The following is a 57671-nucleotide window of genomic DNA, read 5'->3' on the forward strand; positions in this document are numbered from 1 at the left end:
GCCGGATCCTCCGGCGTGGCTCCGACATTCTCCTCGTCACCGGTGGTCGCTCCCGAATTTCCGTCGAACACCTGGTCGAGGGCCTCGGCGAGTGTCGGTGCGAATCCGACGTCGTCGCCGAAGCTCACGAGGACGCGACGCAGGACCGGGAAGGAGGAACTGCCGGAGGACTGCACGTACACGGGCTGCACGTAGGCGATGCCGCCGCCGATCGGCAGCGTCAGCAGGTTCCCATTGATGACCTCGGAGGCGCCCTGCCGCAGCAGGTTCAGCTCCTGGGACACCGTGGTGTCCGAGTTGAACAGGTTCTGCGCCTGGCCCGGGCCCACCACGGAATCCTGGCCGGAGCTGTCGAGGAGCGTCAGGCGTCCGTAGTCCTCGCTCTTGACGCCGTCCTCGCCGGTTCCCGCATCACCGTTCGCGGCCAGGAACCCGTAGAGCACGTTCCTCGGGGTCTGCCCCGCCGGTACGAAGGGGATGAACGGCGTGGTGAGGGAGAACGCGGCCTGATCCTGGTTCGGCATCTGCAGCGTCAGGTAGAACGGCGGCTGGCGGTCGGTGAGCGCCGTCGATGTCTGACCGTCGGAGGTCTGGCCCGGATCACCCGGGACGTTCCACGCCTCGCTGTTGTTGTAGAAGGCGTCCGTGTCGGTCACGTGGTACCGGGCGAGCAGCTCGCGCTGCACCTTGAAGAGATCCTCCGGGTAGCGGACATGGGCCATCAGATCGGCCGACATCTCGCTGTACGGCTTCAACGACGAGGGGTACACGTTCTGCCACGACTTCAGCACGGGATCCTGGTCGTCCCAGGCGTACAGGTTGACGGAGCCGTCGTAGGCATCCACCGTCGCCTTGACGGCATTGCGGATGTAGTTGACGCGCTCGGCGGGCAGCGCGGTGGCGAGCCCTTCCGCGGTCTGCGAGTCCTGTGTCGCCGACTCCAGCTCCTGCTCGGTCGAGTAGGGGAAGCTCGCGCTCGTCGTGTAGCCGTCGATGATCCACTTCACGCGGCCGTCGACGATCGCCGGGTAGCTGTTGCCGTCCAGCGTCAGATACGGAGCCACCTTGCGCACGCGGTCCACGGGATCACGGTCGTAGAGGATCTGCGACGAGCCGTTGACCTGGTCCGAGAGCAGCAGGTCCGTGGACTGGAACTTCAGGGCGTAGACGAGACGGTTGAAGGCATTGCCCACATCGGGTCCACCCTCGCCGCTGAACGTCGTCCGGGACTCGTTGTCGGAGTTCTCGTTCTGGGGGCGGTCGATCTCCGCCGGTGCCTGGCCCTCCGGAGCGCCGACGACCGAGTACAGGGGCGAGTCCTCACCGAAGTAGATGCGGGGCTCGTACGTCGACTCGTCGCCGAGCACTCCCGTACTGGGGATACCCGACTGCAGGAAGGACGGACGGCCGTCGGGCTGGACGGTCGAACCGGCTGCCGCCACGACGCCGTAGCCGTGGGTGTAGAAGACGTGCTCGTTGACCCAGCCGTCAGGGACGCCGTTGGTGTCCAGTTCACGGACGGCGATGACGGTGTCCTGCACCTCGCCGTCGATCTCGTACCGGTCCACATTGAGGGTCTCGGGGAACTGGTAGTACTGGCGGAACTGCTGCAGCTGGCTGAAGGCGTCCGAGACGAGGTTCGGATCCAGGAGGCGGATGTTCGCCGTGGTCTCCCCGTCGTCGCCGAGCGCGCCGGCCTGCGGGACCGCCTCCGGCGTGTAGGGCTCCACCTCCACCTGGTCCAGCCCGTAGGCCTCCCGGGTGAGGTCGATGTTGCGGTCGATGAACTGGCTCTCGAGGCTGAGTTCGGACGGGCGCACCTGGAAGCGCTGCACGACTGCCGGGTAGACGCCGCCGGCGAGCAGCGCCGTGATGATCAGCATCGCCGTGCCGATGAGCGGGAGGCGCCAGCGGCCGACGAAGGCCGATGCCACGAAGAGGACCGCGACGATGATCGCGGCGACCGCGAGGATCGCCTTGGTCGGGATGACCGCATTGACGTCGGTGTAGAGCGCGCCGGCCCAGGTGCCCTGGTTCAGCAGGGTGTCGTAGCGGTCGAGCCAGTAGTTGACGCCCTGCAGGACGAGGAAGAGTGCAGCGACGACGGCGATCTGGACGCGGGCGGCCTTCGTGGTGAAGAGCCCCTTCTCCTCCAGGCGGATGCCGCCGTAGAGGTAGTGCGTGAGGATCGTCGCGATGGCACTGATGATGACCACACTGATCAGAAACCCGAGGACGAAGCTCAGGAACGGCAGGGTGAACATGTAGAAGGCGTAGTCCATGCCGAACTCGGGGTCCTGCTTGCCGAACGGCTCCTGGTTCACGAACAGCAGCACCTCCTGCCACTGCGAGGAGGCGGCCGTTCCGGCGAACGCTCCGAGGACCACAGGTATCCCGAGCATCAGCAGCCGGCGAATGGGCTCCAGCTGCGCCTGGTACCGGTTGAGATTGTCCTGGATGGCGCTGTCCGGAGCGTAGATCGGGCGGCTCCGGAACGCGATGCGGAGGCTGAAGAACACGGCTCCGGCCATGACGAGGAACGCGATGACGAAGAGGACGATCCTCGACAAGTTCTCCGTCACGAACACTTCGAGGAACCCGAGTTGCTGGTACCAGAGCACGTCGGCGTAGACCTGGGACAGGTAGACGAACGCGATCACGATCACCGCCACGACGATGATGGTCGGTATCAGCGGGCTGCGGCGCCGGCTCGTTGCTGCACTTGCTGGGCTCGGCCTACTGCCGAACGGACGGTCTGGTCCGGATGTCACATCTACCTCATCGTTAGCTGCTGCGGGTCACGACGACCGGTGTTCCACAACGCTCCCCCAGCCCGCGCACGGACAGAAGACAGCGCGCAGTCACGCCCTTCGTGTTTTCATTCTGCCCTGTCCACGATCAGGCGGACCAATTAGGTTCCCGCTGATCGCCCGAGGCGGAGGATCGTCATCGAACCGTGTCGTCGGAGGGCTTGAACCTGCAGCACCTGCCGTGGTGGCGACGGTCGCGACCTCAGCAGGATGGCAATCCGGACGCGTCGCCGCCGGAGCCCAACGTCTCGACGGCCCGCACGGCGTCGTCGAGTGTCTCCACCCTGACGACGGTGAGCCCGTCGGGGATGTGGCCGACCACGTCCCCGCAGTTGTCCGCCGGAGCGAGGAAGAACTCCGCGCCGCTGGACCGAGCTCCGACCAGCTTCTGCGCGATCCCCCCGATCGGGCCGACCGCTCCCGCGGAGTCGATGGTGCCGGTCCCCGCGAAGTGCCTGCCGCCGGTCAGGTCCCCTTCGGTGAGCGTGTCGATGATGCCGAGGGCGAACATCGTGCCGGCCGAGGGCCCACCCACGTTGTCGAGCTGGATCGTCACCTGGAACGGGAAGTCGAACGTCGACGACAGGACGATCCCGAGCTGGTAGCCGCCCGCCTCCGACTCCTTCGGCGTGACGGTGACCGTCCGTTCGGCTCCGTCCCGCACGATCGCCAGCTCGGCCGGAGCACCCCCTGCGTCGGCGAGGGTGGACCGCAGGACGTCGATGTCCTCGATCCGGCGACCGTCGACGCTGCGGAGGACGTCACCCGCCTGCAGGATCCCCCCGGATGCGGAGTCCTCGGCGAAGCCGGCGACGGACAGCTCCTCGGTGAAGTCGATGTCCTCGTGCGACAGCGCGGCGGCGATCGCGGACTCCTGCGACGACGTCATGGCCACCGCGTTCTGCTCCTGCACGTCCGAGGACGTGGTGCCCTCCGGATACACGAGCTGCTCGGGGACGACGTTCTCAGCCGGGTCGGCCCACGCACGGAGGGTGTCGAGCACGTTGACCTGCCCGTTGGGACCCCCGCTGACGAAGACGGTCGTGAGGTCGAGTTCACCCTCCGGCGGGAACGTCTCCCTGCCCTCCACCGTGATGAGCGGCTGGCCGTCGACCTCGCCGATGGTGTTGAACGTCGGGCCCGGCGCCTCGATGACGTAGGGCGCGGGGAGAAGGACGGCCGCCGCCGACAGGACCACGGCGAGCCCACCGGAAATGGCCATGGCGCGGAAGCGCGGATCCCTCGGGCGGGTCGGTTCCTCGGGGCTGTAGGACTCGAAGTGGACAGGCTGCGTCACTGCGCTTCTCTCTGTTGGCGTGCCGTGCTGCGGCGCTGCGCGCGCCCTTCCGGATTCCTCAGAATAGACGCTTGGACCGATACGGCTCGCGATCCGTGCGCCGACATCACCCGGCCACCACGACGCCGGGCCGGGTGCGGGGGCGTCTTTGCCCTCAGCGAACGACACACGGGGTGCGGGACACCGGCTGCCCGTGGCCGGTAGCGTGATCCTCACAGCCGGCGCGGATGGCACAGCCGTCCACGCCCGGACCCGCCAAGCTACTCCCAGGACCGGTGGTATCAGTGACCAACCCATCCAACCCCTCGAACGGCGACGACGACACGCCCCAGGACCCGTTGTCCGAGATGCTGTCGAAGATGTTCGGCGGTGGCGCCGGTGGGTTCGACCCGCAGGAGATCGCGAAGGCAGCCGGTCTGCCCTCCGACCCGGCGGCCATGGCGATGATGATGCAGCAGGTCCAGGCGATGTTCTCGACGCCCAGCGAAGGGCCCGTCAACTGGACCATGGCCCACGACCAGGCGCGACGGGTTGCCGCCTCCGACAACGATCCATCGGTCACGGCACTCCAGCGGCGCAGCGTCGACGAATCCCTGAAGCTGGCCGAGATGTGGCTCGATCCGGTCACCGACTTCCCGAGCACGGGTCAGCTCGGCCGCGCGTGGTCGCGCGCCGAATGGGTCGAGGCGACGATGACGACCTGGCGGCGGCTCACGGAGCCGGTCGCCACGAGCATTGCCAAGGCCCTGTCCGATGTGATCTCCGAGCAGCTGCCCGAGGAGATGAAGTCCATGATGGGGATGATGGGCGGGCCGGCGTCCATGCTGCAGAACGTCGGAGGTGCGATGTTCGGCATGCAACTGGGTCAGGCCGTCGGCGCACTGTCCAAGGACGTGGTCGGCTCCACCGACATCGGGGTCCCGCTGGCCGACGGCCGGATGGCGCTCCTCCCCGTGAACGTCGCGGCCTTCGGCGAGGGGCTCGACATCCCCGAACAGGAGGTGCAGCTCTTCCTGGCCGTGCGCGAGGCCGCACACGTCCGGCTGTTCACCCACATCCCCTGGCTGACCGGGCACCTGCTCGGCAGTATCGAGCGCTATGCCCGCGGCATCCATATCGACATGAACAAGATCGAGGAAGCCGCGCGGGACATCGACCCGACCAACCCGGAAAGTCTTCAGGGCGCTCTCTCGCAGGGAGTCTTCATGCCCGAGCGCACGCCGGAGCAGGACGCGGCGCTGGTGCGCCTCGAGACAACGCTCGCCCTGGTGGAGGGCTGGGTGGACGAGACGACGGCCGCCGCAGCGGCCAACCTGCCCTCGGCCGGGGCCCTGCGCGAGATGGTGCGCCGCCGCCGGGCGACAGGCGGACCAGCCGAGCACGCGTTCGCCTCCCTCGTCGGACTGGAACTGCGACCGCGGCGCCTGCGCGATGCGGCCGCCCTGTGGTCACTCCTCACGACCGAGCGCGGCATCGAGGGCCGTGACGCCCTGTGGCAGCACCCGGACCTCCTGCCCACTGCGGAGGACCTCGACGATCCCGCCGGTTTCTCCGAGCGCCGGAGACTGCTGGAGTCCTCCGATGCGGACGTCGACGCGGCCCTCGAGCGACTTCTCTCGGGTGGCTTCGAGCCCGCGGCGGAACCGTCCGACGACGGCGCCGCTGACCCGAGGGACGGCAGCGCCGATGCCCCCGCCAACGATCCCGGGAAGGCCGACGAGACGGGTGGGGGAACGGCCTCCGATGTCGTGCAGGAGCAGGACGAGACCCCCGGGGCCGGGAAGGAACCGGACGGCAGCCAGGACCCCGACTCCCACGGCGGCGGGACGAACCGCTGATCCGGACGCCGATCACGGCGTGGCGGGTCGGCCGCGTTCCTCACTCCTGACAGTCACTGCTCAGGAGTCGGCCATCGGTCCGGTCCCGCCGCCCGCATCCATCAGGTTGCGGTGCGCGGCGAAGGCTGCTCCGTCGAGGAAGGCCTTGGCCGTCTCCGTCCGGGGATAGGACGTCAGCAGGCGCCAGAAGGCCGGGCTGTGCGACGGCTCGATGAGGTGGGCCATCTCGTGCAGGATCACGTAGTCCACCACCCAGTCGGGCATCCCGTGCAGGCGATGCGAGAGGCGGATGGTTCGGTGCGCGGGAGTCGCCGAGGCCCACCGGGAGTTCTGGTTGGTGACCCAGCTGATCCGCGCCGGGACACCCCGTCCGTCGAGGAACCTGCGCGCCAGGTCCTCGGCACGCAGGAGGAGGTCGGGCACGGGGGCGTCGCTCTCGATCTGCGGCGCCGTCGGATACTTCTGCGCCATTCGCTCGACCATCCGCTTCACCCAGTGCTTCTCCTGGGAGGCGGAGAAATGGCCCGGGATCGAGACCCGGAGAACCCCGTCCCTGATGTCCGCGCTGACGGTCCGTCGTCTTCGGGCCGAGCGCACGACGACGACCGGCAGCGGCGCTGCGAGGTCCGGCCCGGCAGGGTCAGGACGCGTCACTGATGATCTCGAGGACGGCCTCGCCGTAGCGTTCCAGCTTCGACGATCCGATCCCCGCCAGCTCGCCCAGCTCGTCGAGTGTCTGTGGGCGCGCCTCGGCGATCGCGATGAGGGTCGCGTCGGTGAAGACGACGAAGGCCGGCACCTCCTTCTCCCGTGCCTCCTCCCGCCGCCAGGCCCTGAGCGCCTCGAACGTCTCCTCCTCGTAGCTCGCCGGGCACTCTGTACACCGCCCGATCTTCCGCTCGGCACCGGTGAGCAGCGGTCGCTTGCAGACCCTGCACACCGCTGGTGCGGAGGACTTGCGCGTCGACTTCGCTCGGGGCTGGCGAAAACTCGCCTGCCCGGCTGTCGCAGGGCGGAGCGCGTCGAGGAAGCGCGACGGCTTCCGGCTCGCCCGACCGCCCGGCGAACGGGAGGTGGACCAGGACAGCGCGACGTGGACCCGGGCGCGCGTGATGCCGACGTAGAGGAGGCGGCGTTCCTCGTCGACGGCTTCCTGCGTGTCCGCGAAGGAGATCGGCATGAGCCCTTCGCTCAGCCCGACGAGGAAGACGGCGTCCCACTCGAGCCCCTTGGCGGAGTGCAGCGAGGCGAGCGTCACACCCTGCACCGTCGGGGCGTGCTGGGCTGCGGCTCGCTCCTCGAGTTCGGCGACGAACGTCTGCAGGGTGAAGGACTCGGGCCCGCGCACCCGGTTGAGTTCGTCAGCCAGTCCGACCAGCGCGGCCAGCGACTCCCACTTCTCCCGGACGGCTCCGGAGTTCTGCGGCGCGACCGAGGTGTAGCCCAGAGACGCGAGCACGTCACGGACCTGCTGCGGGACGTCGTCGTCACCCTGGGTGCGGGCCGCCGCCCGCAGCTGCAGGAGGGCGTCACGGACCTCACGGCGCTGGAAGAACCGTTCTCCGCCGCGCAGCTGATAGCCGATGCCGGCACTCGCCAGGGCCTGCTCGTACGCCTCCGACTGGCCGTTGGTGCGGTAGAGGATCGCGATCTCGCTGGCCTTGACGCCCTGGTCGAGGAGGACGCCGATCCGCCTCGCGCACTCCGCGGCCTCCGCCTCGTCGTCACTGCACTCCGTGAACACCGGCTCGGGACCGGCAGGCCGTTGGGCGACGAGTTCGAGCGGAGCCGACCACGTGGTGTTGACGGCCCGGCGATCGGCCTCGCTGCTCCGTGCCGCCAGCAGCGTATTGGCGGCCCTGACCACCTGGGGGGTCGAGCGGTAGTCCCGGACGAGCCGGACCACCTGCGCACCCTCGTACCGCTTGGTGAAATCGAGCAGGTGCCGGGAGGTGGCGCCGGTGAAGGAGTAGATCGTCTGGCTCGCGTCACCCACGACGCACAGTTCGCGACGCTCGCCGAGCCACAGGTCGAGTAGTCGCTGCTGGAGCGGGGAGACGTCCTGGTACTCGTCCACCACGAAGTGCCGGTACTGGGCCCGTACCGTGGCGGCGACTTTCTCGTCCTCCTCCAGGATGGCGACGGTGGTGAGCAGGACGTCCTCGAAGTCGATGAGATTGCGGTCGATCTTCAGGTCCTCGTACGCAGAGAAGATGCGGGACACCGTGATCAGGTCCATCCCCGCGGGTTCCGCCCGGCCCGCCGCCGCGGCCGTGTAGGCGTCAGGCGTGAGCATGGACACCTTTGCCCACTCGATTTCCGCGGCGACGTCGCGGATCGCCGCGCGGTCCGTCGACAGGCGCAATCGCCGGGCCGATTCGGCGATGAGCTGTGCCTTATGGTCGACGAGGGCCGGCAGTGGCCCACCGACAGCCTGCGGCCAGAAGTACTGCAGCTGCCGGAGCGCCGCGGCGTGGAAGGTCCGTGCCTGGACTCCCCCGGCGCCGAGATCCCTCAGCCTGGTCCGCATCTCCGCCGCGGCCCGCGCGGTGAAGGTGACCGCGAGGACCTGCTGCGGCTTGTAGACCCCGGTGTGCACGCCGTAGGCGATGCGGTGGGTGATGGCCCGGGTCTTTCCCGTCCCCGCGCCGGCGAGGACGCACAGCGGACCGTTCAGCGTGCTGGCCACGGTCCGCTGTTCGTCGTCCAGTCCTTGGAGGATGCTGTCCTCGAGCAGCAGCTCGGACACTAGGGACGCGCCTCCGACGGCTCCTCGTCCAGCGGTCCGCCGTACCAGCGTTCGATCAGGGCACGCGCGATCGAGACACCACCCGCGACGGCGATGGTGCCGTCACGCACCTCCCTGAACAGCTGCTCCCTCGTGAACCAGCGGAGCGACCGCATCTCGTCACGGTCCGGTACGGCGTCGGTCGTGACCGCGCGCGCCGTGAAGCCGAGCATGAGCGACGCGGGGAAGGGCCAGGGCTGGGAGCCCAGGTACTCCGGCGACTGGATCTCGATACCGGACTCCTCCCCCACCTCCCGGATCACCGCGGCCTCGAGCGACTCCCCGGGCTCGACGAACCCGGCCAGTGTCGAGTACCGGTCCTCGGGCCAGGCGACAGCGGAGCCGAGGAGGAGGCGGTCGTCGTCGTCCACGACCGAGACGATGATCGCGGCATCGGTGCGCGGGTAGTGCTGGGATGAATCCTTCGGACACTGGCGCACCCATCCGCCGTCGCGGACGTCCGTGGGTTCGCCGCAGCGCGGGCAGTGGCTGTGCGTGGCATGCCAGTTGGCGATCGCCGCCGCCTCGACGAAGAGCCCCGCGTCACGGGCGTCCAGCGACGCGGCGATCTCCCGCAGCCCCAGCCACCCCTGCGTGGGGGAGATCACGGGGTCCTCCTCGGGCAGGACCGCGAGCACCACAGGCGCTCCGGCGTCCACCGCACCCTCGTTGATCCGGCCCAGATACACGACCAGCTCGGGCCGCTGCACGTCGGAGGGCGACAACAGCAGCAACGCGTCGGCGGTCACGGGGGCCTTGCCCCGGACGAGGGTCAGGACCCTGGTCTCCGGTGTCTCCCAGAGGCGATCCAGGAGGCCGTCGGCGACCCTCGCGACTCCGTCGCGATCGGAATCGGCGCGGGAGAGCGGGAGCGATCCGAGGGGAGGCAACACCAGGGTCCGGAGGGGTTCGGTCATGGTTCTACGGTACGTTCTCGCTCTCCCAAAACACATTCCGCGGGGGCCGGGTGGAGGAGTGGTCCGAACGGGAAGACGAGTAGTCCATCTGGCGACTCGCCGCGCCGGAACGGAGCGGGCGGAGGACGGACGACCTACGGTGGAACTTGTGAAACGGACACCCATGGAACTTGCTGCCATCGCCAGTGCCGCAGTGCCCGGCCTGGCCCCGACCGGCGTCGCAGGCGCACCGGATGATGCTGCGGACTTCGATTCCGCCCTCCTGGTCGACGATGCGGGCAAGCAGTGGCGGGTGAGGTCACCGAAACATGCCGAGGCAAGCATGCGCCTCGAGACGGAGTTGCAGGCTCTGCGGGCCTTCACCCCGGCCGTCAAGGCTGAACTTCCCTTCCTCATCCCGCACATGGCCGGGAGTGTCCGGCAGGGCGATCTCAGCACGTTCGTCTACTCGCACCTGGCCGGCAGCACACGCACGCTGGAAGCCCTGGCCGCCGGTGGCCGCCCGATGGCCGCGGAGCTCGGGCGGGTGATCGCCGCGATCCACGAACTGCCCAAGGACATGGTGCAGCGCGCCGACCTGCCGGGCTACGAGGCCGACGAGTACCGCCAGCGCAAGCTGAACGAACTGGATCAGGCCGCGACCACGGGCAAGATCCCTCCCGTCCTGCTGCGCCGCTGGGAACACGCGCTGGAGGACGTGGCGCTCTGGCGCTTCAGCCCGACCGTGATGCACGGCGATCTCCACGAGGACCACCTGCTCGTCTCGGCGGGCCGGGTGTCCGCCGTGACGGGATGGACCGACCTCTGCATCGGCGACCCGGCCGAGGACTTCGCCTGGCTGGCGGCGGCCGAGGACAGTACCTTCGTCGATGCCGTGCATGCCGCATACGGCGCGGCCCGCACCTCCGCCGTCGACCCCCACCTCTCCCGCAGGGCCGCGCTCGCGGCGGAGTTCGCGCTGGCACAGTGGCTGGTCCGCGGAGTCGCCCTTGACGATGGCGCGATGATCCACGAAGCCGAAGGCATGCTCGCCACGCTCGCAGCCGATGTGGAGTCGATCGAGCGCGAGCAGCACGAAGCTGCGGAGAGGGCACAGCGCGCCGAGGAGGAACGGCGCGAGTGGGGCGACGAACACGGCGACGACGCCGAGGACGAGCCCGCCGGGGACGATACTCCGGGTTCGACGGGCGGATCGTGGTCCTCCACCCCGCAGTCCGACCACCGGCCGGCTGCCGGCTCCACCGTGCGTCGGAACGTCGCTGACGGTTCGGACACAGCTGCAGAGGAGAGTTCGGGCACCGGTCCGACCGCTCCTCGGCCCGACCACGCGACAGAGGACCGTGACGACGCACCGTCCGGGCGTCGCGGCGGCGATGACTCGGAGCGCACCGGCAGTCACGCCTACGATCCCAGCGCGGCGTCCCGGCCCGCCAACCCGTCGACGGAGGGCGGCTCCCGCCCCGTGGACCATGGGTCGGATCACGGACGCGGGCACCGCGAGGCCGACACTCCGTCCGGGTCGTCGCTGGCGCACGCCCGTCTGGTCGCCGCCCGGCAACGCCCGGCAACCGGCGGTTCGTCCAAGGTGACCCTGCTCCGCGGCGGCGACACCTCTGCGGGCTCCCCCGACGACGTCGCCACGTCGACGCTGCCGATCGTCTCCTACGGACGCTGAGTCCGGGTCCGCTGGCCGTGGTGCGTGGCGCGCCCGGTAGTCGTCGTCCTCCCGGCTCGGGGGCCTATATTCCGTGCCGCCTCTCCGACCCGACGCGGAGGGCGACGCCGCCCCCGCACGTCACCCTCCGCCGAACCGGCGCTCATCCCGCTGCATCGGCGGCGAGCGTCGCCGTCGTGATGATGCGCTCGAGGTCGGCGGCGTCGGCCAGGTCATGGGGCCGCACCACCAGGTTGTCCGCCACATAGAAGAAGGCGGCGCGTACCGTGTCGAGGGGCACGTCCTTCAGCCGTGACCACGCGAGACGATAGACGGCCAGCTGGACGGCCTTGGCCGCGCGCCGGTCCGGAGCGGGCGGACGGCCGGTCTTCCAGTCGATCAGGTCCCAGCCGCCGTCGGCATCCCGGAACACGGCATCGATGCGTCCGCGCACCACGATGCCGCCGATCTTCGTCTCGATCGGAGCCTCGATGGCGGCAGGTTCACGCAACGCCCACTCCGACCGTTCGAACACCGCCGCCATGTCCTGGAGCCCGAGCGTCTCGTCCACGTGGGCATCGGCGCCGCCAGGATACTCTCCGAGGTCGAGCATGCCGCCGGACCCGTAGAACTCCTCGATCCACGCGTGGAACGCGGTACCCTTCCGGGCCGCCGATCCGGGCCGTCGCGGGAGCGGCCGTCGAAGATGCTGCAGGACGGCTTCCGGATCCTCCCGGAGTTCGACGAGCGTGGACGCCGAGATGTGCGAAGGAAGTCCGAGGGGCGTCCGCTCCCGTTCACGGGCCTGCCGAGCGAGCGCGAGCCTCACTTCCCGCCCCCACCGCCCGCCGTCGACATCGACGTCGAGGGTCGGCAGTGCCGTCTGCTCGAGGACGGCCCGTGCAGCTCCTTCCAGGTCCCGGCGCCTGGGTCCGAGCGGATCGACGGGCCAGGCCGCGCGTTCCGGACGAGCGTTGGCAGGGTTGGCGTCACCTTCCTCGCCCTCTGCGAGCCAGGACGGCGTCGAGAATCCGGGTGCATCGGAATCAGCCAGGGCGACAAGATCGGTCAGGTAGGGCGATGGACCGGAAGGCTTGGACCGCCCCCCGCCCCAGGCGGACGACGTGCAGACGAGAGCGTGCTTCGCGCGTGTGAAGGCCACGTAGGCGAGGCGCCGCTCTTCCCGCTCCGCGTGGGCCCGGGCCTCGTCGGTGAACTGCTGCTCGCTGACCAGCCACTCCTTCTGGTCCGGCTGCTCCCAGTCCCACTGCGGCAACTCGGGAGCGTCTCCGCGCAGGGTCCAGGGAATGGCGGAGTCACCGCTGCTCCATCGGGAGTCCTTGCCGCTTGGGAAAGACTTCCCGTTCAGTCCGGGCACGAAGACGACGTCCCACTCGAGGCCCTTCGAGGCGTGGACGGTCAGCAGCTGCACGGCGTCCCGGCTGGCTTCGAGCTGCGTGACGGGCAGCCCGTCCTCCTCCTGGTCGGCGGCCTCGAGCCAGGCGAGGAAGGCCGGAAGATCGACCCGCTCGGCGCTGGACACGAAACCGGCGACGGCCTCCGTGAAGGCGTCGAGGTTGCGGCGGGCTTCGTGGATGCTGACGCCCGGCTTCGCGGCGACCTCGATGTCGAGCAGGATGGTGCGTTCCACCTCCCCGATCAGGCTGCCCAGATCATCGCCGACGAAGCCACGGAGGGTCCGCAGTTCCTTCCTCAGCACATCGAGCCGACGACGAGCGGTGTCGCTGAGGGAGCGTCCCGACGAAGACACCCAGTCCGACGGCGGAAGGTAGTCGACCGCTTCGACGAGGCTCCCCGCCTCGGCGAGATCGGGAGCCACGACGGCGTCCCGGCTCTGGTCCTCGTCCAGCTCCGCCGCCGAGATGCCTCCCCGACGAAACATCGCCTCCCGCGTCCGCGCGAGTTGCCGTGACCAGTCGCCCAGCGCCATCAGGTCCGCCGGACCGAGCCGCCACCGGGCTCCGGCGAGGAGCCGGAGCATCGAATCCGAGCGGTCGGGATCGCCGAGCACCCGCAGGGTGGCCAGCAGATCCACGATCTCCGGTGTGCGCAGCAGCCCGCCGAGACCCACGACCTGCACCGGGATGCCTTCCCGCTCCAGTTCCCGCCGGATCGGATCGAACTGCTTGCGGCCCCTGCAGAGCACCGCCATCGTGGGTCGGAGTGCCGTACCGTCGTCGCCCGTCTCGAAGGACCGTCGACGCTGCCGCAGCACTTCGCGGGCGATCGCTTCGGCCTCGCTGAGCGGCTGTCCGGCGGAACCGGACAGGGCCCCGGTGCCGGTGCCCGGCCCGGGAACCGCCTCGGGTGCGGAGTCCGCAGGGATCGGCGCGTCGGTGCGGAACCGCCCGAGGGTGACCTCGCCGAGGGGGGCGTCCGGCCTGGCGACCAGGCCCGGCACCTGCTGGACCGAGGAGCTGCGCAGCCACGGAGCAGGGACGTTGAGGGGTGCGGACACCGTGTTGGCGGCCTCGAGGATCGACGTCGAATTGCGCCAGGCCACCGACAGGTGGGCCACCGGTGACGGCGCCCGGCCCTCCGGTGCGACCACGGGGAAGGCCGTTCGGAACGTTGCGAGCTGGCCCGCCGACGCGCCCCTGAAGCCGTAGATCGACTGGTGCGGATCACCGACGGCGGTGACCGAACGGCCATCGGCGAACAACCGGGAGAACAGCACCATCTGGGCGTGCGAGGTGTCCTGGAACTCGTCGAGCAGGACGACCCGATACTTCTCACGCTCCATCCGTCCAGCCTCCGGGATGTCCTGCGCGATCCGCGCGGCGAGGGAGACGAGGTCGCCGAAGTCGAGCTGGCGGCGTGCGAGCTTCGCGGCAGCGTAGCGCTCCACCAGCTCGGTGACGGTGATCCGGGTACGCAGCTTGTTCAGGAGGTCGTGCACCTTCTGGGTCGCGGGCCGGGCCGCCCCCGCGACGTAGGACTGGGCGGCCACAAGGTCGATGTGCCGACGCAGCTCGGCACGGACGGTCGCGGGGCTGACCAGGTGTTCCGCGCACTCACCCGCCATGTCGAGGACCGCCTTCACGAGGGTGCTCTTCGCGGCGGTGAAATGCTCCCACTCGCCGTCGAAGGCCTCGACCACGGAGGAGGCCAGCTGCCAGGACTGCGCAGTCCCCAGCATCACGGAGTCCCGCTCGATGCCGATCCGCAGACCGTAGTCCTGCACGATGCCGTTCGCGAAGGAGTGGTAGGTCGAGATGGTGGGGTCGAGCCGGTCGAGGAGGTCGCTGCCGACGGAGGTGCCGTCGTCCGGGCGCGAGGCGTAGAGCTGCGCCAGGCGCTGTCGGACACGGGAGGCGAGTTCGCCGGCGGCTTTGCGCGTGAAGGTCACCCCGAGGATCTGCTCGGGGCGCACCAGGTCGTTGGCGACGAGCCAGACCACCCTGTCCGCCATGGTCTTGGTCTTCCCCGACCCGGCGCCGGCGATGACCAGCAGGGGTTCCAGTGGCGCTTCGATGACGCGTGCCTGGTCTTCCGTGGGGTACTGCACGGGAGCATCGGGATCGGAGTGGAGCAGTTCCGCGAGGCGGCGGGCCGAATAGCGCCGACGGGCCGGGCCCGGCTCGGCCGGACGGGACGAGCCGTCACCGGCGATGCCCGTCACTGCGTCACCTGCTTGCCCTCTTCGCACAGCGGACACACCTCGGGGAGCCGGCAACCGCTGCCGCCGAACCCCGACCGCCGCGGGTCGTGGACCGCCTCGAAGGAGGCGGCAGCCATCAGGGCCGCTGCATCCCCGATCATGGTCCGCGCCCAGGCGTCGTCCGGCCCGACCGCGGGCTGGTCCTGCACCGACACGTTCTTCGCGGTGGTTCCCAGCTGCACCAGCGACGCCCCTCCGGGAAGGCTCGCCATCGGATCGGCGCGCCCCGCTCCGTCCTCGGCCGCTCCCGCGACCGCACCCTGTCCTTCGAGCCCGGCGTCGGATCCTGCCGACTCCCCACCCGACAGATCATCCGACGGATCACCCGACAGTGCGCCGGAAGCGACAGCCGTCTGGTAAGCCGCGAGCTGCGGATGGCGGGCGATGTCCCCTCCTGCGGGCGCGCTCTTGCCCGTCTTCAGGTCCACGACGACGAAACGCCCTTCCGCATCGAGCTCCAGCCGGTCGATCTGCCCACGGAGCCGTGCGACCCGCGCCGCGCCCGCGACCTCGACCTCCAGGTCCACCGAGAAGTCCACCTCGGTGGCGCGCAAGGACCTGCCGTCCTTCCGCATCGCCAGCACATAGGCGGCGAGCTTCCGCACCATGCCCTCGGCGCGGCGGAAATCCGCCTGTCCCTCCCACGTGTCCTTGATGCCGAGCTGGGGCCAGCGACGTTCGAGCTCCCGGACGTATTCGCTGCCGGTGGCGTCCGGCAGGTCCTGCGCGATCTGGTGCACGAGCGTTCCGAGCGAACGGGCGAAGTCGGTGGTGCGTTCGCCGCCGGCCGCCGAGACGAACCAGCTCAGCGGAGAGGCCAGCACGGACTCGACCTTCGACGGCGAGACGGGGATGGGCTGTTCCGGCGGAACCACGGGTTCGCTCGTGCTCAGGCCCAGCACCCCCCACCACTGGTCCGGATGCGCGCCGGGAACGGGCGGCTCGAGGGTCGCCATGCGTCCGAGGTGCCGGACCGCTTCCCGCGTGAGCACGCCGGCCACCTGCGGATCCTGCGCGAAGGTGCGCAGCTCCGCGACGAGGGCCCGGAGCGTCAGCGGCCTGAGGACCTGCGTGCGGGCCCTCTCGGTGACACCGGCCGGCAAGGGGTCCACGACGTCGAGGAACGGCGACGGTTGCTCGTCCTGAGACGCCACGGCGCAGCAGATCAGTTCTTCGGTGGCGCGCGAGACGGCCAGCGAGAAGGTCCGCAGCTCGTCGAAGCGGATGTCCTGCAGCAGTGACACCGGGTCGCGGGTACTGCGGAAGGTCTCGCCGTGGTCCAGGAGGGCGCGCAACTCCCCCGAACCCAGGAGCTCCCCGCGCAGGCGGAGATTGGGCCAGACGCCGTCCTGCACCCCACCGACGATCACCATGGGCCAGTGGCGGCCGGCAGCACTCGCCGGTGTCAGCACGGAGACGGACGCCTGCCGCTTGGTGCGCTGGGCCAGGGTGTCCATGGGGATGTCCTGGCTCAGGATGTAGTCGAGGAAGAGTTCGGGATCGGCGCCCGGCATCTGCTCGACGAAGCGTTCGGCCGTGTGGAAGAGGGCCATCATGGCGTCCAGGTCGCGGTCGGCCCGGGTGGACGACGGGCCCTCCGCCAGGGCTGCCCCCGACCACTGCTGGGCGAGACCCGACGCCGACCACAGTGCCCACAGGACGGTCTCCGGGTCGCGCCCGGCATCCGCGGCGGCGGACCTGCCGGCCTCCAGCATCCGGTGCAGGCGTCGCACCGGCGCACCCTCCGCCGGGAGCGCGGCGATCTCCTCCGGCGACGAGAAGAGGGCCGTGAGCAGTTCGTCGCTCGTCCGGCCCCCGCCCAGCTGCAGCTCGGTCCGCCGCAGGATCTGACGGAGCCGTCGGAGGTCGAGGCTGCCGGCTCCCCCGATCCTCGAGGTCAGCAGGGAGATGCAGAGCTCGGTGTCGAGCTCCGCGCGCCCCACCACGACGGCATAGAGATCGAGCAGGGGCCGGACCGCGGGTTCCTCCCTGATGGCGGTCTCCGCGGCCGGGACGTTCACCGCGATCCCCTGCGCCGACAGGAAGCGCTGCACTGCGGAGACCTGCGCGCCGTTGCGGACGATCACCGCGATGTCATCGAGGCTGCGCTCCCCGAACAGGTGTGCCTCGAGGATCCGCTGCGTGATGAAGCGCTGTTCGTGGAACGCGCTGTCGAGGACATGAGCGGAGGCCACGCCCGCACCGGGGATCCCCGCGACGGGGTCTCCCGCGGGTGCGGGCTCGACATCCGCCGCGGGCAGGGACCGGTAGGCCGTGCTCACTCCGGTGGTCGCGATGCGGGATGCCACCTTCTCCCAGGCCCGGGCGAGACCGCCCGACAGCGTCAGCGACCCGGGCAGCAGCACCGTCGAGAAGCGATCGCGCCGACCGAAGAGGCCGGACAGCCGGCCCGCGAGTTCGGGCCGGGCTCCACGAAAGCCCTGCGCCACGGTGTCCGGGCAGGAGGTGATGACGACGTCGTTCCCTGCCCCGATGAGCCCGAGGAGCGCGTGGACCGCGGGGTTGGCCTCCTGGTAGTCGTCCACGAGGACGAGCTGCAGGCGGGCCCGCTCCTGATCGAGGAACGTGGGGTCGGTCTCGAGGATCTCCCGCGCTGCGGTGAGGATGCCCGCCGGATCGAAGGCCTCCGGCATACGGAGGTCGAGGACGTCCCGGTACTCACGGTAGAGGAAGGCGGCGGCCACCCAGTCGGGGCGGTCGAAGCGCTCTCCCCAGGCAGCCAGGTCCTCGGCAGGTACGCCGTACTCGCTGACGCGGTCGAACAGGTCGCGGATCTCCTGGCGGAACCCACGGGTCGGCAGGGCGAGGGAGAGGTCGGACGGCCAGACGAGCCGCGGCGCGCCCGCCCGGTCATGGCCGGAGAGGAGCTCCTTGATGATGAGATCCTGCTCGGCGCCCGAGAGGAGCCTCGGCGGCCGCGTGATGAGCGGCGTCCGGCCCTCCGCCCTCGCCCGACGGATGAGGTCGAAGGCATAGGAGGACCACGTGCGCGCGGGAGCCGTGCTGATGCTCCGGTCGAGTTTCGCGGTCAGGTCATCCCTCAACCTCGTGGCGGCAGCCCGTGTGGGACCGAGCAGCAGCAGACCGTCGGGATCGAGGACGCCGACTTCGATCCGGCGTACCGCGAGATCGGTCAGCAGCGTCGACCGGCCGCTGCCCGGAGCACCGAGGACGAGGACCTGGCCGGCGTGGTCCTGCAGCGAGGCGAGCACACCCTCGTACCCGTCCCTGAGCCCGTCGTCACGGTGGGGACGGCCGCCGGTCGCGGGTGCGGGCGGTCCTTCGTGGAGCGTGCTGGTCATGGTTCAAGACCATCACATCCCACGGACAATCAGGCGTACCGCAACGGGTGTCCTGCGCTACGGCGCGGGACGGCTCACGGACGCGCCGAGACGGGCCAGGGCGTCCTGCTGGGCGGGGGACGGCCACCAGCGCGCCTCCGCGAGGACCACCCTGTAGTCGTCCTCGTCCACGGGGTCCGCAGGTACGGCCAGGGCAGTGCCCTCGTCGTCGTACCTGGACCGTGCCTCCCGCGCGAGGCCCTGGGCAGGACGACCGCCGGCCCGCAGCACGCGCCACCACGGCACGTCCCGGGCGGCGAGAGAGAGGGCCCGTCCCACCTGCCGCGGCCCTCCGCAGGCCAGCAGTTCGGCGATGTCGCCGTAGGTGAGCACCTTCCCCGGAGGGATCATCGCCGTCACGTCGAGGACCGCCCCGGCGTAGCCTGCGGGATCGGCCCGCGCCATCGGCCGAGACCCCGCGGCGGCCTCTCGCGGGCCCGGCGGCTGCCGGCGGCCGTCTGCTCGTGGTCGCATGGGCTCAACCCTAGACCGGCGGGCAGCGGAGCGGCGCACCGATTTGGTCGGACCCCGCGACTACGGTGATGCCATGACGAGCTGGCACACGGCGCCGAGGGCGGCCTTCGACGTGGAGACGACCGGACGGGATCCCCTGTCGGCACGCATCGTCACGGCGACCATCATCGTCGTCGACGGCGCGGGAACGGTACTGGAGCATCACGAGTGGCTGGCCGATCCGGGTATCGAGATCCCGGCGGGCGCGGCGGCGATCCACGGCATCACCACGGACCACGCCCGCTCGCTCGGCCTGGACGCCGGCGCGGTGGTCGGCGGCATCGCCGCGGTCCTCGCGCGCCTGTTCGCCGCGGACATCCCGGTCCTGGCCTACAACGCCCGCTACGACTTCACCGTGCTCGCCGAGGAGGGACGCCGGCACGGCATCGCCGTACCGGTGCCCTCGCCCGTGATCGATCCCTTCATCATGGACAAGCAGGCCGACCGGTACCGGCGGGGCAAGCGGACGCTGACGGCACTGTGCGAGCACTACGGCGTGCGCTTCGACAACGCCCACACATCCGCCGCGGATGTTTTGGCGACCCTGCGGGTCGGTGACATCCTCGCCGACCGGTTCCCGTTCCTCCAGCGTCCGGCGCGGGAACTGCACAGCGCGCTCGTCGTGTGGGCCGACCGCCAGGCGGCCAGTTTCGAGGAGTACCTGCGCCGGACCGAGCCCGACACCGTGATCGAACGGGCCTGGCCCGTCGTGCCCCGCGAGCAGGACACGCGACGGCCGGAACACTCCGTCGACCTCCGAGCGGAGCGGGTGGACGACGCGACACGGACCTCCGCTGCCGGCGCATCCGGCGGACCCGCACCCGCGGGAGCGGTCGAGGTCCTGCCCGCGGGAGCGGTCGAGGTCCTCCCCGCAGGCGCGGGACCGACGGCGACCGCCGGCGCGGCCGGTCCCGACATCGCCCGCTCCGGCATCGGATCCGGCATTGAGTCCGGCATCGAGTCCGGCATTGAGTCCGGCGTCGGATCCGGCGTCGGGAAAGTCCACGACGCGTCCGGCACGATGCCGGCGACAGAAGCCGTCCCCGTACCGCAGGCCGCCGCCGTCGCCTGATGTGCGCCGATCGGCGGGCGGCCCGGCGTCAGCCGGTCAGGCTCAATCGCTCGGGACGGCTTCCGCGGCGGCGTTCGCCGCCGCCGGCAGCGCCGCATGGATGCGCTCCATCGCGGCGTCGTCGTGGGCTGCGGAGAGGAACCAGGCCTCGTAGACCGACGGCGGGAGGTAGACGCCCGAGTCGAGCATGGAATGGAAGAACGGGCCGTAGCGGAAGCCCTCCTGGCCCTGCGCATCGGCGTAGTTGCGGACACCGTGCTCGGCGGTGCCGAAGGCCACGCTGAAGAGGTTGCCGGCACGCTGGATGGAGTGGTCCACCCCGGCCCTCGTCAGCTCGGCGGACAGGGCGTCGCTCACCTCGAGCGACCGGGCGTCGACGTGGCGGTAGACGTCGTCCGTCGCTGCGGTGAGGGTGGCGACACCGGCCGCCATGGCGATGGGGTTCCCCGAGAGCGTTCCGGCCTGGTAGACAGGCCCGATCGGTGCGAGGTAGTTCATCACGTCGGCGCGACCGCCCAGGGCCGCCGCCGGGATCCCGCCGCCGATGACCTTGCCGAAGGTGAGGAGATCCGGGGTCCACGGGTGCTCGGCGTCGTCGGCCCCGCCGGTCAGCTTCCAGTAGCCGCCCGGGTGCGTCCGGAATCCGGTCATCACCTCGTCGACGATGAACAGGGCGCCGTGCTCGGTGGTGATCCGGCTGAGGAAGGCGTTGAAGCCGGGAGCAGGAGTCACGACACCCATGTTCGCCGGTGCGGCTTCGGTGATGACGGCGGCGATGTGCTCGCCGTGCGTGCGGAAGGCCTCCTCGACGGCTTCGACGTCGTTGTAGGGCAGCACGAGCGTCTCCGCCGTCGTGGCCTCCGTGACGCCTGCGGAACCGGGCAGCGCCAGCGTGGCGACGCCGGAACCCGCGGCGGCGAGCAGGCTGTCCACGTGGCCGTGGTAGCAGCCCGCGAACTTGACGATCAGGGTACGGGACGTGAAGCCGCGCGCCAGCCGGACGGCCGTCATGGTCGCCTCGGTGCCGGTCGACACCATCCGCAGGAGCTCGACGGCGGGCACCCGTTCCTTGACGAGCTGCGCCAGGTCCGCCTCTGCGGGCGTCGATGCGCCGAACGTCAGACCGTGGTCGACGGCGCGGTGCACGGCGGCGATGACCTCCGGGTGGGAGTGCCCGAGGAGCGCCGGGCCCCAGGAACAGACGAGGTCGACGTACTGCGTGCCGTCGGCGTCGGTGACGTAGGCGCCGTGCGCATCGACGAGGAAGCGGGGGGTGCCGCCGACCGATCCGAAAGCCCGGACCGGCGAATTGACGCCGCCGGGCATGAGGTGGCGGGCACGCTCGTAGAGGGAGTCCGAGGTCGTGGACGTCGTCATGGTGGGTTCCTTAGCTGTGGGATTCGTCGAGCCAGAGCGCGAGCTCCGAGGCCCAGTAGGTGAGGATCATCTGCGCACCGGCACGCTTGATGCCGAGGACGGACTCCTCGATGGCGCGGCGGCGGTCGATCCAGCCGTTCGCCGCGGCGGCCTCGATCATCGCGTACTCACCGGAGATCTGGTACGCGGCGACGGGCACGGGTGACATGGCCGCGACATCCGCGAGGATGTCCAGATAGCTCATGGCCGGCTTGACCATCACCATGTCCGCACCCTCCTCGATGTCGAGTTCGACCTCGAGGAGGGCCTCGCGCCGGTTGGCGGCGTCCATCTGATAGGTCCGGCGATCGCCGGTGAGCTGCGAGTCGACCGCTTCGCGGAACGGACCGTAGAACGCCGAGGCGTACTTCGCCGCGTAGGCGAGCACCACGGTGTCCTGGTGTCCCGCCTCGTCGAGCGCCTGCCGGATGACGGCGACCTGCCCGTCCATCATCCCGGACGGCCCGAGGACGTGCGCCCCCGCGTTCGCCTGCTCGACGGCCATCTGCGCGTACAGCTCCAGCGTGGCATCGTTGTCGACCGATCCGTCACCCGCGACGACGCCGCAGTGGCCGTGGTCGGTGAATTCGTCGAGGCAGACGTCGCTCATCACGACGAGCGCATCGCCGACCTCGGCCCGGACGTCGGCGATCGCCCGGTTGAGGACGCCGTCGGGGTCGATGCCGGCGCTGCCGGTCGCATCCCGGTGTTCGGGGATGCCGAAGAGCATGATGCCGCCGACCCCGCGCTGCACCGCCTCGGCCGCCGCGCGCTTGAGCGACTCCGTGGTGTGCTGGACGACGCCGGGCATCGACAGGATGGGAGAGGGCTCCGTGAGTCCTTCGCGGATGAAGGCGGGCAGGATCAGCTCGGACGGGTGGACGCGGTATTCGGCGACCATGCGGCGGAGCGCCGGCGTGGAGCGCAGCCGGCGCGGTCGGTGCTGGGGGAAGCTCATGGCTGGTCTCCGATCGGTGGTGCTGAGGTGGGTGCTGAGGTGGGTGCTGAGGTGGGTGCTGAGGTGGGTGCTGAGGTGGGTGCTGAGGTGGGTGCTGAGGTGGGTGCTGAGGTGGGTTCGGGTGGTGGTGCTGGAGCGGGTCCTGCGGGCGGTCCGGTCGACCCGGACACCGGCCGTCCCGATGGCAGGGTCACCGGTTCGGTCCCGAAGGCTTCCAGGACCGCCGCCCTGATCGCGGACGGGGTGGGTCCGGTCGCCGTCGCCCCCGGTTCCCAGCCCTGCCCGCGCAGTGCTGCCGCGGTCGTCGGACCGATCGCGACGGGGTGGAACGCCAACGGCCCGGCGGCCAGCCTTTCACGAAACTGCTGCACCGTGCTCGGCGCGGTGAAGACGACGGCGGGCTGGACACCGGCGGTCGCCAGCCCGACGACGTCGACCGGGACCAGCAGCGGCGGCGGAACTCCGTCCTCGACGACGCCGGGGACGCGCCGGGACTGGTGCGCCGGATACGGGACCGTGCGGTAGGCCTCGATCCGCTCGACCCGCCAGCCCAGGCCGGTGAGGCCCGCCCGGAGGTCGTCGGGTGCGAGGTCTGCCTGCGGCAGGAGGATCCGCTCGTGCCCTCGCCCGATGGCGCGGAGCAGGCCCGCGGAGGTCGCGTCGCCGGGTACCAGGTCGACGGCGACACCCGCGTCCTCGAGCAGGCGTGCGGTCGCCGAACCGACGGCCGCGACCCTCGTCCCACCCGCCGCTGCCGCGAGGCCCGCCGTATGGGCCCGGCCGATAGCATCGAGCGCCTGGACGGTGTTGCCGCTCGTCACCACGAGCCACCGGTACTCCCCCCGAGCCAGGGCCGTGAGCCCCTTCAGGACGGCGTCGACATCCCCCGGGAGCTCGGTCTCCGTGAGCGGCAACGCGAAGACGGACAGCGCCGCCGCCCGGAGCGCATCGGCGATGCGGACCGCCCGTGCAGGATGGCGGAGGACGATCACGCTCCTCGCCGCCGGGCCGCCGACCATGCGGGTCAGCTGCTCAGGGGTGCGATATCGGCGGCGCCGGCAGCGAGCAGTTCCTCGGCGAGCTCCACCCCGAGCCGCGCGGCGGCCACCGCGTCCGTTGCGGGAGCCGATCGCGTCACGCGGAGGATCGCCCGGCCGTCGAGGCTGCACACCACCGCCTCGAGCGCGAGTTCCTCGCCCTGCAGCCGGGCGAGGGCACCGATCGGAGCGGCGCAGCCGGCCTCGAGCTGCAGCAGGACGGCCCGCTCCGCCGTCACGGCCAGGCGCGTGGGCAGGTGGTCGTAGGCGGCCAGGGCCTCACGCATCCCGGCGGTGGCCTCGGCCTCGCGGCACTCGACGGCCAGCGCTCCCTGTCCGGGTGCTGGGAGCATCACGGCGGGATCGATCAGTTCGGTGATCGCGTCGTCACGGCCGAGCCGCTTGAGGCCGGCAGCGGCGAGGACGACGGCGTCGAGATCACCCGGCGCGCCGATCACGAGTCCCGCGACGCGTCCGAGGCGCGTGTCGACATTCCCGCGGATGTCGACGACGTCCAGGCCCGGCCGCGCGGCACGGAGCTGGGCCGCCCGGCGGGGCGACCCGGTCCCCACGCGCGCACCGTCCGGCAGGGTCGCGAGCGTCAGTCCGTCACGGGCGCAGAGGGCGTCACGGACGTCCTCCCGCTCCGGGACGGACGCCACGGTGAGGCCCGGAGCAGGCAGGGTGGGCAGGTCCTTGAGCGAGTGGACCGCGATGTCGCAGCGCTCCTCGAGCAGCGCGTCACGCAGCGCCGCGACGAACACACCCGTACCGCCGATCTGCGACAGCGACCCCCGGAGGACATCCCCTTCCGTGCGGATGCGCACCAGTTCGTACGGCAGGGCTGCGAGGTCGGCCACGCGCTCGGCCACCGTCGTCGTCTGGGTCATCGCGAGTGCGCTGCCCCTGGTCCCCACCCGGATGGCGCCGGTCGCCCCGGCCTGCGTGTCCATGGTTCCCGCCGACATCACATACCGGGGTTGGGCAGCGGCGTCCCCACGGTGGAGTCGACGGAGGCGATGGTCGGCTTCTCCCCGCGCCGGTTCGCGCAGCAGTTCGGCCGGCAGACGTCGTACCAGGGGCCGAGCGCGGTGGCGGACGGACGGTCGGCGATGTTGTTGTCGATCGTCCGCTCGAGGATGAGGTCGACCAGGCCGGCGACGAACGTGGCGTGCGTGCCGGGGGTCGGGACGCGGTCCGCCACGATACCGAGCTCGCCGCACGTCTCCAGCGCCTCGGTGTCGAGGTCCCAGGCCACCTCCATGTGGTCGGAGACGAAACCGAGCGGCACGATCACGACGCCGCGGGTGCCGCCCTCGTAGCGGTCACGCAGGGCATCGCTGATGTCGGGCTCGAGCCACGGGATGTGCGGGGCACCGGACCTGGACTGGTAGACGAGCGACCATTCGACACCGGCGGCCTCGGGGATGCGGTCGAGGACGGCCTGCGCTGTCGCGAGGTGCTGGGCCACGTAGGCGCCCTCCTCGTGGGCGGGCCCGCCGTCGCCGTTCCGCGGCCCCGCGGCCTCGGCGTCACCTATGGGGATCGAGTGGGTGGAGAACATGATGTGCACGGGGGCGTCAGGCGTGCCCTGCTCCGCGAGACCTGCACGGACCGTGGCGAGTCCCCCGGTGACACCTTCCACGAACGGCTCGACGAAGCCCGGGTGGTCGAAGTACTGGCGCACCTTGTCCACCTCGAGGCGTCCCTCGAGGCCGGTCTTCACGAGTGCCATCCCGAGGTCCTCGCGGTACTGGCGGCAGCTGGAGTAGCAGGAGTAGGCGCTCGTGGTGACGGCGAGCACCTTGCGGTGTCCGGCGTCGTACGCCTCCTGCAGGGTGTCGGCGATGAACGGCTCCCAGTTGCGGTTCCCCCAGAAGACCGGCAGGTCGATGCCGCGGTTGCGCAGCTCGGCCTCCATCGCCGCGCGGAGGGCGCGGTTCTGGCTGTTGATGGGGCTGACGCCACCGAAGGCCCGGTAGTGGTGCGAGACCTCCTCGAGCCGCTCGTCGGGGATGCCGCGGCCGCGGGTGACGTTGCGCAGGAACGGGATGACGTCGTCCTGGCTCTCGGGTCCGCCGAAGGAGGCGAGCACGACGGCGTCGTACGCCTTCGGCGCCATGCGGCCGTTCTCGTCGACTCCGTCGAGGGGGTTGAATGCCTGTGTCGTCACTGGAGCACCTCTGCAATCTCGTCGTGGTTGATCCGCCGGCCGGTATAGAACGGCACTTCCTCGCGCACGTGGCGGCGTGCTTCGGTCTCCCGCAGGTATCGCATCAGGTCGACGAGGTCGACGAGGTCCGGAGCCTCGAGTGCCAGGATCCATTCGTAGTCGTTGAGGGCGAAGGATGACACGGTGTTGGAGATGACCTGGGGATACTTCCGGCCCTTCAGCCCGTGATCCATGAGCATCTCCCGGCGCTCGTCGGTGGGCAGGATGTACCACTCGTAGGAGCGGACGAAGGGGTACACGCAGACCCACTCCGCCGGAGCCACCCCGCGGGAGAACGCCGGGCTGTGGGACTTCGAGAACTCGGCGTCGCGGTGCACGCCCATGGCGGACCACACCATGGTGGTCTCGGCGAACATCTCGGTCCTCCTGAGCCTGCGGACCGCCATCTGGAGGTCCTCGGGGCGGGGCCCGTGCAGCCAGACCATGACGTCGGCGTCGGCCCGCATCGCGGAGACGTCGTAGAAGCCACGGAGCACCACGCCGTCCTGCTCGAAGGAGGCGACGACCTCGTCGAGCGTGTGAGCACCGGAATCGGTCGTCGCGGAACCCCGCTTGAAGACCGTCCAGAGCGTGTAGAACAACTCACCGGGGGCTTCGGCGCCCTCTCCGGTCTGCTGTGGAGCGTGGGCGGGGTTGCTACCGTTCGGCTCAGTCATGGTACTAGTCTGCCCCCGCCGGAAGACGATTCGAAATCCTTCTCTTCTACAAACGGTAGAAGAGACGAACGTCACATCGGGGCGCCGGTGTCGCCCCTCAGCAGGACGTCAGCAAGGGCTGTCGCCCGCACCCGCGCGTCGTCGATGACGGCCACGAGTCCCGTCCCTGCCAGCCATCCGCCGGTCACGGCGAGCGACTCCGCAGCCGCGGCCACTGCCCCCCGGATGCGGGCGACGCGCTCGCGGTGACCCACGGAGGCGTGCGGCAGCGCGCCTGCCCAGCGCACCACGTCCCAGTCGAGGACGTCCGCCTCGTCGATGCCGACACCGAGCAGGGTCGAGGCGTCCGCGAGCGCGTGCCGGTAGAGGAGCTCGTCCGGTGAGGCGAGCCCGACGTCGGCCGGGGTGTCCCCCACCCGCCCGAAGGACAGCCGTAGGACGTGCGAGCCCGGACCCGCCTGGTCGCGCAGCCACGCCCACTTCGCGGTCGAGTGCGTCAGTGCCTTCGCGGCGACCCCCTCGACACCCCGGGCCACGAGGACGCCCGTCCCGCGCGGCCGGGCATCGAGTTCGGGGACGTCCACGATCAGCGTCACCAGGGCGACGCCGGGCACCGGATCGGGGCGCTCGTCGGCGAGGGCCGGGATGGCAGGACCCAGCAGGTCGACGGCGGCGCGACCCTCGGTGGCCACGACGACGGCGTCCGCCCCGATGCGACGGGTCAGGGTCGAGTGCTCGGTGGTCACCGTCCAGCCCGCACCGTCGCGGGTCACGCCGGAGACCTGCTCTCCCGTCCGCAGGTCGGCGCCGTCGGCCCTGAGCTGCTCCACGAGCGCATCGCGGAGCTGGGCGATGCCACCGTCGAGGCCACCGACGGCGGCCCCCGCCGGTGCGGCCTTACGCAGCGCTCCGGCCGCCGCACCGAGGGATCCCAGCCGTCCCATGGTCGCCCGGAGCCCGGGGGCCACCGAGTCGACGTCGAGATCGTCCGGGTCGGCGGAGAACACACCACCGGCGACGGGCGCGACCAGGCGCGTTAGCACCTCCTCCCCCATCCGCGTGCGGACGAGTTCACCGAGGCTGACTCCGCTGCGGGTCGCCAGCGATCCCACGGGCAGCACCCTGTCCAGGGCCGCGCGCAGCGACCCTGCCCGGCCGATCACCGCGGTGATGGCGGGATCGCCCGGATCAGCGGGGATGCCGAGGACCCCGGAGTTCGGCAGGGGCTGCGCCGCCGCCCGGAGGTCCCTGCCGGGCAGCTGCACCCAGGCACCCGTGGCATCGGGCGTGACGATGCGGTCACCGAGTCCGAGCTCTCCGGCGAGCGCCGGGACGGTGGCCGAGCGCGTCGAGAAGGACTCGGCACCGCTGTCGAGCTGGAATCCTCCGAGCGATCTGCCGTCCACGGTCCCGCCGAAACGATCGGACCGTTCCAGGAGCGTGACGGCCAGTCCGCGGGCCAGCAGGGTCCGCGCGGCGACGAGGCCGGCCAGCCCTCCGCCGATGACCACGGTCCGGCGGCGGGCGGGTGCCGGGGCCGCGCCGTCGTCCGCTGCCGCCTCCCGTGCGGGTGCGGGCGGCACTGCCGCTGCGGGCATGGTCGCCGGGGCTGCCTGAGCTACCGCCGGTGGGGAAGCCGCGAGCGAAGGCCCGTCCGCGGACGCGGCGGGACCGGACCCGACGACGGCGCCGGTCCGGCCACCTGCCCCGCGGTCCGCTGCTGCGGCGCCGGCGGGCGTCTCCCGCCGGCCACGCCCGACCCCCTGGTCCATGCCTACGGCTCCACGGAGTGGATGAGCTCCACGACGCGCGTGAGCACGTCGGGGTCGGTGTCCGGGGGGACGCCGTGCCCGAGGTTGACCACGTGACCGGGCGCCGAGGCGCCGGCTGCGAGGACCTCGCGCACATGGCGTTCGAGCACCGGCCACGGCGCGGGCAGCAGTGCCGGGTCGATGTTGCCCTGGAGCGGTACCGAGCCGCCGAGGCGCCGGTTGGCCTCGTCCAGCGGCAGCCGGTAGTCGACGCCGATCACGTCCACGCCGACCTCGTGCATCGCCGCCAGGAGCTCCGACGTACCGGTGCCGAAGTGGATGAGGGGTGCGCCGGAGCCCCGTACGTGGTCGAGGGCCCGGCGCGAGGCCGGCGCGACGTGCGTGCGGTAGTCCGCGAGACCCAGGGAACCCGCCCACGAGTCGAAGAGCTGAGCCGCACTGGCGCCCGCCTCGAGTTGAGCGCGGAGGAAGGCGCCGGAGGCGTCCGCCGCCCAGTCGGTGAGCGCGGACCACGTCCCGGGATCGGCGTGCATCATGGTGCGCGGACCCAGGTGGTCCCGGGAGGGCTTCCCCTCCACCATGTACGCGGCGAGCGTGAAGGGCGCGCCGGCGAACCCGATGAGCGGCGTGGTCCCGAGCTGCGCCACGGTCAGGGCCACCGCCTGCCTGATCGGCTCGAGCGCCTCATCGGTCAGTGTGGGCAGGGCGGCGACGTCGGCCGCGGAGCGGATGGGCGAGCCGAGGACCGGGCCCACACCCGGCACGATGTCCACGTCCACGCCTGCGAGCTTGAGCGGGATGACGATGTCGGAGAAGAAGATGCCCGCATCGACGTCGTGGCGGCGGACGGGCTGCAGGGTGATCTCCGAGGCCATCTCCGGATCAAGGCACGACTCGAGCATGTCGGTCCCCGCGCGGAGGGCCCGGTACTCCGGCAGGGAGCGGCCGGCCTGGCGCATGAACCACACGGGCCGCCGATGCGGCGTCTGCCCGCGATAGGCGGAGATGAGTGCCGAGCCGGACGTGCGTCCGTCGACCAGCGGGTGCGATGCTCCAAGGTCCATACCGCCGATTCTGCCGAAGTTCACAGCGTTTGGATAACCGGCGCCGCCACGGGCCGGCCGGGCGTGCCCAAGATCACGCCCGTCCGAGTGGGGCAGGATTCCGCAGGATTCCGCGGATTGCAAGCTCCGGTAAGGCTGGCCTATTCAGTGGGGAAGGGCCGTTCTCGGTATGATCGAGGGGTTGTGGTACTTCTTTCACTTGTAGCGACACACTCGAATGTGGACCTGGAGACGGTCGCCCGACTGAGCGTCGGGGCCCCCCAGGTTCCTGCCGCCGTGCTCGCCGATGACAGCGCTGTCTCCGGCGCCGTCGTGCTGGCCACCTGCAACCGCTTCGAGATCTACGCCGAGGCACCGTCCGAGGACGACGTCGAAGCGGCACGATCCGCCATCGTCTCGACGATCAGCGAGTACTCCGGCATTCCCGAGCAGTCCGTCTCGGCATCCTTCGAGACCCATACCGGCCAGGACGTCGCCGAGCACCTCTTCGCCGTCGGCGCCGGACTGGATTCCGCCGTGATCGGCGAGCGCGAGATCGCCGGCCAGGTCCGGCGCGCCCTCATCGACGCGCAGGGTTCGGGGGCTGCGAGCGGCGGGCTCGTGCGTCTCTTCCAGGCCGCGTCGAGGACCGCGAAGGACGTCGGGGCGCAGACAGCGCTCGGCAGCCGCGGCCGCTCGATCGTCTCCGTGGCCCTCGAACTCGCCGGGGACATCTCCGCGGACGCCGACTGGTCACGGAAGACGGTCGTGCTCTTCGGGACCGGCGCCTACGCGGGCGCCACCATGGCAGCACTCAAAGACCGCGGCTGCACCGACATCTCGGTGTTCTCCTCGTCCGGTCGCGCCGAGGCCTTCGTCGCCACGCGCGGCGGCACTGCCGTCACCGCCGCCGACCTCCCCGGAGCGATGCGCCGCGCCGACGTCGTCATCGGCTGCAGCGGCAGCGACGCGCGGATCGATGCGGCCGACCTCCAGCGGATCCGCGAGGGCGGCAACCGGCCGCTCGTCGTGATCGACCTCGCCCTCAGCCACGACTTCGATCCCGCCGTCGGCATGCTCGACGACGTCGAGCTCATCACGCTCGAATCCGTCCGAGCAGCGGCCCCCGAGGAGCAGGCGGACGCGCTCGCCCAGGCCGGCGACCTCGTGCGCGACGCCGCCCGCACCTTCGAGGAGCAGCAGGCGACCCGCGCGATGAACGCTGCGATCGTCGCCCTCCGGCAGCACACGCAGGCCGTGCTCGATTCCGAGATGGAGCGCGTCCGAGCGCAGCACGGGTGCACGGCTGCCGCCGAGGAGGTCGAGTTCGCCCTCCGCCGCATGGTCCGCCAGCTTCTCCACGTCCCGACCGTACGGGCGCGTGAGCTCGCCACCGAGGGTCGCCAGGACGAGTACACCGCAGCACTCGAGGCCCTCTACGGCATCGAGGTGGCTCCAGCGGCCGAGAAGGGGACCGGGACCTCGGACGCGGCCCTGCCGCCTGCCGTTCCGCCGCACACCGGCCATGTCCACCCCGATGGCGCCGTGTGCCCCGTCGATCACGGGCGCCCCGCCCGAAGCGCCTGACTCCGCCAGTCCCCTGCGACCGTCGCGGCCGTCCCGTCCCCCGGGGACGCCGCTCAGTACCCCGGCTTCCCGGGCTCGATCCGGCCGATCCATTCGATGATCCCGCCCTGCACGGACCGCGCGTCGGGGTGGCCCTGCGCACGGAGGAAGCGGACGACGGCGGCCGAGCGCACCCCTGACTTGCAGTGGACGATCACGGGACGGGCGGCATCGATCCGGTCCTCGCCGTCGAGGATGAGGTGCTGCGGGACCAGCCGGGCTCCCTCGATGGCGACGATCGCGTACTCCTCCGGGTTCCGGACGTCCAGCAGGTCGAAGTCCACGCTGCCGGCGGACCGTGCGGCCAGGAGTTCCGCCAGCTCGTCCACCGTCACCAGGGGAACCGGCCCGTCCTCGCTCGTCCCGGCCGTGCCGGCGTCGCCGGAACCGACCGAGGGCACCCCGCAGAACTGCTCGTAGTCGATCAGCTCCGTGATCCGCTCCGCCGACGGGTCGGGGCGCACGCGCAACTCGCGCCAGCTCATGTCCAGTGCATTGAACACCAGGACCCGCCCGAGGAGGGTGGTGCCCACGCCCGTGATCAGCTTGATGGCCTCGTTGACCATGACCGAACCGATCTGCGCGCAGAGCACGCCGAGCACCCCGCCCTCGGCGCAGGAGGGTACGGAGCCGGGCGGCGGCGCCTCCGGGTAGAGGTCGCGGTACGTCGGTCCGTGGCCCTGCCAGAAGACACTCACCTGGCCGTCGAAGCGCAGGATCGACCCCCAGACGTAGGGCTTGCCGAGGATCGCCGCGGCGTCGTTCACCAGGTAGCGCGTGGCGAAGTTGTCGGTGCCGTCGACGATCAGGTCGTACTGCGAGAACAGGTCCAGCGCGTTCCCACGGTCGAGCCGCTCCTCGTGCAGCACCACGCCGACGAGCGGGTTGAGCTCCAGGATGCTCGCCCGGGCGGACTCCGCCTTGGACCGCCCGAGGTCGGCCATGCCGTGGATGACCTGCCGCTGCAGGTTGGAGAGCTCGACGTCGTCGTCGTCCACGATCCCGAGCAGGCCGACGCCCGCTGCCGCGAGGTAGAGCAGCGCGGGCGAACCGAGGCCGCCGGCGCCGATCACCAGCACCCGGGCGTTCTTCAGCCGCAGCTGCGCCTCCATGCCGAAGCCCGGGATGATCAGGTGGCGCGAGTAGCGCAGGATCTCCTCGGGGGTGAGGCCGGCTGCCGGCTCCACGAGCGCGGGCAGGCCGGACACGGTCGTGGGCGGCCTCCCGGAACGCGCCCCGACCGACGGCCCGGACGGCGCCCCCGTCGGCGTCCCGATCGGTGTCCCGACGTCGGCGGAAGTGTTCGGAGCGGTCGGTGAAGCGGTCATGCCCAAGGGTATTCCGCCGCGCACCGGTGGAGCCATCGCAGGAGGACTGATGGGTAGACTGATCTGGCCCCATCCGCCCCCAGGACCCGAGGATTCCCCGTGAGCGCCGACCCGAGCACCGCAGGAAAAGCCGTCCGGCTGCCGCGGGACGAGCGACGTCGGCAACTCCTGGCGGCAGCGCAGGAGGTGTTCGTCGGCAACGGCTACCACGGGGCCGCGATGGACGACATCGCGGTCGCGGCCAAGGTCAGCAAACCCGTGCTGTACCAGCACTTCCCCGGGAAGCGGGACCTGTACCTCGCCCTGCTGGACAGCCACCTGGCCGAGCTCACCCAGCTGCTCCACGACGCCCTGCGTTCCACCGACGACAACAAGCTGCGGGTGCACGCGACGATGCGTGCCTACTTCCAGTTCATCGCCCAGGACAGCCGGGCGCACCGGCTCGTCTTCGAGTCGGACATCAGCAACGAGCCCGACGTCAGCAGCAGGCTCGAGGAGTTCAACGCGCAGTTCGCGAGCGCGATCGCCGGCGTGATCGCCGGCGACACCCAGCTCTCGACGGTGGAGGCGACGCTCCTGGGCCGGGGCCTCGCCGGGATGGCGCAGATCAGCGCCCGCTACTGGCTCGAGACGGATGGCAGCCTCGACATCGATGCCGCCGCGGAGCTGATCTACCGTTTAGCTTGGCGCGGAATCAGCCGCTTCCCCAAGGAGATCTAGAGTAGGTTCGAAGCAGTAACGCTCACTACACAGGAGGCATCCGCCGTGGAAGTCAAGATCGGTATCCAGAACGTCAACCGGGAGATCGTGCTCGAGTCCTCCGAGAGCGCCGACGCCATCGCCGACCTCGTCGCAGCAGCCATGGGCGGCGGTTCCGAGCTCCGCCTGAAGGACTCCAAGGGTCGCCAGGTCATCGTCCCGACCTCCGTCCTCGGGTACGTGGAGATCGGCGCCGAGGAATCCCGCCGCGTCGGGTTCGGCGCCCTCTAGCACTCCTGATCCTCGTCCGACGAGAACCCGCGGCCCCGGTCATCGGCCGCGGGTTCTCGTGTGTCCGGCCCCTGTCGGGAGCTGTGCCGGGGCGAGGCAGGGTGCGGACGGCGCGGCGGGCACCGGTGCCCGGTCCCTCGACCGGCGCCGGGCGTCAGGCCGTGAGGCCCAGCGCACTCATGCGCCGCGAATGGTTCCTCGTGAGCTGCGAGAACAGGGCGGTGGTGTGCTGCGTGTGGTCGGCCTCGTTGGCGAAGAGCAGTCCCGCCAGGTACTCCCGCTCGATCCCGACGCGCTGAGCCTGCGTCAGGGCCTCTCCCACGAGCCTCCGCCCCCAGAGCGCGAGCCGGGAGGCGAGCCGCGGATCGTCCGCCAGGGCCTCCTTCAGGCGCCGCTGGAGGTGCGCGGCGCCGTCGCCCGAGTCGATCGCGCCGATCAGGTCACGGGTTCTCGGGTCCAGGCTGTCGGCGAGCGCCCGGTAGAAGTCGCCGGAGAAGGCGTCGATGACATAGGCCTTCATCAGGGACTCGTACCAGTCGCCCGGGCGGGTGCGCTCGTGGAAGGCATCGACCGAGGCCTGGAACGGCGCCATGGCGTCCTCGATCGTGACGCCGAGACCGGCCACGAACCGGCTGACCAGCTCGAAGTGCTCGAACTCGAGGACTGCGAGCCGCCCGAGGCTGGCCCGGTCCGCGAGGCTGGGCGAGAAACGGGCATCGGAGGAGAGTCGCTCGAAACCGGACAGCTCACCGTAGGCGATGACACCGAGGAGGTCGGTGACGAAGCTCGCGTAGCGGGGGTTGCCGAGTGCGTCGTCCGCGGCACTCGCCGGCAGCTGCCCGGCATCGGCCGGGACCGATGCATGCCGCGCACCGGGTCCAGCCGGTGACGTCGGCGCACCGGCGCCGACAGATGCTCCGGCAGACCGGTCCTGCGTCCGGCCCGTATCGGTCGCGGAAAGGGCCGTGCTGTCGGAGGAGCCGTTGTTCATTCTGCTAAGAGTACGCACTCCGGGGGGTCCGGCAAGCGCGTCCGAGGACCGTGTGCGGATCCCTCTGTCCCCGGCGCGCCGAAGCGGTCTAGGATCATCACCTCCGGACCGTGGCGGGTGATCATCGCACGGACGGGCGAGGCTCCGGCAGGATGCCGGGCGGAAGGCAGGACCAGATGGATTTCTCGGGTGTCCTCGAGCTCTCGGGCCGCACCGCGACCGGCATCGAGGTGCCCGAGGAGGTCCTTGCTGCGCTCGACGGCGGACGGCGCCCGCCGGTTCGGGTGACGCTCGGCTCCTACACGTTCCGCACCACCGTCGGTTCCCTGAACGGCCGCGCGATGATCCCCGTCAGCGGGGATCACCGCGCTGCCGCAGGGTTGACCGCGCGCCAGACCGTGCACGTCCGCCTCGAACTGGACCTCGCCGAGCGGACGGTCGACGTGCCGGAGGATCTCGCCGTCGCCCTGTCGTCGGATCCGCGGCTCGTCGCCGCGTTCGACGCCCTGTCCGTCAGCCGGCGGAAGGCCCTCGTGGTGCCGATCGAGCAGGCCAAGGGGGCGGATACACGGACGCGCCGCGTCGCGAAGGCCGTCGACTCCCTGCGCCCGCCGACCGACTGACGGCAGGATCCGGACGCCCGCGCGCCCCGGCCGACACCGGACAGGGTCCGCAGCGCCACCGGGCCGTGCTCGCACCGGATGTCTGTGACGTGCATTACCCTGAGCCCTGTGCCAGCACAGCATATGGATCTGAGGGACCGGGAGTCCCAGCAGCGCCTCACGGAGTCGCTGCGACTCCTGCGCGAGGAACTCGACATCAGGGAGGACTTCCCGGCCGACGTGCTGCGGGAGGCGGAGGAGGCGGTTGCCGCGCACCGCCCGCCGAGTGCAGACCTCCGTGACCTCCCGTTCCTGACCATCGACCCGCCGGGGTCCACCGACCTCGACCAGGCCGTCCATCTGGCCCGCCTCCCGGAGCCCGCGGGCGGGTTCGAGGTCTGGTACGCCATCGCGGACGTCCCGCTGTTCGTTGCTCCGGGCGGCGCGATCGACGCCGAGGCACGGCTGCGCGGACAGACGATGTACGCTCCGGACGGCCGCATCTCACTGCATCCCGAGGTCATCTCCGAGGACGCCGCAAGTCTCCTGCCCGAGGAGGACCGGCCCGCCTTCGTCTGGCACTTCCGGCTGGACGCTGCCGCCGTCGTCCGATCGGTGACGGTCGAGCGGGCCGTGGTGCGCAGCCGCCGCCAGCTCACCTATGCGGAGGTCCAGGCGGACGTGGACGCCGGCAGGGCGGACGCGCAGGCCGATCTCCTGCAGGAGATCGGCCTGCTCCGCATCCAGCAGGAACTCGACCGCGGCGGAGCCAGCCTCAACCTCCCCCGCCAGGAGATCATCCACGACGGCGAGAGCTACAGCATCCTCACCGAGCCGGCGCTCCCCTGCGAGGACTGGAACGCCCAGATCTCGCTCATGACGGGCATGGCGGCCGCGCGCATGATGATCGACGGCGGCATCGGCGTCCTGCGCACCATGCCCGAGCCCGACGACGGCGCGCTCGGCAAGTTCCGGCGGCAGTCGGAGGCGCTCGACCACCCGTGGCCCGAGGACCTCCCCTACGGCGCGTTCCTCCGCACGCTGGACGTGACCGATCCCCGGCAGCTGGCCCTCATGCACGCCGCGGCCTCGCTCTTCCGCGGCGCCGGCTACACGGCCTTCGACGGCGAGGTGCCCGAGGCCGTCGTCCAGTCCGCCATCGCCGCCCCGTACGCGCACACCACCGCTCCCCTGCGCCGGCTCGTCGACCGCTTCGTCCTCGTGATCTGTGCATCGCTCTGTGCAGGCGAGGAGGTGCCCGCCTGGGTGCGGGACGTCCTTCCCGACCTCAACGCCCTCATGGCGTCGTCCAACCAGACGGCGTCACGCCTCGACTCCGGAGCAATGGACGCCGTGCAGGCCGCGCTGCTGAGCAACCGCATCGGCGAGGCGTTCTCCGCCGTCGTCCTGCAGGCCTCCCCACCCGCCGTGGCGGACGCACCCGGGAAGCAGGCACCGCGGCTCTCGGGCACGGTCCAGGTCACCGAGCCGCCGCTGGAGGCGAAGTGCTACGGGGAGCTGGTGGCGGGAGAGCGCGTGACGGTGGTGCTCCTCGAGGCGGACATCGCCCGCCGGCGCCTCCGCTTCGAGGTCAAACCCACTGACGCGCGGTGACCCCGCACCCGGCGCGGCGTGCACGCGCGGGCGATGACACGCTCCCGGGGGCGGGCAGGGTAGGCTTGGAGCGTAGTAATGGATGCCCGGTCGTTATCCCTCTTCGATAACCCGCAGTACCTACTCGATCCCGAGTTTTCCCGCGGGCGCAGGTCTCCCTCCGCAGCCCGCACGCAGTTGCAAGCCCGCGATCGGCTTCCACTGGACGCCCTGCGCCCGCCGATACGCTCCGCACCGGATGGACTCCATCCGGGCGTCGAGCCTCAGCGGCCGTACGGCCTGAATGAACGGTAGAACGTGCACAACACAGATCACGACACGAACAGTTCCCCCGCGGCCGACGCCCACCACCTCGTCGCCGACAACTCCGAGGACGCCATCGACGTCGAGGAGACGCTGGTCACCACCGAGGAGCCCCACGCTCCCGTCGCGGAGACCTTCGCCGACTTCAACGTCCGCCCGGACATCGTGGAATCCCTCGCGGATGCGGGCATCACCCACCCCTTCCCCATCCAGGCGATGACCCTGTCCATCGCGCTCGGCGGACACGACATCATCGGCCAGGCCAAGACCGGAACCGGCAAGACGCTCGGCTTCGGCATCCCGGCGATCCAGCGTGTCGTCGGGCCGGACGACGCCGGCTACGAGAAGCTGCCCGTCCCCGGTGCACCGCAGGCCCTCGTCGTCGTCCCCACGCGCGAACTCGCCGTGCAGGTGGCAGGTGACCTCACGACGGCGGCGAAGAAGCGCAACGCGCGCATCGTCACCATCTACGGCGGGCGTGCCTACGAGCCGCAGATCGAGGCCATCAAGAGGGGCGTCGAGATCGTGGTCGGGACCCCCGGCCGCCTGATCGACCTGTACCGGCAGAAGCTCCTGGTCCTGAAGAACGTCAAGATCGTGGTGCTGGACGAGGCCGACGAGATGCTGGACCTCGGGTTCCTGCCCGACGTCGAGACCCTCATCGCCGCGACGCCGCCGGTCCGCCAGACACTCCTCTTCTCCGCGACCATGCCCGGCCCCGTCATCGCGATGGCGCGCCGCTACATGACCCAGCCCACGCACATCCGGGCAGCGGACCCCGAGGACGAGGGCATCACCAAGAAGGACATCCGGCAGGTCATCTACCGGGCTCACAACCTCGACAAGGCCGAGGTCGTGGCCCGGATCCTCCAATCCCGCAACCGCGGCCGGACCATCATCTTCTGCAAGACCAAACGCACCGCGGCGAAGCTCTCCGAGGAGCTCATCGACCGTGGCTTCGCGGCCGGCGCCATCCACGGCGACCTCGGCCAGGGAGCCCGCGAGCAGGCCCTGCGCGCCTTCCGCGGCGACAAGATCGACGTGCTCGTCGCCACCGAGGTCGCTGCCCGCGGCATCGACGTCGAGGACATCACGCACGTCATCAACTACCAGTGCCCCGAGGACGAGAAGGCCTACCTGCACCGCGTGGGCCGCACGGGCCGCGCCGGCAAGAAGGGCACCGCGGTCACCTTCGTCGACTGGGACGACGTGCCCCGCTGGGGCCTGATCAACAAGGCGCTCGGCCTCGACGCGCCCGAGCCGGTCGAGACCTACTCGTCGTCGCCGCACCTGTACACCGATCTGGACATCCCCGTGGGCACCAAGGGCCGGCTGCCCCGCAAGGACCGCAAGCTCGCCGGGATCAACGCCGAGACCCTCGAGGACCTCGGCGAGACCGGCAAGCGTGGCGGCGGGCGCCCGGACGGCGCCGGTGGTGCCGCGGGCGCGGGCGGTCGCGGACAGAGCCGAGACGGCGGGCGGGGTGGCCAGAGCCGCGACGGCGCAGCAGGCGGACAGCAGCGCGACTCCGGCAGGGGCTCGCGAGGCCGCGGCCGCGGCGGCCGCGGAGCGGACAGCAACGGTCCCGCCGAGTCGACGTCGTCCGCTGCAGCACCCGCAGCGACCGGGGCAGCCGACCCCGAGGGCGGACGCCGCCGTTGTGCCGCCGACGCCGTGTCCGGCGAGACGGCTGCGGGCGACCGCCCCCGCCGGAGCCGCACGCGCCGCCGCAACGGCGAGGTCGTCGGGAACCCTGCCGGCGGCTCGGAGGACTAGTCCTCGGTGACGGAACTTCCTGCGCCGTCCGTGTTTCCCGTGTGGAGCGCGGACGGCGCCAATCTCGTGGTCCACGCCGATAACGCCCAGTACCTGCCCACCCTGCCCGATGCGTCGTTCAGCATGATCTACGTCGATCCGCCGTTCAACACCGGCCGTGCGCAGCGGCGGCAGCAGACCTCGATGGTGCGGGCGGCCCCGGGGTCAGGTGACCGCGTGGGCTTCAAGGGACAGTCCTACTCGACCGTGAAGGGCATCCTCGCGAGCTACGACGACGTGTTCGAGGACTACTGGGACTTCCTCGCCCCGCGGCTCGCCGAGGCCTGGCGACTCCTCGCCGCCGACGGCACGCTCTACGTGCACCTCGACTACCGCGAGGTGCACTACGCCAAGGTGATGCTGGATGCCCTCTTCGGGCGCGACTGCTTCCTGAACGAGATCATCTGGGCCTATGACTACGGCGCCCGGGCGAAGCGGAAGTGGCCCGCGAAGCACGACAACATCCTCGTGTACGTGAAGGACCCGGCCGGGTACCACTTCAGCAGCGACGAGGTGGACCGGGAACCCTACATGGCTCCCGGCCTCGTGACGGCGGAGAAGGCGGCGCTCGGCAAGCTGCCCACCGACGTGTGGTGGCACACCATCGTGTCCCCGACCGGCCGGGAGAAGACCGGATATCCCACGCAGAAGCCGGAGGGGCTGCTGCGGCGTGCCGTCGCCGCGAGCAGCCGCGAGGGCGACTGGGTCCTGGACTTCTTCGCGGGGTCGGGGACCCTGGGCGCCGTCGCCGGTAAGCTCGGCCGGCGCTTCGTCTGCGTCGACAGCAATCCGCAGGCCATCGGGATCATGGAGCGGCGCCTGGCCCCCTGGACCGGAGCACCCTAGCCGGTCCACCGGGCATCCGTCCTGCAGGCCGCTGGTGCCCGGAGGGCGGACCGGAACGCCCGTCAGCCCGCCCGGGTCCCGGTGGCCAGACCGATGATCGCCTCGAGGGTCTCCGCGCTCGTCACGTTCTCCCCGAGCAGGTTCGGCTTGCCGGTGCCGTGATAGTCGCTGGAGCCGGTCACGAGCAGGCCGTTGTCGCGGGCGATGCGCCGCAGCTCGACGCGGGCGCCCTCCGGGTTGTCCCGGTGCTCCACCTCGAGGCCCAGGAGTCCGGCGTCGATCATCTCGTCGATGACGGCGCCGCCCACCACGGCCCCGCGGTTGAACGCGGACGGATGCGCGAAGACCGGGACGCCGCCCGCCTCGCGGATGAGCGCGACGGCGGCTGCCGGATGCGGTGCGTAGTGGCTGACCCAGTACGGCGACCGCGCGGTCAGGATGCGCTCGAAGGCCTCGGACCGGCTCGTCACGATCCCGAGCGCGATCAGGGCATCGGCAATGTGCGGACGTCCCACGGTCGCGCCCTCGGTCACGTGCTCCTGCACCAGTTCCCACGTGATCGGGTAGTCCTCGGACATGAGCTCGACCATCCGGCGGGCCCGCGTGAGGCGTGCGTGCCGCGACTTGGCGATCTCCTCGCCCAGCCCGGCGTGCAGCGGATCGTGCAGGTAGGACAGGACGTGCACGCTGATGCCGGTGTCCGTGCGGCAGGAGACCTCCATACCCGGGACGAAGGTGATTCCCAGTGCGCCGGCCGCGGTGAATGCCCTGCTCCACCCCGCGGTCGAGTCGTGGTCGGTCAGCGCGACGGCGTCGAGGCCTGCGGTCGCGGCGGAGGCGATCAGGACGTCGGGGGCCTCGGTGCCGTCCGAGACGTTGGAGTGCGTGTGCAGGTCGATTCTCACCGGATCCAATCTACGCGCCGGGAGGGGGCAGCTCCTGTCGACTCCCCGGCGGTGTTCGGCGATGAGCAGGACGAGCTTCCCCGCGGCACGCCCCTCCTCGCTCCTGCGGTGATCGTCCGCAGCGGCCGCTCGACGACGCGGCCCGCTGTCCTGCCCGGACGATGGCGATCGCGATCGTCGTCGTGGGGTGTCCTGTCGCTGTCGTCCCTGCTGCTGCTCCACACCTCGGCGCCCGGACTCCTCAACGGCCCGACTTTCCTGCCATGCCGCCCCGGTGAGACGATGACGGGGTGAGCACCGACGACACCGCACCCGCAGGCCTGAATCCCACCGACTCCCCCGAGGGCCAGCCCCTCTCCGATCGGAACGAGAACCGCTCGCAGCGGCCCGATTCCGACGCCTTCAAGGCCTTCATGGCCGGCGACTGGGCCCGGTCCTCGGAGGAGCTGCCGCCCGAGGCGCCCGTCGCCGCGCACGCCGCCCGACGCCGGCGTGCCGTCTCCGACCGCTTCCCCGGCGAGCGCCTGGTGATCCCGGCCGGCCCGTTCAAGGTCCGCTCGAACGACACCGACTACCGGTACCGCCCGCACTCCGGGTTCGCCCACCTGACGGGCCTCGGCCTCGACCACGAGCCGGACGCCGTCCTCGTCCTCGAGCCCGTCGATCCCGGGACGGGCGACGACGGCGGCCACCACGTCGCCACGCTGTACTTCCGCGAACTGGCGGGACGGGACAGCGCGGAGTTCTACGCCAACGCCCGGTACGGCGAGTTCTGGATCGGCCAGCGGCTGTCCATGGCGCAGATCAGGGCTCAGCTCGCCCTCGAGACCGCGGACCTCGGCGACCTCGAGGTCGCCATCACCCAGGACGCCGGTGTGGTCGAGATCGGCGGAACCGGGATCCGCCTGCTCCGGGAGGTGGACCTCAACGCCGACGCCCTCGTGGACACCTCACGCATCAACACGGGGGTGGACCTGGAGAAGGCCGACGCCCTGGACGCCGTGCTCGCCGAGGCCCTGTCCGAGCTGAGGCTCATCAAGGACGCCTGGGAGATCGAGCAGATGGAGGCCGCCGTCGCGGCGACCGTCAGCGGATTCCACGAGGTGGTCCGCTCCCTCCCCCGCGCCATCAGCCACCCCCGCGGCGAGCGCGTCGTGGAGGGCGCCTTCTTCACGCGGGCCCGGGAGGAGGGCAACGACCTCGGCTACGACACCATCGCGGCCTCCGGCAACAACGCGACCACCCTCCACTGGATCCGCAACACCGGGCAGGTGAAGGCCGGGGAGCTCCTGCTCCTCGACGCCGGCGTCGAAGCGGAGAGCCTGTACACCGCAGACATCACCCGGACCCTTCCCGTCAACGGCCGGTACTCCGACGTCCAGCGGAAGGTCTACCAGGCGGTGCTCGACGCGGCGGACGCCGGCTTCGCCGCAGCGCAGCCCGGCCGGAAGTTCCGTGAGATCCACCTCGCCGCCGTCACCGTCCTCGCCGAGAACCTCGATGCCTGGGGACTGCTGCCGGTCACGCTCGAGGAAGCGCTCGCGGATGAGGGCCAGCACCACCGACGGTGGATGCCGCACGGCACCAGCCACCACCTCGGCATGGACGTGCACGACTGCGCCCAGGCGAAGCGGGAACTGTACCTGGACGGCGTGCTGACCGAGGGCATGGTGTTCACGATCGAGCCCGGCCTGTACTTCAAGGACGAGGACCTCGCCGTGCCCGAGGAGTACCGGGGCATCGGCGTGCGGATCGAGGACGACATCCTGATGACCGCCGACGGGCCGGTCAACCTGAGTGCCGCCCTCCCGCGGAAGCCCGAGGACGTGGAGGACTGGATGGCCGGGATCTGGGGCCCATCCGGGGAGTAGTCGCGGGCCCCGGCGCCGGGGGGACAGGAAAGGCAGGGACCGCGGGGTCCCTGCCTTTTCGTTCTCTCGCTTCGATCGACGCCGACTCGTCGGCGTCGATCGCACCCTCGACTAGCGCGGTCCGCCGACCGCCGAGGAACCGGAGCCGGCCGGACCGTCGCCGTCCCCGGGCGCCTGCGCGCCCTGCTGGTGCGCTCCCGGCCCCTCGGTGCCTGCGGCGGAACCATCGGCGCCGACCTGCGTCCCGTCGGGGCCGGGCATCGCACGTCCGGCCGGATCCTCGACGCGGACCCCGTACTGGGGGCGGCCGTCGGGCAGGTCCGGGAACTGTCCGCGCCGCGGTCCGGTGGTGCCGGGTCCGGCCGTCGAGCCCGTCGCCTGACCCTCGACGTCCGCGGGCTGCGCCTGTCCGGGCTGCTGCTGGGGCTGCTGGGTGGGGAACGGATCGTTCCAGGACGCTGGTCGCTCCGGTGCCTGTCCCTGCTGGGGTGGTTGCTGCCCCTGGCCCCACGCCGCCGGGTTGCTGCCGGGATGCTGGGCCTGACCGTTCATGGGCAGCTGCTGCAGCAACCGGCGCGCCTCACCGGCGAGGCTCGGCTCGACGAGGAGGTCGTAGCTGGTCGCGACCACTTGGCTCGTCGAGGTGAAGTCCCGCTTGCCGCGCTGGAACGCGTAGGTGATGACGCCGAAGAGCAGCCAGAAGATGGCCCCGAGGAGGATCGAGGACGGTACCGTGCTGACCATGTCGCTGTTCGCGAACAGGCTCAGGATCAGGCCGACGAACAGTCCGAACCAGGCGCCGGACAGCGCACTGCTCAGGGCCACGCGGGGGTAGCTGAGGCGCCCCGTGACCCGCTCCACGGCCTTCAGGTCGTTGCCCACGATCGCGACGCGCTGCACGGCGAACTTGTTGTCGGCGAGGTAGTCCACGGCCTTCTGCGCATCGAGGTAGCTGGTGTACCGCCCGATCGTCTCGCCGGTGGGCAGCACGCGGCCCAGGTCGCGGGAGGCAGTTGTTCCGAGAGGTGGTGTCGACATGCTCCCCATTCTTGCGTACCACCGCCGTCCGTGGGGGCGGTATCGCCGGGAGTGAACTGGCAGTTCGCCCGGTGTCCGCCGCACGCCTGCCGGGAACGCGCCGGACGACCGTCCGGGCGTCGCACGGCCGCAGGATGCCACCCGGTCGTGTGCCGCCCGATAGCCTAGGGCGGTGACTACCAACCCGACCCGCGTCTTCGTCGCCCGGCTCCTCGGCCTCGACGTCTTCGACCCCCTTGGTGACCGCCTCGGGCGTCTCCGTGACGCCGTGGTACTCGACCGCGGTCCGGGCAAACCGCCGCAGGTGATCGGCCTCGTCGTCGAGGTGCCCGGGAAGAAACGCGTCTTCGTCCCCATGACCCGGATCACCTCGATGGATCCGTCGCAGATCATCTGCACCGGCCTGGTCAACCTGCGCCGGTTCGAACAGCGCGGGGCGGAGATGCTCGTGGTCGCGGAGCTGTTCGACCGCCGGCTGACGCTGCGCGACGGCAGCGGGAACGCGGTCGTCGAGGACGTCGCGATGGAGCGCAACCGCGCGGGTGACTGGCACGTGTCGCAGCTCTTCGTCCGACGAGGTGGTTCGACCTCCCCGCTGCGCGGGCTGCGGCGCGGCGGTGAGCGCATCATCATCGACTGGCTCGACGCCTTCCACGGCGCCACCGACGAGCCCCAGGGGGCCACGCAGTTCGTCGCCCAGCACGACGACCTGAAAGCGGCCGACTTCGCCGACGCCCTGCACGAGATGAACGACAAGCGCCGCATCGAGGTCGCCGGGGAGCTGCAGGACGACCGCCTCGCCGACGTCCTCCAGGAACTGCCCGACGACGACCAGGTGCAGATCCTGACCTCGCTCACCCGGGAGCGGGCGGCCGACGTCCTCGAGGAGATGGACCCGGACGACGCCGCCGACCTCCTCAACGAGCTGCCCGAGGCCCAGAAGGAGGAGCTCCTCCAGCTCATGGAGCCCGAGGACGCCGAGGACGTGCGCCGCCTGCTCGAGTACGAGGAGGACACCGCGGGATCCCTCATGACGACGGTCCCGGTCATCCTGCCGCCGGAGGCCACCGTGGCGGAGGCCCTGGCGCACGTGCGCCGGGAGGAACTCACACCTGCCCTCGCCTCCTCGATCTTCGTCTGCCGCCCACCGCTCGAGACGCCGACGGGCCGCTACCTGGGCGTCGTGCACATCCAGCAGCTCCTCCGCTTCCCCCCGCCCGAGCCGCTCGGCAACATCATCGACACCGGTCTCGAGGCGGTGGGCGATCAGGCGGACGTCAGCGAGGTGTCGCGCATCCTCGCGACCTACAACCTGAACTCGCTGCCGGTCGTCAACACCGAGGGGCGCCTCGTCGGCGCGGTGACGGTCGACGACGTCCTCGACCACCTGCTCCCGGACGACTGGCGGGCGCAGGACGATGCACCGGAACCGAAACGGGGTGGCCGCCGTGGCTGAGAAGATGAGGTCTAGCTCCCGGGGGCTGGACACGCCCAAGGAGACGCGGAAGCGGTTCCTCAACCGCCCGCGGCCGAACCCCGACCGGTTCGGCAGCGCGACGGAGAATTTCGCGCGGTTCATGGGCACACCGCAGTTCCTGCTCTACATGACGGTGTTCTGCATCATCTGGCTGTGCTGGAACACCTTCGGTCCGGCGGGCCTCCGGTTCGACAGCGCGGCCCTGGGCTTCACGGCACTCACCCTCATGCTGTCCCTCCAGGCCTCCTACGCCGCCCCCCTGCTGCTGCTCGCCCAGAACCGGCAGGACGACCGCGACCGCGTCTCCCTGCGGCAGGATCGGCAACGGGCGGAACGCAACCTCTCGGACACCGAGTACCTCACCCGCGAGATCGCTGAGCTGCGCATCGCCCTGCGGGAGGTCGCCACGCGCGACTACGTCCGGTCGGAGCTGCGGTCGGTCCTCGAGGAACTGCTGGAGACGACGGACGGCCAGGAGCTGACCCTCCACAAGCGCAAGCCACGGAAGCCCCCGGAGAACACCGTGGCCATGCCCAAGGTCCAGTCGGCCGGGAGGAAGCCCGTCCGGTGAGCAGCGACCTTCCCGTCGGCGGGCCCTCGGAGGACGCCGTCCACGCCGCCCTCGCCACGGTGATCGATCCGGAACTGCGCCGCCCCATCACCGAACTCGGCATGCTCGACACGGTGTCCGTCGAGGGGGCGACGGTGCGCATCCGCGTCCTGCTCACCATCGCCGGGTGCCCGCTGCGCGACACCATCGTGCAGGACACCGAGGCGGCACTGTCCGCCGTCCCCGGCGTCGGGCGGGTCGAGGTCGACCTCGGCGTGATGGACCAGGAGCAGCGCGATGCCCTCAAGGAACGGCTGAAGGGCGCCGGCGGCCGCCGGGGCATCCCCTTCAACGATCCTGGCTCACTGACGCGGGTCTACGCCGTCGCGAGCGGAAAGGGCGGCGTGGGCAAGTCCAGCGTCACCGTCAACCTGGCGGTCGCGATGGCCGCACAGGGGCTCCGTGTGGGCATCGTCGACGCCGACGTGTACGGGTTCTCCGTACCGGCACTCATGGGGATCACCCAGCAGCCCACCCGCGTGGACGAACTCATCCTGCCGCCGGTCGCCCATGACGTGAAGGTCATCTCGATCGGCATGTTCGTCGAGGGCAACCAGCCCATCTCCTGGCGAGGGCCCATGCTGCACCGTGCACTCGAGCAGTTCCTGACGGACGTCTACTTCGGCGACCTGGACGTCCTGTTCCTCGACCTGCCGCCGGGCACGGGCGACATCGCGATCTCGGTGGCCCAGCTCCTGCCGACCTCGGAACTGCTCGTGGTGACCACTCCGCAGGGCGCCGCGGCGGACGTGGCGGAGCGCGCAGGGGCGATGGCGGCGCAGACCGGCCAGGGGGTGGCGGGGGTGATCGAGAACATGTCGTGGCTCGAGTCGCCCGACGGCACCCGGCTCGACCTCTTCGGGAGCGGCGGGGGTGGGGCGGTGGCGGGCCGCCTGACGGCGACGCTGGGAATCGACATCCCCCTGCTCGGCAGCATCCCGTTGGACGTCGCCCTCCGGCAGGGCGGGGACGACGGCGTCCCCCTGGTCCTCGACCACCTGGCATCCAGGGCGGGTATCGAACTCGTGCGGATCGCCGGCGCCCTGGCCCGCCGTCCGCGCGGCCTCGACGGACTGAGGCTGAACGTCACGCCACGGTAGGCGTGCACGCAGGGCTCAGGTCGCCTCGAGATCGTAGGGGGCGGCCTGTCCTGCTTCGAGACGCGGCCCGAGGGGAACCGTCACGGCAGGTCGGGCAGAAGCGAGTGCGGCGGCAGCGGGCGCGGCGGCGGCGACAGGCTTCGGGGCACCCTCGCTGACCGGCTTGAAGACGTCCTCGATGTCGTCGAGGAGGGCTTCCTTGATGATGCGCCGCGGGTCGTACTGGCGGGGGTCGAGCTTGCGCCAGTCGACCTCGTCGAGCTCCGGTCCCACTTCCTCCCGGAGCTGCTCGCGTGCTCCGCTGGCCATGCGGCGGAGGCCCTTCACGAGCCGAGCGAGCTGGGCGGCGTACTCCGGAAGGCGCTCCGGGCCGAGCACCACGACGGCGATGATCGCCAGGACCACGAGTTCGAGGCCGTTGATTCCCAACACCTGAAAAGACTACCTTCCCGCCCGGAGGCCCGTCACCGTCACGGGTGTCCCCGCGGTGGGACCCCGCCATGCATCGCCGACGATTTACCGGACCGTCGTGCCCGAGTCATCCGACCGGCCGGTGGACCGCGGCTAGTGGGAGCTTCCCCCGGGGTGCGTGATCATCGACAGTCCCCGGACGATCCGCTCCATCATCGATTCCTCCTGGCGGGGTGGAGTCACGGCCAGCTGGGCGTGCTCCGTGGTCACGAGCTGGCTCAGTGTCTGCGGCATGGCGGCGGCAGGCATCGAGGACACCACGGTGTACGTGACCGTCGGGGAATCCAGCACCACCTGCCACGGCTCGCCCGAGCGCACCCACAGGTCGCGGTCGGCTCCGCCGACGTGCTCGAAGCCGTCGGCCGTGACGACGCGCCCTGTCACGGCGCTGAAGGGTGCAGCCGCACCCCCGCCCTCGTCGCCGACCTTCCTCTGTTCGTAGACCGTGACGGTGGAGCCGTCGTTCTCGAGGGTGAGCTCGAGCGTGGGCCTGCCGTCCACCGTGATCCCTTCGGCGCTGCTGAGCGTGAACCCGAGCGATTCGAGCTCCGGGCAGTACCACCCTCCGGCTCGGAGGGTGTCCAGCTGCTCGGCGTCGAGGGTCGTCGGGGTGCGCGGCGCCACCGACTCCCAGCCTGCACGGAGTGCGGTGGAGCCGTCGGCCGCCTCGATCGTGGTGGAGGCGGCCTCGGACCCGACGATATAGGCGCTGCCGAGGATCACCCCGGCCACGACGACGGTCCCGCCGGCTGCGGCAACGGCGGTACGACGGCGCCGGTGGGGCTCGGTCCGCTCGTGATGGTCCCGGACGAACGCAGCACTCGATCCTGCCCGGTCCTCACGCCGCTGGAACCGCGGAGGAGCCTCGACCGCGGCGGTGGGAGCCAGCAGTCGTCGCTGGAACTCCGGGTCGGGTACGGGCCTGTGCAGGCCGAGCAGGGCACTCTTGAGGGCGCGGAGCCTGGACACGGACGCAGCGCACGCGGAGCAGCGGGCGACGTGGCGCTCGACGCCGATCCGGCGCCGGTCCGGCAGTTCGCCGTCCACGAGGTCCTGCAGGAGGCGACGGGGGTGAAGCACCGTCCCTAGCCCAGACCGGCGATCCGCGGGACGCCCAGGGCAGTGCCGCTTCCTCCGGTGGGTCGCGGATCGCGGTGGGCAAGCTTCTCGCGGAGCATCGTGCGGCCACGGTGGATGCGCGAGCGTACGGTGCCGAGCTTGACCCCCAGCACCTGTGCCACCTCGTCGTACGCCAGGCCTTCGAGGTCACACAGCACGACGGCGGCCCGGAAATCCGGGGGGAGCTCCTCGAGCGCCGACTGCACGTCGATGTCGAGGTTGTTGAACTCGAAGCTGCGCTCGGGGCCGGGGTGCTTGCTGGGGAGGCGGCTCTCGGCCTCCTCCGTCAGGCCGTCGAACCGGATGCGGGTCTTGCGCCGCGCCTGGTCGAGGAAGAGATTGGTGGTGATGCGGTGCAGCCAGCCGTCGAGGGTGCCCGGCTTGAAGTTCGCGAGGGACCGGAAGACCCGCACGAAGACCTCCTGCGTGAGGTCCTCGGCGTCGAAGCGGTTCCCGGTCAGGCGGTAGGCCAGGCGGTAGACCTTCGGCGAGTAGTTGGTGACCACTTCTTCCCAGGACGGGGCCACCCACGGGTTGCCGTGCTCATCGAGGATGGGATCGTCCGCCACTGCGGACCCACCAGCGGGCTGTGCCGCCTTCACGCTGGACATCATCTACCCCTTTTCGCCGCGTATCCCGATCGGGCCACCACGCCGATGCCCATGCAGCAGGCGGTGGTATCAGGGATTCGGGACCGTGCTCGTGCCGGATGCCCCGAGTTCGAAGTCTTTCGCACCAAGCTGGGAGGTAGCTGGCAGGCCGGCGTGTGTTCATTCCGGGTATCGGCTTCGCTGTCGGTTACTCTCCGGCTCATCGGCGAACGGTCCGGAACGGCCGCCCGCATGGAAGTGCGAGCAGCCCAGACAGTAGTGTTGGGGCGGGGCTCCGGCCTCCGACAGTCCCCCTTATCCCAGAACAGAACGGATGCCCATGGCCGCCGACAAACACAGCAGCTGGTCCTACACGGAAGGGCTTCCCGACGAGGACGACATCCTGCTCCGTGCCCGCGACAGGTCCCATGAGCTGGGCGTCTCTCCGGTGACACCTGCAGTCGGCGCTGCCCTAACCGTGCTGGCGGCTGCCTCGAAGGCGACGACGGCGGTCGAGGTCGGCGCGGGTGCCGGCGTCTCGGGGGTCTGCCTCCTGAGGGGGCTCGGACGGAGCGCCGTGCTGACCACGATCGATTCCGACGTCGATCATCTCCGGGCGGCTCGGGAGGCCTTCGCGGAAGCGGGCATACCCTCCAACCGGACCCGCACCATCTCGGGGCGCGCCGCGGACGTCCTGCCCCGGCTGACGGATCGCGCTTACGACCTCGTCTTCATCGACGCCGACAAGGCGGGACTCCCGGCGTACGTGGAGCAGGCGATCCGCCTGCTGAAGGACGGCGGCATCCTCATCGTCAACGATGCCCTCGACCAGGACCGCGTGGCGGAACCCGCCGTCCGAGAGCAGTCGACCAACACGCTGCGGCAGGTGGGCCGGATGGTCCGAGACGACGATTCCCTCGTCTCGGCACTCCTCCCGACCGGCACGGGACTCCTCCTCGCCGTCAAGCAGAGGGCCTGACCGCGAAGAAGGCCTGATCGCGAAGCGGGGGCGGCGGGTGGACGGAGCGGTGTCAGCCGGTGACGGTGAGCAGGCAGTCCTTGAGGTTGCCTGCCTCTTCCGCGTTGAGTTCCACGACCAGGCGTCCGCCGCCGTCGATGGGTACCCGCATGATGAGGCTGCGCCCCTCCTTGGTGACTTCCATCGGTCCATCGCCGGTACGCGGTTTCATGGCAGCCATAGGGGTGTCCCTTTCAACAGGGCGCAACCGCGGTCAGCGGTAGCGCGACAGTAAACGGTGCTCCGTCCCGTCGACCCGGTGAGAGGCCCGGCGGTGCACGTCATCCCCTTCATTATTCAGCACAAGCCCTGCTCCTGCTAATTCGGGTGCGGCGTGGATCACACTCAGGGTGGATAATCCCCGTTCGATCCCGTGGGAGTCCAGCCCCACAGCGAGTCGACCCAGAGGAACTGCAGGACCGCCGAGAGCGGCAGGAGCACCCAGAGGATCCTGCCTCGCTGCAGTGACGCAGCGGCGAGGGCGAGGGGGAAGAGCGGCACGAGGATGCGCCAGGTGCTGGACTGCGGGTCCCAGAAGGCCGCGAGGTACAGCAGGTAGGCGGCGCACCACGCATTCAGGACCAGCCCGAGCGACCGGACGGGGCGCGCGGAGAACAGTCCGATCCCGCCGAGAAGGAGCGCCAGGATCACGAGGGACGCCGCTGCCGGCCCGATGAGGGCCGCCGGGTTCTCGAACCACGGGAGGAAGGGGGTGAGCGCCTCGCCACGCCACGCGGTCTCGGTGGCGACGTAGGCGTCGCGCCGACCCGTCGCGATCCAGGCGATGAGGGGCCAGGCCACGGCGGAGAGCGACGCGACGCCACCGAGCAGCAGCAGGGGCAGGATCCGGCCGGCCGATTCCCTCCGGAGCACCGGATCCGCCCCCGCGCGGCGCCAGGTCCACACCTCGTGGACGAACAGGACGCCGAGGGCCAGCGCGAACGGCACTCCCGCCGGACGGGACAGGCACATGAGGACGACGACGGGCATCGCCGCGTAGTACCGGTGCGTCGACACGAGATGCAGCGCGGAGGCGAGGAGCAGGAGGTGCAGGGATTCGGCGTAGGGGACCTGCAGGATCGGCGAGACCGGGGCGAGCGACACGACCGCGACACCCGCGAGCGCGGTGCGGTGACCGGCCCGCAGCCGGAACAGCCGATAGATCACGAGGGCCGCGCCCGCAGCGGCGAGCCACGCGACCAGCGGAGCGAGGACGCCCCAACCGAGGCCCGTGACGACGTCGAGGCTGCGGACGATACCCGGGTACAGGGGGTAGAAGGCCCACTGGTTGTGCGTGACGATGCCGAAGAGGTCCGTGGGCAGGTCCGTCGGATAGCCCTCACGGAAGATGCGCTCGTACCACCCGCTGTCCCAGTAGTTGATGAAGGTGCCGTAGGCGGGCGCGGGCCCGGACCAGGGACTTGCCCCCTGGCGGGATGCAGCGAGGAGGAGGATCGCCGTGCTGACGAGGCGCCCCGCGAGGAAGAGCACGAGCACCTGGACGGACCAGTGCGCGAGAAGCCGGGACACGACGGTCCCGCGCCCGCTCCGTGCGACGGGAGCGGGGCCGGCCGCCGTCGCCGTGTCGGTCCGTCCGCGGCTGATCACGGGCGGCGCGCCCCCGTGGCCGCGCTGCTCCCCGGCACGATCGCGGGGGCGGCGTCGGACAGTGCATCGCGCACCCAGCAGTCCTGGAGGTGGTCGTCGACGTAGCCCGTGGCCTGCAGCATGGCATAGGCCGTCGTCGGGCCGACGAACCGGAAGCCGAGACCGCGGAGCGTGCGGGCGAGGGAGGTACTCTCCGGCGTGATGGCCGGGACGTCCGCGAGGGTGGCCGGAGCGGCGACCTGCGCAGGGCGGTGGGCGGCGAGGACCGAGCCGAGCGTCGTCCCGGCGGGCAGGGCGAGGAGCGCGCGGGCGTTCGAGACGGTCGCCTCGATCTTCTGGCGGTTCCGGACGATGCCCGGGTCGGCGAGGAGCCTCTCGATGTCCGCCTGGCCGAAGGCGGACACGGTGCGGGGCTCGAACCCGGCGAACGCGGAGCGGAAGGCCTCGCGCTTCCGCAGGATGGTGATCCAGCTGAGGCCGGACTGGAACGCCTCGAGGCTCAGCCGTTCGAAGAGTGCCGTCTCGCCCGTGACCGGCCGCCCCCACTCGAGGTCGTGGTACCGCTCGTACTCCGCACTGGACACGGCCCAGCCGCAGCGCAGGCGACCGTCCGACCCCGGGACAGCCCCGCTCACCGGCGTCCGTCCCGTCCCGCGAGCTCGGCCCGCAGGGCCCTGATCGTGGCGTCCCTGGCCTCGAGCGCGCTCGAGAGTCGATCGAGGACCTCGTCCACCTGGTCCATCCGGTACCCGCGCAGGCCCAGTCCGAACCGCACGGCATCGACGTCGGTCCCCGACGGATCATCGGGCAGCAGGACCGGCGGGAGGCTCGCCACCGGCTCGACCAACCCGAGTCCGTCTCTTCGTGCCGAAGGGTCCTCGTCGCTGCCCGGCGTCAGGAGCCGGCTGTCGTCGTCACCCGTCGGGGTGCCCGCCGGGTCCCGCCCGGCCGCGTCGTCGGGCCCGTCCGCGGCACGGCGGAGGACGGACGGCTTCGCCCGCCGGGCGCCCCGGGGCCGCCGGACCGCCGGCACCTCCCGACCGGACGCGAGGAGCGCCGTGGCACCCACCAGCACGATGGCGAGGATCACCAGGAAGATAGTCACACGGCAATGGTGCCAGAGGCGCGCCCGCGTGAAGCTCAGGAAGTGCCGGAACGGCCGGCGGACGCCGCGACGATCCGGACGGCCTCCTCCGCCGTGTCCACGAGGTGGAGAAGGGACAGATCCTTCTCCGAGATGGTCCCCTCCGTGAGCAGGGTGCCCCTGATCCAGTCGAGCAGCGGCCGCCAGTAGTCGACGCCGATCAGGACGATCGGGAATGACGTCACCTTGCCCGTCTGGACCAGCGTCATGGCCTCGAACAGCTCGTCGAGCGTCCCGAAGCCGCCGGGCAGGACGACGAAGCCGCTGGCGTACTTGACGAACATCGTCTTGCGGGCGAAGAAGTACCGGAAGTTGATGCCGAGGTCCACCCACTCGTTCATGCCCTGCTCGAAGGGCAGCTCGATGCCGAGCCCCACGGAGACTCCCCCGGCCTCGCACGCACCCTTGTTCGCCGCTTCCATGGCACCCGGTCCGCCGCCGGTGATGACCGCGTAGCCGGCCTCGACCAGACGCCGGCCCACCTCCTCCCCGATACCGTAGAAGGGGGAGTCGCGGGCCGTCCGGGCGGAGCCAAAGACGCTGATGGCCGGGCCGAGGTCGGCCAGGGTGCCGAACCCCTCGACGAATTCGCTCTGGATCCGCAGGACCCGCCACGGATCCGTGCGCGTGAAGGCACCGGAATCCGGCGCGTCGAGCAGGGTGTTGTCGGACTGCGGCCCGGTCGCCTGTCCGCGGCGCAGTTCCACCGATCCCCGACGACGCGTGGCCTGTGACGGCCCGGGGGGACGTGCCTCACCGGACGCGCGCGACGGCGCCGCGACGGACGGATCCGCGACGTCGTCGTCCGCTGCCGGGAGCCACGCGTCACCGGATGCCGAAGGGTGCTGGGAAGGAGACATTTCCCTAGGCTAACCAGCGAGCGGCACACGCTGCGGATTTGGTTGCTCTTGAATCACAATCGGCGCCGCCGGGCTGCTCCGTCTTGCTGAGGAGGAATAGTTCGCTACATTTCTCCCATGACAAGTGAAGCGCAACCGTCTACGCCTGCGTCCTCGACACGTCCCCTCGTCTCCCTCCGCAAGGTCAACAAGCATTTCGGCGACCTGCACGTGCTCCGCGACATCGACCTGGACGTCGCGCGCGGCGAGGTCGTCGTGGTGATCGGTCCCTCGGGCTCCGGCAAGTCGACGCTGTGCCGGGCCATCAACCGCCTCGAGACCATCGACGACGGGGAGATCACCATCGACGGCAAGGTGCTCCCGGCGGAGGGCAAGGAACTCGCGAAACTGCGCGCCGACGTCGGCATGGTGTTCCAGTCCTTCAACCTGTTCGCGCACAAGTCGATCCTCGAGAACGTCACCCTCGGCCCCGTCAAGGTCAAGGGTATGAAGCCCGGTCCCGCCAAGGATCTCGCCATGTCCCTGCTCAAGCGCGTCGGCGTCGACAACCAGGCCCAGAAACTGCCCGCGCAACTGTCCGGCGGCCAGCAGCAGCGCGTGGCCATCGCCCGCGCCCTCGCCATGCAGCCCAAGGTGATGCTGTTCGACGAGCCGACCTCCGCCCTCGACCCGGAGATGATCAACGAGGTCCTCGACGCGATGGTCGCCCTCGCCAAGGAGGGCATGACGATGATCGTCGTCACGCACGAGATGGGCTTCGCCCGACGTGCCGCCGACCGCGTGATCTTCATGGCCGACGGACAGATCATGGAGCAGGCGACCCCGGAGGAGTTCTTCACCAACCCCCGGAGCGACCGCGCCAAGGACTTCCTGGGCAAGATCCTCTCCCACTGATCCCCCTACATCACCACTCGCACCCAAGGCCTTCCGGGGCCGCAACACAAGGAGCACCCATGCAGAAGACCCGATACGCAGCAGCCGCGGTGGCCGCGGTGGCCGCACTGACACTGTCCGCCTGTGGTGGCGGAGACAGCGCCGAGAGCGAGGGCGGCGAGTCCGGCGGCGAGATGGTCCGCATCGGCATCAAGTTCGACCAGCCGGGCCTCGGCTACGACGAGGGCGGCACCTACTCCGGCTTCGACGTCGACGTCGCGACGTACGTGGCGAACGAACTCGGCTTCGGCGAGGACCAGATCGAGTTCGTCGAGGCGCCGTCGGCCAACCGCGAGAACCTGCTCTCGAACAACCAGGTCGACATGATCTTCGCGACCTACTCCATCACGGACACCCGCAAGGAGACCGTCGACTTCGGCGGGCCGTACTTCGTGGCCGGCCAGGACCTGCTCGTCCCGACCGACAGCGACATCACCGGGCCCGAGGACCTCGAGGGCAAGAACCTCTGCTCGGTCACCGGCTCCACCTCGGCGCAGAAGATCAAGGACCAGTACCCCGGTGTCCAGCTCGTCGAGCAGCCCGGCTACGCCGAGTGCGTCACGGCGATGGGTGGCGGCCAGATCGACGCCGTCACCACCGACGACATCATCCTCGCCGGCCTCGCCGCGCAGGAGGCCAACGCCGGCAAGTTCAAGGTCGTCGGCAACACGTTCTCGGAGGAGAACTACGGTGTCGGCCTGCCGAAGGGCAGCACCGAGCGCTGCGAGGAGGTCAACGCGGCCATCACGAAGATGATCGAGGACGGCGCGTGGGAGGACGCGATCACGAGCAACACCGAAGGGGCCGACTACGAGTTCAACGCGGATCTCAACCCGCCCACCCCGGCGCCCTGCGCCTAGCATCACTCCCATGGGTGGGGTGGTCCGCACGGACCGCCCCACCCGTGCCATGTTCCCCACCAGGAAAGAGGTGAACCGTGGAGAACTACCTGTCGCTGTTCGAGACCTATGACGTACCCGCCGCGTTCTGGGTCAACATCCAGCTGTCGTTCTGGGCGGCCATCTTCGCGCTCGTCATCGGTACGGTGCTGGCCCTATTCCGCATCTCCCCGATCCCGAGCCTCCAGTGGTTCGGGGCGGCGTACGTCAACATCTTCCGCAACACGCCGCTGACCATCATCCTCGCGTTCGGTTTCCTCGGCCTGTTCTCCGTCATGCAGATCAGCCTGGCGAGCGATCTGAACGCGAGCCTGTTCCGGATCGCCATCCTGGGCCTCGCGCTCTACCACGCGGCCTTCGTGTGCGAGGCGATCCGCAGCGGCGTCAACACCGTCCCGCTCGGCCAGGCGGAAGCCGCCCGGGCCATCGGCCTGAGCTTCCTGCCCGCCGCGCGCCTCATCATCCTGCCGCAGGCGTTCCGTGGAGCCATCGCCCCGCTCGGGAACGTGCTGATCGCGCTCATCAAGAATTCGACGGTCGCCGCCGCGGGGTCCGTCGCCACGGAGTCCTCCGGACTCATGAAGACCATGATCGAGTTCCGTTCGGACCTGGTCATCCCCATCTTCCTCACGTTCGCCCTCGGGTTCGTGATCCTGGTGATTCCCATCGGGCTCCTCACCACGTGGGCCTCACGCAGACTGGCGGTGGCACGATGAGCGCGCAGCAGGTCCTCTTCGACGCACCGGGTCCGCGCGCGCGGCGTGTCATCCTCATCGGCAACATCGTGGGTGTCCTCGTCGCCGTCGCCGTCCTCGCCTGGATCCTGTCGGCACTGGCCGGCAAGGGCCAGCTCGCCGCGAGCATGTGGACACCGTTCCTGGAGTCCCGCACCTGGGAGTTCTTCATCCTCCCCGGTCTCGTGAACACCCTGAAGGCCGCAGGGATCTCGATCGTCACGGCCGTCCTGTTCGGCCTGATCTTCGGCGTGGGACGCCTGTCCCACTCCGCACCGATCCGCGCGGTCGCCGGTTCCGTCGTCGAGGTGCTGCGGGCCGTACCCGTCCTGCTGATGATGATCTTCTTCTGGCTCGCCCTCGGCAGCTCGGGCGCCGTGAAGCCGCAGGACGCGCCCCTGATCGCCGTCGTCGTCGCGCTCACGCTCTACAACGGCTCCGTGATCGCCGAACTCGTCCGCTCCGGCGTCCACGGCCTGCCCCGGGGCCAGCGCGAGGCGGGCATGGCGATCGGCCTGACCCGCAACCAGTCGCTGCGGAACATCGAGGTGCCACAGGCACTCATCGCGATGCTGCCGGCGCTCGTCAGCCAGTTCGTGGTGATCCTGAAGGACTCGGCGCTCGGCTTCATCATCACCTACCCCGAACTGCTGCAGTTCACCCGTCGGCTCGGCGTCGGAGAGGGCAATGTCATCCCCTCGCTGCTCGTCGCGGCAGCGATCTTCATCCTCATCAACTTCGCGCTGTCGACCCTCGCGACCCGGCTGTCGGTCCTCCTGAGCTTCAGGACGAAGGGCCGCAAGCCCGTGGCGCCCGGCCCCCTCGTGCCGGAGGCGGCCGCCACCTGACACACACCACGCTGCGGCGACCGGCCTGTCCTGCCGGGCACGCAGCACGGACGAGGAAGGGCCCGGTTCAGGAGAACCGGGTCCTTCCTCGTCGGTGCTGTCGACGGTGCTGTCGAGGGTGCTGTCAGGAGAGCCAGGTGGTGAGCGCTCGGAGGCACGCACGGACGGCGTCGGCGTGCACGTGCTCGTCGTCGGTGTGCGCGAGGAGCGCGTCACCCGGCCCGAAGTTCACCGCAGGCACGCCGAGGGCACTGAACCGTGCAACGTCCGTCCAGCCGTACTTGGGTTTCGGCTCCGCCCCCACGGCGGCGACGAAGGCTGCGGCAGCGGGATGCTGCAGTCCCGGACGCGCCCCGGCAGCGGCGTCGGTGCGCTCCACCTCGAACCCCTCGAGCAGCGCCCGCACGTACTCCTCGGCCTGCTCCGGGCTCTTGTCGGGGGCGAACCGGTAGTTCACCTCGATCACCGCGCTGTCCGGGATGACGTTGCCGGCGGTCCCGCCGACGATCTTCACGGCGTTGAGGCTCTCGCGGTAGTCCAGGCCGTCGACGTGCACGGTCGCCGGCTCGTGGTCGCGCAGGCGCACGAGGATCTCCGCCGCGCCGTGGATGGCGTTGACGCCCATCCAAGCACGGGCCGAGTGCGAGGCGCGGCCCGCGACGCGCACGTCGAAGCGGGCGGTGCCGTTGCAGCCGCCCTCGACCGTCCCGTCCGTAGGCTCCAGCAGCACGGCGAAATCCGCGACGAGCCAGTCCGGGAAGGAGGCCGCGACGCGGCCGAGCCCGCTCAGGGACGCCTCGACCTCCTCGTGGTCGTAGAAGACGAACGTGATGTCGCGCGTCGGATCCGTCAGGGCGGCCGCGAGCGCCAGCTGCACCGCGACCCCGCCCTTCATGTCCGTGGCGCCGCGCCCGTAGAGGACGTCCCCGTCCCAGGTCGAGGGGACCGTGCCCCGGGATCCACCCGCCGTGGGCAGCGGGACGGTATCGATGTGCCCGGCCAGGATCACGCGTTCGGCGCGCCCGAGGGTGGTGCGGGCCATCACGCAGTCGCCGTCGCGCACCACCTCGAGGTGCGTGAGGGGCCGCAGGACCTGCTCGATGGCGTCGGCGATCCCGCGCTCGCCCCCCGAGACGCTCTCGAGATCGATCAGGCGTGCGGTCAGGTGCGCCACGTCGGCGGTCGGATCGAGCGCCGGGGAGGGTGTCTGAATCATGCTCAAACACTATCGCTCGGTAGACTGCTGCCCATGACGACTCCCCTGCCGAACCCACCCCTGCCCG

At 70.7% G+C, this 57671-nt stretch carries 50 protein-coding genes (2 of these 50 running past the window's edge); 21 read left to right on the forward strand and 29 right to left on the reverse strand.

Annotated elements, in window-relative coordinates:
• On the reverse strand, positions 1–2678 hold the 5' portion of the coding sequence (locus tag NVV32_RS11595; protein ID WP_422392038.1) for a UPF0182 family protein. 265 nt of this gene lie to the left of the window's left edge; only the first 2678 of its 2943 coding nucleotides appear in the window; the start codon lies at positions 2676–2678; the stop codon falls past the left edge of the window.
• Between the two features lie 334 nt (positions 2679–3012).
• A complete protein-coding gene (locus tag NVV32_RS11600; RefSeq protein WP_422390260.1) occupies positions 3013–4107 on the reverse strand; it encodes a PDZ domain-containing protein in 1095 nt (364 codons plus the stop codon).
• Between the two features lie 227 nt (positions 4108–4334).
• Here NVV32_RS11600 and NVV32_RS11605 point away from each other — a divergent pair, with 227 nt between their 5' ends.
• The gene (locus NVV32_RS11605; RefSeq protein ID WP_422390261.1) at positions 4335–5945 is read left to right on the forward strand and encodes a zinc-dependent metalloprotease; all 1611 of its coding nucleotides are present in this window, start codon (positions 4335–4337) and stop codon (positions 5943–5945) included.
• A 60-nt stretch (positions 5946–6005) separates the two neighbouring features.
• Here the strand turns inward: NVV32_RS11605 and NVV32_RS11610 are convergent, their stop codons facing one another.
• The 3 genes from NVV32_RS11610 to nudC are packed head-to-tail and all read right to left on the reverse strand — an operon-like array spanning position 6006 to position 9650.
• Positions 6006–6599: a M48 family metallopeptidase gene (locus NVV32_RS11610; RefSeq protein WP_055768645.1), complete on the reverse strand. Its 594-nt coding sequence runs from the start codon at positions 6597–6599 to the stop codon at positions 6006–6008.
• Positions 6586–8694, reverse strand: coding sequence for an ATP-dependent DNA helicase UvrD2 (locus NVV32_RS11615; RefSeq protein WP_422390262.1), 2109 nt, complete (start codon positions 8692–8694; stop codon positions 6586–6588). The genes NVV32_RS11610 and NVV32_RS11615 overlap by 14 nt, the downstream gene beginning before the upstream one ends.
• On the reverse strand, positions 8694–9650 hold the full coding sequence (gene nudC, locus NVV32_RS11620) for an NAD(+) diphosphatase (RefSeq protein WP_055768638.1): 957 nt from the start codon (positions 9648–9650) through the stop codon (positions 8694–8696). Before nudC ends, NVV32_RS11615 begins: the two co-directional genes overlap by 1 nt.
• 163 nt (positions 9651–9813) lie before the next feature.
• Between nudC and NVV32_RS11625 the strand changes: the two genes are divergently transcribed.
• The gene (locus tag NVV32_RS11625) at positions 9814–11325 is read left to right on the forward strand and encodes a phosphotransferase (protein ID WP_422390263.1); all 1512 of its coding nucleotides are present in this window, start codon (positions 9814–9816) and stop codon (positions 11323–11325) included.
• A 142-nt stretch (positions 11326–11467) separates the two neighbouring features.
• On the opposite strand, the gene NVV32_RS11630 is transcribed toward NVV32_RS11625, so the two are convergent.
• The 3 genes from NVV32_RS11630 to NVV32_RS11640 are packed head-to-tail and all read right to left on the reverse strand — an operon-like array spanning position 11468 to position 18822.
• Positions 11468–14947 carry an ATP-dependent helicase gene (locus tag NVV32_RS11630; RefSeq protein ID WP_422390264.1) on the reverse strand — a complete coding sequence of 1160 codons (3480 nt, stop codon included), beginning with the start codon at positions 14945–14947 and terminating at the stop codon, positions 11468–11470.
• Positions 14944–18309: an ATP-dependent helicase gene (locus NVV32_RS11635; RefSeq protein ID WP_422390265.1), complete on the reverse strand. Its 3366-nt coding sequence runs from the start codon at positions 18307–18309 to the stop codon at positions 14944–14946. Before NVV32_RS11635 ends, NVV32_RS11630 begins: the two co-directional genes overlap by 4 nt.
• Positions 18310–18366: 57 nt before the next feature.
• Positions 18367–18822 (reverse strand): MGMT family protein, encoded by a 456-nt coding sequence (locus NVV32_RS11640; RefSeq protein ID WP_200914779.1) that lies wholly within the window; start codon positions 18820–18822, stop codon positions 18367–18369.
• 73 nt (positions 18823–18895) lie between these two features.
• On the opposite strand from NVV32_RS11640, the gene NVV32_RS11645 reads away from it, so the two are divergent.
• Positions 18896–19933: an exonuclease domain-containing protein gene (locus NVV32_RS11645; RefSeq protein WP_422390266.1), complete on the forward strand. Its 1038-nt coding sequence runs from the start codon at positions 18896–18898 to the stop codon at positions 19931–19933.
• A gap of 42 nt (positions 19934–19975) precedes the next feature.
• Here the strand turns inward: NVV32_RS11645 and hemL are convergent, their stop codons facing one another.
• From hemL to hemE, 8 genes are all read right to left on the reverse strand, one after another.
• Complete coding sequence (gene hemL / locus NVV32_RS11650; protein WP_422390267.1) at positions 19976–21310, reverse strand: glutamate-1-semialdehyde 2,1-aminomutase; 1335 nt, start codon at positions 21308–21310, stop codon at positions 19976–19978.
• Positions 21311–21320: 10 nt separating this feature from the next.
• Positions 21321–22307, reverse strand: a complete 987-nt coding sequence (hemB, locus tag NVV32_RS11655) for a porphobilinogen synthase (RefSeq protein WP_055768629.1) — start codon at positions 22305–22307, stop codon at positions 21321–21323.
• Entirely contained in the window at positions 22304–23299 is a 996-nt protein-coding gene (locus tag NVV32_RS11660; protein ID WP_422390268.1) for a uroporphyrinogen-III synthase, read from the reverse strand. Before NVV32_RS11660 ends, hemB begins: the two co-directional genes overlap by 4 nt.
• Before the next feature lie 32 nt (positions 23300–23331).
• Positions 23332–24297 (reverse strand): hydroxymethylbilane synthase, encoded by a 966-nt coding sequence (hemC, locus tag NVV32_RS11665; protein ID WP_422390269.1) that lies wholly within the window; start codon positions 24295–24297, stop codon positions 23332–23334.
• Between the two features lie 14 nt (positions 24298–24311).
• The gene (locus NVV32_RS11670) at positions 24312–25466 is read right to left on the reverse strand and encodes a ferrochelatase (protein ID WP_422392039.1); all 1155 of its coding nucleotides are present in this window, start codon (positions 25464–25466) and stop codon (positions 24312–24314) included.
• A gap of 47 nt (positions 25467–25513) precedes the next feature.
• On the reverse strand, positions 25514–26233 hold the full coding sequence (gene hemQ, locus NVV32_RS11675; protein ID WP_082471300.1) for a hydrogen peroxide-dependent heme synthase: 720 nt from the start codon (positions 26231–26233) through the stop codon (positions 25514–25516).
• 71 nt (positions 26234–26304) lie between these two features.
• A complete protein-coding gene (gene hemG, locus NVV32_RS11680) occupies positions 26305–28005 on the reverse strand; it encodes a protoporphyrinogen oxidase (RefSeq protein WP_422390270.1) in 1701 nt (566 codons plus the stop codon).
• Between the two features lie 2 nt (positions 28006–28007).
• Positions 28008–29069: a uroporphyrinogen decarboxylase gene (gene hemE, locus NVV32_RS11685; protein ID WP_422390271.1), complete on the reverse strand. Its 1062-nt coding sequence runs from the start codon at positions 29067–29069 to the stop codon at positions 28008–28010.
• A gap of 183 nt (positions 29070–29252) precedes the next feature.
• Between hemE and NVV32_RS11690 the strand changes: the two genes are divergently transcribed.
• On the forward strand, positions 29253–30635 hold the full coding sequence (locus NVV32_RS11690) for a glutamyl-tRNA reductase (RefSeq protein ID WP_422390272.1): 1383 nt from the start codon (positions 29253–29255) through the stop codon (positions 30633–30635).
• A 53-nt stretch (positions 30636–30688) separates the two neighbouring features.
• Here NVV32_RS11690 and moeB read toward each other — a convergent pair whose 3' ends face one another.
• Positions 30689–32002, reverse strand: coding sequence for a molybdopterin-synthase adenylyltransferase MoeB (gene moeB, locus NVV32_RS11695; protein WP_422390273.1), 1314 nt, complete (start codon positions 32000–32002; stop codon positions 30689–30691).
• 99 nt (positions 32003–32101) lie between these two features.
• Here moeB and NVV32_RS11700 point away from each other — a divergent pair, with 99 nt between their 5' ends.
• Positions 32102–32722, forward strand: a complete 621-nt coding sequence (locus tag NVV32_RS11700; RefSeq protein WP_422390274.1) for a TetR/AcrR family transcriptional regulator — start codon at positions 32102–32104, stop codon at positions 32720–32722.
• A gap of 45 nt (positions 32723–32767) precedes the next feature.
• On the forward strand, positions 32768–32992 hold the full coding sequence (locus tag NVV32_RS11705; protein ID WP_191931541.1) for a DUF3107 family protein: 225 nt from the start codon (positions 32768–32770) through the stop codon (positions 32990–32992).
• Positions 32993–33146: 154 nt separating this feature from the next.
• Here NVV32_RS11705 and NVV32_RS11710 read toward each other — a convergent pair whose 3' ends face one another.
• Positions 33147–33983: a ferritin-like fold-containing protein gene (locus NVV32_RS11710; protein ID WP_422390275.1), complete on the reverse strand. Its 837-nt coding sequence runs from the start codon at positions 33981–33983 to the stop codon at positions 33147–33149.
• 176 nt (positions 33984–34159) lie between these two features.
• Here NVV32_RS11710 and NVV32_RS11715 point away from each other — a divergent pair, with 176 nt between their 5' ends.
• The 4 genes from NVV32_RS11715 to NVV32_RS11730 all read left to right on the forward strand — a co-directional run bounded on the left by NVV32_RS11715 (position 34160) and on the right by NVV32_RS11730 (position 39163).
• Positions 34160–34606, forward strand: a complete 447-nt coding sequence (locus NVV32_RS11715) for a YdeI/OmpD-associated family protein (RefSeq protein ID WP_422390276.1) — start codon at positions 34160–34162, stop codon at positions 34604–34606.
• 108 nt (positions 34607–34714) lie between these two features.
• A complete protein-coding gene (locus tag NVV32_RS11720) occupies positions 34715–36199 on the forward strand; it encodes an RNB domain-containing ribonuclease (RefSeq protein ID WP_422390277.1) in 1485 nt (494 codons plus the stop codon).
• A gap of 297 nt (positions 36200–36496) precedes the next feature.
• Positions 36497–38278 carry a DEAD/DEAH box helicase gene (locus NVV32_RS11725; RefSeq protein ID WP_422390278.1) on the forward strand — a complete coding sequence of 594 codons (1782 nt, stop codon included), beginning with the start codon at positions 36497–36499 and terminating at the stop codon, positions 38276–38278.
• A gap of 6 nt (positions 38279–38284) precedes the next feature.
• A complete protein-coding gene (locus NVV32_RS11730) occupies positions 38285–39163 on the forward strand; it encodes a DNA-methyltransferase (RefSeq protein WP_422390279.1) in 879 nt (292 codons plus the stop codon).
• Between the two features lie 62 nt (positions 39164–39225).
• On the opposite strand, the gene NVV32_RS11735 is transcribed toward NVV32_RS11730, so the two are convergent.
• Entirely contained in the window at positions 39226–40068 is an 843-nt protein-coding gene (locus NVV32_RS11735; protein ID WP_055768604.1) for a PHP domain-containing protein, read from the reverse strand.
• A 51-nt stretch (positions 40069–40119) separates the two neighbouring features.
• On the opposite strand from NVV32_RS11735, the gene NVV32_RS11740 reads away from it, so the two are divergent.
• Both NVV32_RS11740 and NVV32_RS11745 read left to right on the forward strand, forming a co-directional pair.
• The gene (locus tag NVV32_RS11740; RefSeq protein WP_055768601.1) at positions 40120–40362 is read left to right on the forward strand and encodes a hypothetical protein; all 243 of its coding nucleotides are present in this window, start codon (positions 40120–40122) and stop codon (positions 40360–40362) included.
• On the forward strand, positions 40359–41939 hold the full coding sequence (locus NVV32_RS11745; RefSeq protein ID WP_422390280.1) for an aminopeptidase P family protein: 1581 nt from the start codon (positions 40359–40361) through the stop codon (positions 41937–41939). The genes NVV32_RS11740 and NVV32_RS11745 overlap by 4 nt, the downstream gene beginning before the upstream one ends.
• 111 nt (positions 41940–42050) lie before the next feature.
• Here NVV32_RS11745 and NVV32_RS11750 read toward each other — a convergent pair whose 3' ends face one another.
• Entirely contained in the window at positions 42051–42977 is a 927-nt protein-coding gene (locus tag NVV32_RS11750; RefSeq protein WP_422390281.1) for a general stress protein, read from the reverse strand.
• A 172-nt stretch (positions 42978–43149) separates the two neighbouring features.
• Between NVV32_RS11750 and NVV32_RS11755 the strand changes: the two genes are divergently transcribed.
• Genes NVV32_RS11755 through NVV32_RS11765 form a run of 3 tightly spaced genes read left to right on the forward strand, consistent with a single transcriptional unit; the run spans position 43150 to position 46164 of the window.
• Positions 43150–44433 carry a magnesium transporter MgtE N-terminal domain-containing protein gene (locus NVV32_RS11755; RefSeq protein ID WP_422390282.1) on the forward strand — a complete coding sequence of 428 codons (1284 nt, stop codon included), beginning with the start codon at positions 43150–43152 and terminating at the stop codon, positions 44431–44433.
• Positions 44426–45025, forward strand: coding sequence for a DUF1003 domain-containing protein (locus NVV32_RS11760; RefSeq protein ID WP_055769318.1), 600 nt, complete (start codon positions 44426–44428; stop codon positions 45023–45025). The genes NVV32_RS11755 and NVV32_RS11760 overlap by 8 nt, the downstream gene beginning before the upstream one ends.
• The gene (locus tag NVV32_RS11765) at positions 45022–46164 is read left to right on the forward strand and encodes an Mrp/NBP35 family ATP-binding protein (protein WP_422390283.1); all 1143 of its coding nucleotides are present in this window, start codon (positions 45022–45024) and stop codon (positions 46162–46164) included. Before NVV32_RS11760 ends, NVV32_RS11765 begins: the two co-directional genes overlap by 4 nt.
• A 15-nt stretch (positions 46165–46179) precedes the next feature.
• On the opposite strand, the gene NVV32_RS11770 is transcribed toward NVV32_RS11765, so the two are convergent.
• From NVV32_RS11770 to sigE, 3 genes are all read right to left on the reverse strand, one after another.
• Positions 46180–46596 carry a Sec-independent protein translocase TatB gene (locus tag NVV32_RS11770; RefSeq protein WP_422390284.1) on the reverse strand — a complete coding sequence of 139 codons (417 nt, stop codon included), beginning with the start codon at positions 46594–46596 and terminating at the stop codon, positions 46180–46182.
• Between the two features lie 132 nt (positions 46597–46728).
• A complete protein-coding gene (locus NVV32_RS11775; RefSeq protein WP_422390285.1) occupies positions 46729–47715 on the reverse strand; it encodes an anti-sigma factor family protein in 987 nt (328 codons plus the stop codon).
• A gap of 5 nt (positions 47716–47720) precedes the next feature.
• Positions 47721–48368 carry an RNA polymerase sigma factor SigE gene (sigE, locus tag NVV32_RS11780; protein ID WP_055768584.1) on the reverse strand — a complete coding sequence of 216 codons (648 nt, stop codon included), beginning with the start codon at positions 48366–48368 and terminating at the stop codon, positions 47721–47723.
• 316 nt (positions 48369–48684) lie between these two features.
• Between sigE and NVV32_RS11785 the strand changes: the two genes are divergently transcribed.
• Positions 48685–49323: an O-methyltransferase gene (locus NVV32_RS11785; protein WP_422390286.1), complete on the forward strand. Its 639-nt coding sequence runs from the start codon at positions 48685–48687 to the stop codon at positions 49321–49323.
• Between the two features lie 52 nt (positions 49324–49375).
• Here NVV32_RS11785 and NVV32_RS11790 read toward each other — a convergent pair whose 3' ends face one another.
• The 5 genes from NVV32_RS11790 to NVV32_RS11810 all read right to left on the reverse strand — a co-directional run bounded on the left by NVV32_RS11790 (position 49376) and on the right by NVV32_RS11810 (position 52974).
• Positions 49376–49543, reverse strand: a complete 168-nt coding sequence (locus tag NVV32_RS11790) for a DUF3117 domain-containing protein (protein ID WP_082471292.1) — start codon at positions 49541–49543, stop codon at positions 49376–49378.
• A 164-nt stretch (positions 49544–49707) separates the two neighbouring features.
• Positions 49708–50970 (reverse strand): hypothetical protein, encoded by a 1263-nt coding sequence (locus NVV32_RS11795; protein ID WP_422390287.1) that lies wholly within the window; start codon positions 50968–50970, stop codon positions 49708–49710.
• On the reverse strand, positions 50967–51605 hold the full coding sequence (locus NVV32_RS11800; protein WP_422390288.1) for a DNA-3-methyladenine glycosylase I: 639 nt from the start codon (positions 51603–51605) through the stop codon (positions 50967–50969). Before NVV32_RS11800 ends, NVV32_RS11795 begins: the two co-directional genes overlap by 4 nt.
• Positions 51602–52075 carry a DivIVA domain-containing protein gene (locus NVV32_RS11805; protein WP_422390289.1) on the reverse strand — a complete coding sequence of 158 codons (474 nt, stop codon included), beginning with the start codon at positions 52073–52075 and terminating at the stop codon, positions 51602–51604. The genes NVV32_RS11800 and NVV32_RS11805 overlap by 4 nt, the downstream gene beginning before the upstream one ends.
• Positions 52076–52110: 35 nt before the next feature.
• On the reverse strand, positions 52111–52974 hold the full coding sequence (locus NVV32_RS11810; RefSeq protein ID WP_422390290.1) for a TIGR00730 family Rossman fold protein: 864 nt from the start codon (positions 52972–52974) through the stop codon (positions 52111–52113).
• Between the two features lie 117 nt (positions 52975–53091).
• On the opposite strand from NVV32_RS11810, the gene NVV32_RS11815 reads away from it, so the two are divergent.
• The 4 genes from NVV32_RS11815 (at position 53092) to NVV32_RS11830 (ending at position 56388) form a co-directional block, all read left to right on the forward strand.
• Complete coding sequence (locus tag NVV32_RS11815) at positions 53092–53868, forward strand: amino acid ABC transporter ATP-binding protein (protein ID WP_055768573.1); 777 nt, start codon at positions 53092–53094, stop codon at positions 53866–53868.
• A gap of 59 nt (positions 53869–53927) precedes the next feature.
• Positions 53928–54767: a glutamate ABC transporter substrate-binding protein gene (locus NVV32_RS11820; RefSeq protein WP_422390291.1), complete on the forward strand. Its 840-nt coding sequence runs from the start codon at positions 53928–53930 to the stop codon at positions 54765–54767.
• Between the two features lie 77 nt (positions 54768–54844).
• Positions 54845–55522, forward strand: coding sequence for an amino acid ABC transporter permease (locus tag NVV32_RS11825; RefSeq protein WP_055768566.1), 678 nt, complete (start codon positions 54845–54847; stop codon positions 55520–55522).
• Entirely contained in the window at positions 55519–56388 is an 870-nt protein-coding gene (locus NVV32_RS11830) for an amino acid ABC transporter permease (RefSeq protein ID WP_055768564.1), read from the forward strand. Before NVV32_RS11825 ends, NVV32_RS11830 begins: the two co-directional genes overlap by 4 nt.
• A 124-nt stretch (positions 56389–56512) precedes the next feature.
• On the opposite strand, the gene dapE is transcribed toward NVV32_RS11830, so the two are convergent.
• A complete protein-coding gene (gene dapE, locus NVV32_RS11835; protein ID WP_055768561.1) occupies positions 56513–57604 on the reverse strand; it encodes a succinyl-diaminopimelate desuccinylase in 1092 nt (363 codons plus the stop codon).
• Between the two features lie 33 nt (positions 57605–57637).
• Here dapE and dapD point away from each other — a divergent pair, with 33 nt between their 5' ends.
• On the forward strand, positions 57638–57671 hold the beginning of the coding sequence (gene dapD / locus NVV32_RS11840; RefSeq protein ID WP_422390292.1) for a 2,3,4,5-tetrahydropyridine-2,6-dicarboxylate N-succinyltransferase. 968 nt of this gene lie beyond the right edge of the window; only the first 34 of its 1002 coding nucleotides appear in the window; its start codon is at positions 57638–57640; the stop codon falls past the right edge of the window.

The sequence above is a fragment of the Arthrobacter sp. N1 genome (assembly GCF_048288285.1).
Classification (GTDB): domain Bacteria; phylum Actinomycetota; class Actinomycetes; order Actinomycetales; family Micrococcaceae; genus Arthrobacter_D.

Bases quoted from the DNA above. Each gene is read 5' to 3' on its own strand.
- NVV32_RS11605 (WP_422390261.1), top strand. From the start codon at position 4,335: ATGGCACAGCCGTCCACGCCCGGACCCGCCAAGCTACTCCCAGGACCG.
- nudC (WP_055768638.1), bottom strand. From the start codon at position 9,650: ATGACCGAACCCCTCCGGACCCTGGTGTTGCCTCCCCTCGGATCGCTC.
- NVV32_RS11625 (WP_422390263.1), top strand. From the start codon at position 9,814: ATGGAACTTGCTGCCATCGCCAGTGCCGCAGTGCCCGGCCTGGCCCCG.
- NVV32_RS11635 (WP_422390265.1), bottom strand. From the start codon at position 18,309: ATGACCAGCACGCTCCACGAAGGACCGCCCGCACCCGCGACCGGCGGC.
- NVV32_RS11640 (WP_200914779.1), bottom strand. From the start codon at position 18,822: ATGCGACCACGAGCAGACGGCCGCCGGCAGCCGCCGGGCCCGCGAGAG.
- NVV32_RS11645 (WP_422390266.1), top strand. From the start codon at position 18,896: ATGACGAGCTGGCACACGGCGCCGAGGGCGGCCTTCGACGTGGAGACG.
- hemL (WP_422390267.1), bottom strand. From the start codon at position 21,310: ATGACGACGTCCACGACCTCGGACTCCCTCTACGAGCGTGCCCGCCAC.
- hemB (WP_055768629.1), bottom strand. From the start codon at position 22,307: ATGAGCTTCCCCCAGCACCGACCGCGCCGGCTGCGCTCCACGCCGGCG.
- hemC (WP_422390269.1), bottom strand. From the start codon at position 24,297: ATGGACACGCAGGCCGGGGCGACCGGCGCCATCCGGGTGGGGACCAGG.
- NVV32_RS11670 (WP_422392039.1), bottom strand. From the start codon at position 25,466: ATGGCGCCGAAGGCGTACGACGCCGTCGTGCTCGCCTCCTTCGGCGGA.
- hemQ (WP_082471300.1), bottom strand. From the start codon at position 26,233: ATGACTGAGCCGAACGGTAGCAACCCCGCCCACGCTCCACAGCAGACC.
- hemG (WP_422390270.1), bottom strand. From the start codon at position 28,005: ATGGACCAGGGGGTCGGGCGTGGCCGGCGGGAGACGCCCGCCGGCGCC.
- hemE (WP_422390271.1), bottom strand. From the start codon at position 29,069: ATGGACCTTGGAGCATCGCACCCGCTGGTCGACGGACGCACGTCCGGC.
- moeB (WP_422390273.1), bottom strand. From the start codon at position 32,002: ATGACCGCTTCACCGACCGCTCCGAACACTTCCGCCGACGTCGGGACA.
- NVV32_RS11710 (WP_422390275.1), bottom strand. From the start codon at position 33,983: ATGAACAACGGCTCCTCCGACAGCACGGCCCTTTCCGCGACCGATACG.
- NVV32_RS11715 (WP_422390276.1), top strand. From the start codon at position 34,160: ATGGATTTCTCGGGTGTCCTCGAGCTCTCGGGCCGCACCGCGACCGGC.
- NVV32_RS11750 (WP_422390281.1), bottom strand. From the start codon at position 42,977: ATGTCGACACCACCTCTCGGAACAACTGCCTCCCGCGACCTGGGCCGC.
- sigE (WP_055768584.1), bottom strand. From the start codon at position 48,368: ATGATGTCCAGCGTGAAGGCGGCACAGCCCGCTGGTGGGTCCGCAGTG.
- NVV32_RS11785 (WP_422390286.1), top strand. From the start codon at position 48,685: ATGGCCGCCGACAAACACAGCAGCTGGTCCTACACGGAAGGGCTTCCC.
- NVV32_RS11790 (WP_082471292.1), bottom strand. From the start codon at position 49,543: ATGGCTGCCATGAAACCGCGTACCGGCGATGGACCGATGGAAGTCACC.
- NVV32_RS11810 (WP_422390290.1), bottom strand. From the start codon at position 52,974: ATGTCTCCTTCCCAGCACCCTTCGGCATCCGGTGACGCGTGGCTCCCG.
- NVV32_RS11815 (WP_055768573.1), top strand. From the start codon at position 53,092: ATGACAAGTGAAGCGCAACCGTCTACGCCTGCGTCCTCGACACGTCCC.
- NVV32_RS11820 (WP_422390291.1), top strand. From the start codon at position 53,928: ATGCAGAAGACCCGATACGCAGCAGCCGCGGTGGCCGCGGTGGCCGCA.
- NVV32_RS11830 (WP_055768564.1), top strand. From the start codon at position 55,519: ATGAGCGCGCAGCAGGTCCTCTTCGACGCACCGGGTCCGCGCGCGCGG.
- dapE (WP_055768561.1), bottom strand. From the start codon at position 57,604: ATGATTCAGACACCCTCCCCGGCGCTCGATCCGACCGCCGACGTGGCG.